This is a genomic window from Streptomyces sp. 130, assembly GCF_007096885.1.
Lineage (GTDB): Bacteria > Actinomycetota > Actinomycetes > Streptomycetales > Streptomycetaceae > Streptomyces.
In genome coordinates, this window is sequence record NZ_VJNO01000046.1 from 1 (window position 1) to 44911 (window position 44911).

36 protein-coding genes are annotated in these 44911 nt (G+C 73.2%); 26 read left to right on the plus strand and 10 right to left on the minus strand.

The window, feature by feature from the left end:
* The first annotated feature begins 127 nt into the window (after positions 1-127).
* From hydA to FKN01_RS28170, 3 genes are all read left to right on the plus strand, one after another.
* Complete coding sequence (hydA, locus tag FKN01_RS28160; RefSeq protein ID WP_143625455.1) at positions 128-1528, plus strand: dihydropyrimidinase; 1401 nt, start codon at positions 128-130, stop codon at positions 1526-1528.
* Positions 1529-1539: 11 nt separating this feature from the next.
* Positions 1540-2556, plus strand: coding sequence for a TIGR03842 family LLM class F420-dependent oxidoreductase (locus FKN01_RS28165; protein WP_143625457.1), 1017 nt, complete (start codon positions 1540-1542; stop codon positions 2554-2556).
* Positions 2557-2651: 95 nt separating this feature from the next.
* On the plus strand, positions 2652-4202 hold the full coding sequence (locus FKN01_RS28170) for an NCS1 family nucleobase:cation symporter-1 (protein WP_143625459.1): 1551 nt from the start codon (positions 2652-2654) through the stop codon (positions 4200-4202).
* On the opposite strand, the gene FKN01_RS28175 is transcribed toward FKN01_RS28170, so the two are convergent.
* Positions 4165-4938: a hypothetical protein gene (locus FKN01_RS28175; protein ID WP_143625461.1), complete on the minus strand. Its 774-nt coding sequence runs from the start codon at positions 4936-4938 to the stop codon at positions 4165-4167. The genes FKN01_RS28170 and FKN01_RS28175 overlap by 38 nt on opposite strands.
* A gap of 274 nt (positions 4939-5212) precedes the next feature.
* Between FKN01_RS28175 and FKN01_RS28180 the strand changes: the two genes are divergently transcribed.
* Both FKN01_RS28180 and FKN01_RS28185 read left to right on the plus strand, forming a co-directional pair.
* Positions 5213-5566, plus strand: a complete 354-nt coding sequence (locus tag FKN01_RS28180; RefSeq protein WP_143625463.1) for a hypothetical protein — start codon at positions 5213-5215, stop codon at positions 5564-5566.
* 273 nt (positions 5567-5839) lie between these two features.
* Positions 5840-7318, plus strand: a complete 1479-nt coding sequence (locus tag FKN01_RS28185; RefSeq protein WP_143625464.1) for an amidase — start codon at positions 5840-5842, stop codon at positions 7316-7318.
* Here FKN01_RS28185 and FKN01_RS28190 read toward each other — a convergent pair.
* On the minus strand, positions 7315-8379 hold the full coding sequence (locus FKN01_RS28190) for a biotin/lipoate A/B protein ligase family protein (protein WP_143625466.1): 1065 nt from the start codon (positions 8377-8379) through the stop codon (positions 7315-7317). The two genes, FKN01_RS28185 and FKN01_RS28190, sit on opposite strands and share 4 nt — an antisense overlap.
* Positions 8380-8676: 297 nt before the next feature.
* Between FKN01_RS28190 and FKN01_RS28195 the strand changes: the two genes are divergently transcribed.
* The 3 genes from FKN01_RS28195 to FKN01_RS28205 all read left to right on the plus strand — a co-directional run bounded on the left by FKN01_RS28195 (position 8677) and on the right by FKN01_RS28205 (position 11856).
* The gene (locus FKN01_RS28195; protein WP_143625468.1) at positions 8677-9957 is read left to right on the plus strand and encodes a glycoside hydrolase family 16 protein; all 1281 of its coding nucleotides are present in this window, start codon (positions 8677-8679) and stop codon (positions 9955-9957) included.
* 229 nt (positions 9958-10186) lie between these two features.
* On the plus strand, positions 10187-11170 hold the full coding sequence (locus tag FKN01_RS28200; protein WP_143625470.1) for a hypothetical protein: 984 nt from the start codon (positions 10187-10189) through the stop codon (positions 11168-11170).
* Positions 11171-11208: 38 nt separating this feature from the next.
* Entirely contained in the window at positions 11209-11856 is a 648-nt protein-coding gene (locus tag FKN01_RS28205; protein WP_143625472.1) for a hypothetical protein, read from the plus strand.
* Positions 11857-11896: 40 nt separating this feature from the next.
* On the opposite strand, the gene FKN01_RS28210 is transcribed toward FKN01_RS28205, so the two are convergent.
* Positions 11897-12748, minus strand: coding sequence for a nucleotidyltransferase domain-containing protein (locus FKN01_RS28210; RefSeq protein WP_398933336.1), 852 nt, complete (start codon positions 12746-12748; stop codon positions 11897-11899).
* 96 nt (positions 12749-12844) lie between these two features.
* Here FKN01_RS28210 and FKN01_RS28215 point away from each other — a divergent pair, with 96 nt between their 5' ends.
* Entirely contained in the window at positions 12845-14254 is a 1410-nt protein-coding gene (locus FKN01_RS28215) for a phytoene desaturase family protein (protein ID WP_398933338.1), read from the plus strand.
* Between the two features lie 25 nt (positions 14255-14279).
* Here FKN01_RS28215 and FKN01_RS28220 read toward each other — a convergent pair whose 3' ends face one another.
* Positions 14280-15299 (minus strand): DUF389 domain-containing protein, encoded by a 1020-nt coding sequence (locus FKN01_RS28220; RefSeq protein WP_143625480.1) that lies wholly within the window; start codon positions 15297-15299, stop codon positions 14280-14282.
* A 15-nt stretch (positions 15300-15314) separates the two neighbouring features.
* The gene (locus tag FKN01_RS28225; protein WP_260697043.1) at positions 15315-15959 is read right to left on the minus strand and encodes a hypothetical protein; all 645 of its coding nucleotides are present in this window, start codon (positions 15957-15959) and stop codon (positions 15315-15317) included.
* Positions 15960-16206: 247 nt separating this feature from the next.
* Between FKN01_RS28225 and FKN01_RS28230 the strand changes: the two genes are divergently transcribed.
* The 3 genes from FKN01_RS28230 (at position 16207) to FKN01_RS28240 (ending at position 25135) form a co-directional block, all read left to right on the plus strand.
* The gene (locus tag FKN01_RS28230; RefSeq protein WP_143625482.1) at positions 16207-18759 is read left to right on the plus strand and encodes a S8 family serine peptidase; all 2553 of its coding nucleotides are present in this window, start codon (positions 16207-16209) and stop codon (positions 18757-18759) included.
* Positions 18759-21707, plus strand: coding sequence for an FG-GAP-like repeat-containing protein (locus tag FKN01_RS28235; protein ID WP_143625484.1), 2949 nt, complete (start codon positions 18759-18761; stop codon positions 21705-21707). Before FKN01_RS28230 ends, FKN01_RS28235 begins: the two co-directional genes overlap by 1 nt.
* Positions 21708-21790: 83 nt before the next feature.
* Positions 21791-25135 carry an AAA family ATPase gene (locus FKN01_RS28240; RefSeq protein ID WP_143625486.1) on the plus strand — a complete coding sequence of 1115 codons (3345 nt, stop codon included), beginning with the start codon at positions 21791-21793 and terminating at the stop codon, positions 25133-25135.
* Between the two features lie 214 nt (positions 25136-25349).
* Here FKN01_RS28240 and FKN01_RS28245 read toward each other — a convergent pair whose 3' ends face one another.
* Positions 25350-27008, minus strand: a complete 1659-nt coding sequence (locus FKN01_RS28245; protein ID WP_143625488.1) for an acyl-CoA dehydrogenase family protein — start codon at positions 27006-27008, stop codon at positions 25350-25352.
* 24 nt (positions 27009-27032) lie between these two features.
* Complete coding sequence (locus FKN01_RS28250; protein WP_143625490.1) at positions 27033-27650, minus strand: TetR/AcrR family transcriptional regulator; 618 nt, start codon at positions 27648-27650, stop codon at positions 27033-27035.
* 73 nt (positions 27651-27723) lie between these two features.
* Between FKN01_RS28250 and FKN01_RS28255 the strand changes: the two genes are divergently transcribed.
* From FKN01_RS28255 to FKN01_RS28285, 7 genes are all read left to right on the plus strand, one after another.
* The gene (locus tag FKN01_RS28255; protein WP_143625492.1) at positions 27724-29244 is read left to right on the plus strand and encodes a class I adenylate-forming enzyme family protein; all 1521 of its coding nucleotides are present in this window, start codon (positions 27724-27726) and stop codon (positions 29242-29244) included.
* A 56-nt stretch (positions 29245-29300) separates the two neighbouring features.
* Positions 29301-29903, plus strand: a complete 603-nt coding sequence (locus FKN01_RS28260; protein ID WP_143625493.1) for a TetR/AcrR family transcriptional regulator — start codon at positions 29301-29303, stop codon at positions 29901-29903.
* Positions 29904-30095: 192 nt separating this feature from the next.
* Positions 30096-31019 carry a TauD/TfdA family dioxygenase gene (locus tag FKN01_RS28265; RefSeq protein ID WP_143625494.1) on the plus strand — a complete coding sequence of 308 codons (924 nt, stop codon included), beginning with the start codon at positions 30096-30098 and terminating at the stop codon, positions 31017-31019.
* A gap of 31 nt (positions 31020-31050) precedes the next feature.
* The gene (locus FKN01_RS28270) at positions 31051-32352 is read left to right on the plus strand and encodes an MFS transporter (protein WP_143625495.1); all 1302 of its coding nucleotides are present in this window, start codon (positions 31051-31053) and stop codon (positions 32350-32352) included.
* A 36-nt stretch (positions 32353-32388) separates the two neighbouring features.
* A complete protein-coding gene (locus FKN01_RS28275) occupies positions 32389-34101 on the plus strand; it encodes an aldehyde dehydrogenase family protein (protein WP_143625496.1) in 1713 nt (570 codons plus the stop codon).
* Positions 34102-34196: 95 nt separating this feature from the next.
* Entirely contained in the window at positions 34197-35687 is a 1491-nt protein-coding gene (locus FKN01_RS28280) for an AlkA N-terminal domain-containing protein (protein ID WP_143625497.1), read from the plus strand.
* Complete coding sequence (locus tag FKN01_RS28285) at positions 35684-36184, plus strand: methylated-DNA--[protein]-cysteine S-methyltransferase (RefSeq protein WP_143625498.1); 501 nt, start codon at positions 35684-35686, stop codon at positions 36182-36184. Before FKN01_RS28280 ends, FKN01_RS28285 begins: the two co-directional genes overlap by 4 nt.
* Before the next feature lie 67 nt (positions 36185-36251).
* Here FKN01_RS28285 and FKN01_RS28290 read toward each other — a convergent pair whose 3' ends face one another.
* Both FKN01_RS28290 and FKN01_RS28295 read right to left on the minus strand, forming a co-directional pair.
* A complete protein-coding gene (locus tag FKN01_RS28290; protein ID WP_143625499.1) occupies positions 36252-36836 on the minus strand; it encodes a TMEM165/GDT1 family protein in 585 nt (194 codons plus the stop codon).
* A 239-nt stretch (positions 36837-37075) separates the two neighbouring features.
* Positions 37076-37717, minus strand: a complete 642-nt coding sequence (locus FKN01_RS28295; protein ID WP_143625500.1) for a class I SAM-dependent methyltransferase — start codon at positions 37715-37717, stop codon at positions 37076-37078.
* A 40-nt stretch (positions 37718-37757) separates the two neighbouring features.
* Between FKN01_RS28295 and FKN01_RS28300 the strand changes: the two genes are divergently transcribed.
* Positions 37758-37958 (plus strand): type II toxin-antitoxin system VapB family antitoxin, encoded by a 201-nt coding sequence (locus tag FKN01_RS28300; protein WP_143625501.1) that lies wholly within the window; start codon positions 37758-37760, stop codon positions 37956-37958.
* Positions 37959-37972: 14 nt separating this feature from the next.
* Here the strand turns inward: FKN01_RS28300 and FKN01_RS28305 are convergent, their stop codons facing one another.
* Positions 37973-38464, minus strand: a complete 492-nt coding sequence (locus FKN01_RS28305; RefSeq protein ID WP_143625502.1) for an NUDIX hydrolase — start codon at positions 38462-38464, stop codon at positions 37973-37975.
* 126 nt (positions 38465-38590) lie between these two features.
* On the opposite strand from FKN01_RS28305, the gene FKN01_RS28310 reads away from it, so the two are divergent.
* The 6 genes from FKN01_RS28310 to FKN01_RS28335 all read left to right on the plus strand — a co-directional run bounded on the left by FKN01_RS28310 (position 38591) and on the right by FKN01_RS28335 (position 44733).
* Complete coding sequence (locus tag FKN01_RS28310; protein ID WP_143625503.1) at positions 38591-39724, plus strand: glycerate kinase; 1134 nt, start codon at positions 38591-38593, stop codon at positions 39722-39724.
* Positions 39725-39944: 220 nt separating this feature from the next.
* The gene (locus tag FKN01_RS28315; RefSeq protein WP_143625504.1) at positions 39945-40745 is read left to right on the plus strand and encodes an ABC transporter ATP-binding protein; all 801 of its coding nucleotides are present in this window, start codon (positions 39945-39947) and stop codon (positions 40743-40745) included.
* Positions 40733-41515 (plus strand): ABC transporter ATP-binding protein, encoded by a 783-nt coding sequence (locus FKN01_RS28320; RefSeq protein WP_143625505.1) that lies wholly within the window; start codon positions 40733-40735, stop codon positions 41513-41515. Before FKN01_RS28315 ends, FKN01_RS28320 begins: the two co-directional genes overlap by 13 nt.
* A complete protein-coding gene (locus FKN01_RS28325; protein WP_143625506.1) occupies positions 41512-42402 on the plus strand; it encodes a branched-chain amino acid ABC transporter permease in 891 nt (296 codons plus the stop codon). Before FKN01_RS28320 ends, FKN01_RS28325 begins: the two co-directional genes overlap by 4 nt.
* Positions 42395-43486 (plus strand): branched-chain amino acid ABC transporter permease, encoded by a 1092-nt coding sequence (locus tag FKN01_RS28330; RefSeq protein WP_143625507.1) that lies wholly within the window; start codon positions 42395-42397, stop codon positions 43484-43486. The genes FKN01_RS28325 and FKN01_RS28330 overlap by 8 nt, the downstream gene beginning before the upstream one ends.
* Complete coding sequence (locus FKN01_RS28335; RefSeq protein WP_143625508.1) at positions 43483-44733, plus strand: ABC transporter substrate-binding protein; 1251 nt, start codon at positions 43483-43485, stop codon at positions 44731-44733. Before FKN01_RS28330 ends, FKN01_RS28335 begins: the two co-directional genes overlap by 4 nt.
* Positions 44734-44911: the final 178 nt, after the last annotated feature.

Consider the following 44911-nt stretch of genomic DNA (forward strand, 5'->3'; position numbering starts at 1 on the left):
GGCGGGGTCTGGGGGCGCGCACCCCCGCGCCGCCGGGGGGGGGGGGGGGGGCGGCCCCCGGCCACCGGGGGGGGGGGGGGGCCGGCCCCGCACCCGCGCTCCACCAGCACAACGAGGAGGGGTACCCATGAGCCGTACCGTCATCCGCGGCGGCTTGGTCGTCACCGCGTCGGACGAGATGCACGCGGACGTCCTCGTCGACGGCGGCCGGATCGCCGCGCTCGCCGCCCACGACAGCGACGAGGCGGCCGGCTGGACCGCCGCCCGGACCATCGACGCCACCGGCAAGTACGTCATCCCGGGCGGCGTCGACGCCCACACCCACATGGAGATGCCGTTCGGCGGCACCTACGCGGCCGACACCTTCGAGACCGGCACCCGCGCCGCGGCCTGGGGCGGCACCACCACCATCGTGGACTTCGCCATCCAGTCCGTCGGCCGCCCCCTGCGCGAGGGCCTGGACACCTGGTACGCCAAGGCGGACGGCAACTGCGCCATCGACTACGCCTTCCACATGATTCTCGCGGACGTGAACGAGTCCTCGCTCAAGGAGATGGACCTCCTGGTCGGCGAAGGCATCACGTCCTTCAAGCTGTTCATGGCCTACCCCGGGGTCTTCTACAGCGACGACGGGCAGATCCTGCGCGCCATGCAGCGGGCCGAGTCCAACGGCGGCCTGATCATGATGCACGCGGAGAACGGCATCGCCATCGACGTCCTGGTGGAGCAGGCCCTCGCCGCAGGCCGCACGGACCCCCGCTACCACGGCGACGTGCGCAAGGTGGCGCTGGAGGCGGAGGCCACGCACCGCGCGATCCAGCTCGCCCGGGTCGCGGGAGCGCCGCTGTACGTCGTGCACGTCTCCGCCGACGAGGCCGTCGCCGAGATCGCCGCCGCCCGCCACAAGGGGCAGCCCGTCTTCGGCGAGACCTGCCCGCAGTACCTCTTCCTGTCCACCGACAACCTCGCCGAACCGGACTTCGAGGGCGCCAAGTACGTATGCTCCACACCGCTGCGGCCCCGGGAGCACCAGGAGGTCCTGTGGCGCGGGCTGCGCAACAACGAGCTCCAGGTCGTCTCCACCGACCACTGCCCCTTCTGCTTCTCGGGGCAGAAGGAGATGGGCCGGGGCGACTTCTCGAAGATCCCCAACGGCATGCCGGGCGTCGAGAACCGCATGGACCTGCTGCACCAGGCGGTGGTCGACGGCCACATCTCGCGGCGCCGCTGGATCGAGATCGCCTGCGCGTCCCCGGCCCGGATGTTCGGCCTCTACCCGAAGAAGGGCACGATCGCGCCCGGCGCGGACGCGGACATCGTCGTGTACGACCCGGCGGCCCGGCAGACCGTGTCCGCCGAGACCCACCACATGAACGTCGACTACTCGGCGTACGAGGGCAAGCAGCTCACCGGCCGGGTCGAGACGGTGCTCTCGCGCGGTGAGGTCGTCATCGACAGCCGCACGTACACCGGCCGGGCCGGCCACGGCATCTACACCCCACGCGCCACCTGTCAGTTTCTGAACTAGGAGCAACGGGCATGGACTTCGGACTCGTCCTCCAGACGGACCCGCCCGCATCGGCCGTGATCAGCCTGATGCGCCGCGCCGAACGCAACGGGTTCCGCCACGGCTGGACCTTCGACTCGGCGGTGCTCTGGCAGGAGCCCTTCGTCATCTACAGCAGCATCCTGGAACACACCGACCGGCTCATCGTCGGCCCCATGGTCACCAACCCGGGCACCCGCACCTGGGAGGTCACCGCCTCCACCTTCGCCACCCTCAACGACATGTACGGCAACAGGACCGTGTGCGGGATCGGCCGGGGCGACTCCGCGATGCGCGTCGCCGGGCGCGCCCCCCACACCCTGGCCCGGCTCGGCGAGGCCATCGACGTCATCCGGGACCTGGCGGAGGGCCGCGAGGCCGAGGTGGACGGCAGCCCCGTCCGCATCCCCTGGATCAAGGACGGCAGGCTCCCCGTCTGGATGGCCGCCTACGGCCCCAAGGCCCTCGCGCTCGCCGGGCGGAAGGCCGACGGCTTCATCCTCCAGCTCGCGGACCCCTACCTCACCGAGTGGATGGTCAAGGCGGTACGGGACGCGGCGGCCGAGGCCGGACGCGACCCGGACGCCGTCACCATCTGCGTCGCCGCCCCCGCCTACGTCACCGACGACGACTCGCCCGAGGCCCTGGCCCACGCCCGGGACCAGTGCCGCTGGTTCGGCGGGATGGTCGGCAACCACGTCGCCGACCTCGTCGCACGGTACGGCGAGCACTCGGGCCTGGTCCCGGACGAGCTGACCGCGTACATCAAGGACCGGCAGGGCTACGACTACAGCCACCACGGGCGCGCCGGGAACCCCGACACCGCGTTCGTCCCCGACACCATCGTCGACCGCTTCTGCCTGCTCGGCCCGGCCGCCGCCCATGTCGAGAGGCTGAGGCACCTCAAGGCCCTGGGCGTCGACCAGTTCGCGGTGTACAACATGCACGACGCCCGCGAGGCCACCATCGACGCCTACGGCTCCGCCGTCATCCCCGCCCTCACCGGCTGACCGGCCCCCCACGGTCGAACGCACCTCCCGGTCGTACGCGAAAACCCCGCGCCCCGCCCCGCACGGCACCGTCCCGAGCGAAGGGTCCAGCCGCCATGACATCGACCGCCCCCTCCTCCCCGCCCTCCTCACCGGACCCCATACCGGCCTCCTCCGACCGCGTCGAACTCGCCCCCGGCGCCGTCCCCGACGACAACCGGTTCGTCAACGCCGACCTGCTGCCCGTCCCGCTGGCACGGCGCGTGTGGACCACGTACAACTTCACCGCGCTGTGGGTCGGCATGGCCCACAACATCCCGTCCTGGCTGCTCGCCTCCGGCCTCGTCGCGCTCGGCATGGACTGGAAGCAGGCCGTCCTCACCATCGCGCTCGCCAACCTGATCGTGCTCGGGCCCATGCTCCTCACGGGCCATGCCGGGCCCAAGTACGGCATCCCCTTCCCGGTGCTGGCCCGGGCCTCGTTCGGGCTGCGCGGCGCCAATCTGCCCGCCCTGATCCGGGCGGCGGTCGCCTGCGCCTGGTTCGGCATCCAGACCTGGATCGGCGGCGTCGGCATCTTCACGCTGCTGGGCAAGGTGTTCGGCGGCTGGGCCGAGGCGTCCGAGGTGGGCGGGCAGCCCTGGACGCTCTGGCTGTGCTTCGTCCTCTTCTGGGCGCTCGAACTCGCCATCATCTACCGGGGGATGGAGGCGCTGCGCCGGTTCGAGAACTGGGCGGCGCCCTTCGTGATCGTCGGCGCGCTGGTGCTCCTGGTGTGGATCGCGGTGAAGGCCGGAGGCTTTGGACCGCTGCTCGACCAGCCGTCGGAGCTCGGCTGGGGCCGGGACTTCTGGCCCGTCTTCTTCCCGTCCCTGATGGGCATGATCGCCTTCTGGGCCACGCTCTCCCTGAACATCCCCGACTTCACCCGCTTCGGGGCGGGCCAACGGGCCCAGATCCGGGGTCAGTCGCTCGGACTGCCGACGACGATGACCCTGTTCGCGCTCCTCTCGGTGCTCGTCACCTCCGGCTCCCAGGCCGTCTACGGCAAGGCCGTCTGGGACCCGGTCGAGCTCGTCGCCCACACCGACAACGTCTTCGGACTCCTCTACGCCCTCGTGACCGTCCTGGTCGCGACCGTCTCCGTCAACATCGCGGCCAACGTCGTCTCACCCGCGTACGACCTGGCCAACCTCGCGCCGAAATTCATCAGCTTCCGTACCGGGGCGCTGATCACCGGGGTCGTCGGCGTCGTCATCATGCCGTGGAAGCTCACCGAGACGCCCGAGCTGTACATCTTCACCTGGCTCGGCCTGGTCGGCGGGCTGCTCGGTACGGTGGCCGGCATCCTGATCGCCGACTACTGGATCGTCCGGCGCACGGTGCTCGACCTCGCCGACCTCTACCGCCCCGGCGGGCGCTACTGGTACACGGGCGGCTGGAACTGGCGGGCCGTCGCCGCGTTCGCGGCCGGCGGTTTCCTCGCGGTCGGCGGCTCCCACTCGAAGCCGGGGGAGGGCCCGTTCCCGGCGGACGGCGTCATCCCGTTCCTGAAGCCGCTCGCGGACTACGGCTGGGCGGTGGGCCTCGCGGCCTCGCTCGTCGTGTACGCGGCCCTGATGGCGGGGGTCACGACGGAGCGGAGGTCCGGCTCAGCAGGGCGCTGACGTCGTACGATTCGGCGGGCGACGGCGTGTTCCTGGGCACCGGTACGTCGAAGTCCGAGAAGTTCACCACCGCGTCCGCGTCGTCCCCGCCCTGCAGCGAGAGCCGCAGCGGATAGGGCTTGCCGGTCGCCGCCACGTCCACCGTCAGCGTCATGTCCCCGCGCATCCGGGTCAGCGGGATCACGGACTTGTCGCCGACGGTGGTCTTCGCGCCCTTGTTGAGGGTGCCGGAGTCGTCGTTCGCGTTGTCGCCGACCAGCTTCTGGAAGGTGTTGAGGTCGCACGCCTTCGTCAGGGCGCGCAGCCGGGGGCTGTCGGCGGGGGCCTTGAGATAGCGGTCGCCAACGATCGCCGCGAAGGCCGAACCGCCGTTCGGCACCTGGTTCTTCCAGAAGTCCGCGTCCGGCTTCAGCCACACGTCGTCGCCGCGCTTGACGATCAGCACCGAGCCCTGGCTCCGGCCCAGGTCCACCGAGCCGTTGCAGTTGCCGTGCCGGTCCACGGCCAGGTCCAGGGACATGGACGGGGTGCCCTTGCCCAGGTCACCCCGGGTGGACACGTGCAGGGACTCCGCGCCGAGCAGCGCGTCCCGGGAGCGGTCGGCGATCTGCTGGGCGGTGAGATGGTCGATGTCCTCCGCGTGGGCCACGCCGCCGAGGACGCCGGTACCGCCGGCGCCGATCAGGAACGCGGCGGCCCACGCGGCCGGGCGGGTGCCGAGTCGTGAACCGGTCACGTCGCCTCCTCGGTGCGAAGGGTCGTGGTGGGGCGTCCGGACGACTGCGGTCCGGTCCCGTCGAGCGTACGCCGGAGGAGTGAACGCCGCCCGTTCGGCAAAGGCGCCCCCGGAGCGCCCCCCGGACGGCGCATACGCAGCGTGACGTTTTCCGGCGCCGCCGGTTAGGCAGACCGCGGGCGGCCGAGCTCCTGCTTCCGCCCGCGCCAGAGTCGAACGCGACCGTACGCGTGCCGCCCCGGCGGTCACGGGCGGTCACCACCGAAAGGTCACCATGAAGAAGACCCTGGGGAGCCTGTCCCGCACCGCGCTGCGCCGCGCCGCCGTCACCGGCCTGTCCGCGGCCCTCGCCGCGGCCGGCGGTCTCGCCGTCGCCGCCCCGGCCGCCGCCACGCCGCCCGGTCTGTCCTGCGACACCGGCAAGCACGCCGTGGACGACTACACCGGCTTCGCGCTGTGCCGGAACAACGGCTCCACCACCCAGACCTTCTGGGTCCACCTGGTCTGCGGCTGGTCCCCCGACGTGGACGGCGAGCACGTCACCCTCGCCCCGGGCCAGTCCGGCCAGTCCACCGCGCACTGCGCCGGCCTGGGCACGGGCATCGGCGAGATCAGCGTGCGGCCGTAAGCACACCGGCCCGCACGGTCGAGGGCGGCGCCCAGCGGTCAAGAGCGGTGCACAACGGTTGAGGGCGGCGCACAACGGTCAAGAGCGGCGCGCAACGGTTGAGGGCGGCGCCCAGCGGTCAAGGGCGGCGCCCAGCGGTCAAGGGCGGCGCCCAGCGGTCAAGAGCGGCGCACAACGGTTGAGGGCGGCGCGCCCACTCGTTACCCTCCAGTAAGTCCGTTCGCGCGGACAGGTGTACGTGCGCACCTGACGGTACGAGGAGGCGAGCCGCCCATGTCCTCAGCCCCGCCCACCCGAACGGCCGAAGAACCCGCACCGGACCGGGACGCCCAGGACCCGGCCGCCCCGCGCGGGCTCGCCGGGAGCGTGCGGGCCCTCGCGGACGGCCGGACCACCTCCACCGCGCTCGTCACCACCGCCCTGGCCCGGATCGAGGCGAGCCAGGGCACCCTCAACGCCTTCCGCGAGCTGCGCGCCGAGGCCGCGCTCGCCGAGGCCGCGGAGGCCGACCGCAGGCTCGCGGCGGGGGAGCGGCTGCCGCTGCTCGGGGTGCCCGTCGCGGTGAAGGACGACACGGACGTCGCCGGCATGCCCACCCACTTCGGCTGCGCCGGTCAGCGGGCGGCGGCGGGCGCCGACAGCGAGGCCGTACGCAGGCTGCGCGCGGCCGGGGCCGTGATCGTCGGCAAGACCAACTCCTGCGAGCTGGGCCAGTGGCCGTTCACCGAGGGCGCCGCGTTCGGCGCCACCCGCAATCCCTGGCACACCGGCCACACCCCGGGCGGCTCGTCCGGCGGTTCGGCCGCCGCCGTCGCCGCCGGACTGGTGCCCGCCGCCCTCGGCTCGGACGGCGCCGGGTCCATCCGCATCCCCGCCGCCTGGACCCACCTCGTCGGCATCAAACCGCAGCGCGGCCGGATCTCGGTGCACCCGCACAGCGACGCGTTCCAGGGCCTCACCGTCAACGGGCCGCTGGCCAGGACCGTCGAGGACGCCGCCCTCCTCCTCGACGCCGTCGCCGGGCCGCACACCGAGGACCCGCACCGCCCGCCGCCCGTCGACACCTCGGCCGCCGCCCGCCGCGACCCGGGCCGGCTGCGCATCGCCCTCGCCTGGCGGCCCCCGCTCACCCTCACCGGCGCGGCGCCCCACCGGGACGTGCGCCGCGCGGTCACCGCGACCGCGGAGGCGCTGGCCCGGCTCGGCCACCACGTCGAGGAGGCCAGGCCGCGCTACGGGCTCATCGGCCTCGGCTTCGTGCCCCGAGCCACGGCGGGCATCGCCGAGCTCGCCGCCCTGCACCCCGAACCGGCGCTCCTGGACGCGCGCACCCGCAGCGCGCTGCGCACCGGCACCCGGCTGGGCGGCAGGGTGGTGCGGGCGGCCCGGGCGCGCGAGGTGCACCAGCACCGGCGGATCGGGGCGCTGTTCCACCGTGGGCCGGGCGGCGCCGGTTTCGATGTGCTGCTGACCCCGACGACCGCGGCGCCGCCGCCCCGGATCGGCCGGTTCGACGGGCTGAGCGCGTGGCGCACCGATGTGGCGATGACCGAGGCGTGCCCGTACGCCTGGCCGTGGAACGTGCTCGGCTGGCCCGGTGTCAACGTCCCGGCGGGCTTCACCCCGGACGGCCTCCCGGTCGGCGCCCAGCTCCTCGGCCCGTCGCGCAGCGAGGAACGGCTCGTCTCGCTGGCGGCCCAGCTGGAGGCGGACCGGCGCTGGCAGGACCACAGGCCGCCGCCCCTCGGCTAAGGCACCCGGGCGGTCCACTCGTCGTTCGCGAACTTCGTACGGACCAGCTCCTCGGCCCGGGCCAGCTCCTCGGGGGTCACTCCGCCCCGGGTCAGTCCGTGCCGGCTGCGGAAGGACTCGATCATGCGCTCGATGACGGCCTGGCGCGGCAGACCGGTCTGCCGGCGGAGCGGATCCACGCGCTTCTTGGCGCTCTTGGTGCCCTTGTCCGACATCTTCTCCTTGCCGATGCGCAGCACCTCCAGCATCTTGTCCGCGTCGATGTCGTACGACATCGTCACGTGGTGCAGCACCGCGCCCGGGCCGCCGCCCGGGCCGACCACGCGCTTCTGCGCGGCCCCGGCGATCTTGCCGACTTCGGTGGCGATGTCGTTGAGCGGCTGGTACCACGCCTTGATGCCCATGTCCCCGAGGGCTTCCAGCACCCAGTCGTCCAGGTAGGCGTAGCTGTCCGCGAAGGAGAGCCCGGAGACCAGGGACTGCGGCACCGCCAGCGAGTACGTGATGGTGCTGCTCGGCTCCGCGAACATCGCGCCGCCCCCGGAGATCCGCCGGACGACGGTGACGCCGTGGCGCTCGACGCCCTCGGCGTCCACCTCGTTGCGCAGCGACTGGAAGCTGCCGATGATCACCGCGGGCGCGTCCCACTCCCACACCCGCAGCGTCGGCGGGCGCCGGCCGGCCGCGACCTCCGCCGTGATGACCTCGTCCAGGGCCATGTGCAGGGCGGGGGACTGCGGGGCGTCGTGGATGAGCTGCCAGTCGTAGTCGCTCCACTCCGTGGCCTGCGCCAGCGCCCGGCGCACGGCGACGGCGACGCCCTCCGACGTGAGGCCGAGCATCACCGTCGACTCCGGCAGCGCCGCGTCGATCCGGGCCGCGAGGGCGACCGTGTCGGTGGTCGCCGGGGCGCCTTCCAGGGCCGCGTCGATGGCGAGGATCGCCTCGTCCGGCTCCAGGAAGAAGTCACCGGCCACCCGGACGTCGCGCAGGGCGCCGCCCTCGACCTCCAGGTCCACCACGACCAGCTTTCCGCCGGGGATCTTGTACTCACCGTGCACGGCCCTGCCTCCACTTCCACCCGGCCCGTCCGCCTCGTACGGGTTTCGGCCAGTCACAACGCCACCGTCGCACGGAATAGTCCGGCGGGCCGGGGCGCGCGGCCGGCGCGCGGTCACTTCGACTCCTGTGGTCCGTACCAAACCCTTGACACCGGCTTTCTTCACTTCTTAAATCATGTGGCGAACCAAGTGCCCCGGGTCCGCCCGACCGTGGCTGCTCGACCTGTCATGCACATGACTTTCATGTGTGCGGCGGGGTACCCCTTCCCTCCCCCATACACACCGGAAGGGAGAGTCATGGACTCCCCACGCCTTTCGCGGCGCCTGCTGCGCTCCGTACTCCCAGCCCTCGCCCTCGCCCTGGCCACCGCGGGCCTGGCCGGCACCGAAGGCACCGCCCCGGCGGACGCCGCGCCGATGTCGCAGGCCGCGGCGACCGCCACGACCACGTTCTCCGACGAGTTCGACGGCGCGGCCGGTTCAGCGGTGGACGGCAGCAAGTGGCAGATCGAGACCGGCGACAACGTCAACAACCACGAGCGGCAGTACTACACCTCGGGCAACAAGAACGCGGCGCTGGACGGCCAGGGCCATCTGGTCATCACCGCCCGCAAGGAGAACCCCGCCAACTACCAGTGCTGGTACGGCACCTGTCAGTACACCTCGGCCCGGCTGAACACCTCCGGCAAGTTCACCCAGGCCTACGGGCACGTCGAGGCGCGCATGAAGATCCCGCGCGGCCAGGGAATGTGGCCCGCCTTCTGGATGCTCGGCAGCGACATCGGGCAGGTGGGCTGGCCCAACTCGGGTGAGATCGACATCATGGAGAACGTCGGCTTCGAACCGTCCACCGTGCACGGCACCCTGCACGGCCCCGGCTACTCCGGCTCCGGGGGCATCGGCGCCGGCTACACCCTGCCGAACGGCCAGGCGTTCGCGGACGCCTTCCACACCTTCGCCGTAGACTGGGCCCCCGACTCCATCACCTGGTCCGTGGACGGCAACGTCTACCAGCGCCGCACCCCCGCCGACACCAACGGCAACGCCTGGGCGTTCAACAAGCCGTTCTTCCTGATCCTGAACCTGGCGGTCGGCGGCTACTGGCCCGGTGACCCCGACGGCAGCACCGCCTTCCCCAGCCAGCTCGTGGTCGACCACGTCCGCGTCACCACCAACGACAGCCAGCCCCCCGCCACGGGCGGCCGGATCACCGGGCTCGCCGGCAAGTGCGTGGACGTCGCCGCCGCGAACACCGCCAACGGCACCCCGGTCCAGCTCTACGACTGCAACGGCACCGACGCGCAGAAGTGGACCGTGGGCGCCGACGGCACGATCCGGGCCCTCGGCAAGTGCCTCGACGTGGCCTCCGGCGGCACGGCGGACGGCACCAAGGTCCAGCTCTGGGACTGCAACGGAACGGCCGCGCAGAAGTGGGCGGTCAGCGGGGCCCGCGACATCGTGAACCCCCAGGCGAACAAGTGCCTGGACGTCACGGGCAACAACTCGGCCAACGGCACCCCGCTGCAGATCTGGACCTGTGCGGGAACGGCCAACCAGAAGTGGACGGTCAACGGCTGACCGGACCGGCCCGTCAGTGACCCCCGGCTCCGCTGCGCCGGGGGTCACTGCTGCCGATCGCGGACGAACTTCCGCCATTCGCAAGGGCGTTGGGACCAGTGCCTTGCCCGGCCCGGTCCGGCGTACACTCTGGAGCGCCTCCGCGGTGGGGAACGCGGTCACGTGGCGGTAGGAGTCGGTAGCGGGAGGGCCAGTGGCGACGAGCAGGCGCAGTCTTCGCAGAAGCCTGGTGGACTACGCGTTCTGGACAGCCAGTCTGGTGGTCCTGGTTGTCGGAATCTTCCTCCTCGGTCTGGATCACGGGCTGACACGGGAGCAGATCCTCTCCAACCTCGGTCAGAATCTGATCGCTAGCGTGATCTTCGCTGTGATCTTCTCCTGGCTGAGCGGGCGAGTCCAGGAGCGGAGTCTCCAGGACTCGCTGGAGGAGAGCTTCGGCGATCATGCGCACAAACTCGCTTCGGCGGTTGCGCAGGGAAATAAGGAATTTCTTCCGGATGCGGTGTATCCTCCGCTCGACCCGAAGAACGGTGAATACGGTCACCGGTTCAACACCGACATGACGCGCAGTCTGGAAAAGACCGGATTCTATGCGTTTCGCGGCCCCAGTGCTCGATATGTCGCAGCGCGCTTGCGCGAATCAACTCACTATCCGCAACAGGTGAAGGTCGCGATGCTGAGCCCCGGAGATCCGCGGGCCATTCAGCGGCGAGCGGCCGACAGGGTCCCCTGGGAGCGCTTCCAGGGAATGGATGTGCAGGATCTGGAGAGCAAGCTGCGGCAGGAGCTCATTATTACCGTGGTTTCGCTTTTCGACTACCGCAGGTACTGTCCGGTGAATCTCTTGTATGTAGAGGACACAGCGGTTCACCGCTACGAGATCTTCGATGATTCCGTCTATGTCGCCTGGTACGGCAGCCCCCGATCCCGGTCCATGGAAATGCCGGAATCTCTGCGTTTCCCCGCGGGATCGTTCCTCTACAAGACGCTCCGGCTGGATCTCCTCCGCCGCTTTGATATCTCGAGCGACAAGTCGGTGACATTTCTTCCCGAGCAGGACGATAACTTCCTGGCTCAGCATCTCGCGGGCGTGCTCGGGAGGACTGTGACTCAGGCGGACATCGATGGCTGGCGCAGGGAGTACGATTCTGAGGTCGAAGAATTTTCTGACTATTTGAAGTCGATGTACCGGGACATGCGTCGGATTTCCTGAGGTGTGCACGCAGCTATTCCAGGGGGGAGCCTATGGGTGTGGACATGTCGGAACTTCGCCGCGCGATGGCACAGGAAGACCCCGACGCGGCCGGCGAGCTGACCGACCGGGCTCTGCGGGAAATGGCCGGCGGGTGGACAAGCCACCCGGTGCTGCGTCATCCGCTGGGGTTTCTGTACGTGCAATTGGATCGCCGGCCCGACTCCGTTCTCCGCCTTCATCTGTGGCCGGAGGTGTCGGCGTGGGAGATTTTGACCACGTCTCCCTACCACATGCACGCCTGGGACCTGATCAGCTATGTGCACCAGGGGGATATGACCAACACCGTGGTGGGGGCCGCCCCGTGCCTCGACGACCCGGAGTACCGGGTCTTCGACATCTTGGGCGAGGGGGCGGTTGACGTGCTGACGCCGACCGAAGAATTGGTGAGGACACACAGGGAATCCCGGGAGACCATCCGGGCAGGAATGTTCTATCGAATCGATGCCGGAAAATACCATGCCAGCCGCACGGCGGCTTCAGGGTGGGCGGTGAGTACGGCGTTGGTCACTCGGGTACCGGGCGGCGAGGAACGGGCACTGGGGCCGCTGTCGCTGAAGGCGCACCGCACGCGACGTCAGGTCTGCCTCCCGGAAGAGCTGCGAACCGCGGCCCAGGAAGTCGTTGCCGAGACCGGTCCTTACTGAAGCGGACATCGCCGAGGCCGGCGCCCACCCTCGCCCCGGCTCACCCCAGCCCGACCCCGCCCCCCAGCACCGCCCGCACCTCGCGCACCAGATCCGCCGCCGTCTCCACCGCCGCCGCGTCCAGGCCCCGCAGCGCCGCGCCCACCCGGTCCGCGAAGCCCGGCGGGGTGCCGGGCAGGGCGGCGGTCGCCGCGAGGGCGCCCTTCTCGTTGAGGCACCAGGCGCGGTGATGGGCGTGGAGCGCCTGGGCGAGGATGCCGAAGGCCCGGGACAGGCAGAGGGAGACGTGCAGCCGGTCGCCCGACGGGGCCGACTTGCGGGCCGCCGCCACCGAGAAGTCCGCTTCCCAGGCCGCGGCGGCCAGCGCCGCGCGCAGTGGCTCCGGGTAGACCGAGGTCTCCCGCTTCAGGGCCGTCAACTCCCCGCCGGGGTCGGAGAGTACGCGCCCGAGGGCGACCTCGCCCGGGTACGCCGGCGACCAGAAGCCCAGCGGATGGCCGGGCTGGACGCCCACCTCGAAGCGGCCCTCCCGGCAGTCGGCCCAGACCCGCTCGACCCGGTCCAGGTCGCGCAGAATCCAGTCGACCTGGACGCCGTCCACCCGCAGCCAGCCCCCCGCGTTCACCCAGGGCCCCCAGCCGCCGGGGCCGGTCACCTCGACCGGGGAGCCCTGGAAGGCGGCGGCCAGTGCGGACAGGGCGGCGGTGTCCGGTGTACCGCGGTAGTACACGCCCAGGTCCCAGTCGGAGTCCGGGCGGTGGGCGCCCCGGGCCCGGCTGCCGCCGAGCAGGACGGCCCGGATGCCGGGCACCCGGGTCAGCCGGGCGGCCATCTCGGCGATCCTGGCGGTCATCGCGGAATCGCCGGGCCCGGCGAAGTCGTCTGAGGTCATCGGGCGAGGACACTACCCGCCCCCGGGCCGTCGGTGCCTGCGAATATCCTGGGTGCTCCGACCGTCGGCTGACTAAGGAGTCCGAAGGTGCCGTCGATGCTCGATGCGGTCGTGGTGGGCGCGGGCCCCAACGGACTGACCGCCGCAGTCGAACTGGCCCGCCGGGGCTTCGCCGTCCAGGTCTTCGAGGCCGGACCCGCGGCCGGCGGCGGCGCGCGTACGGAGGAGCTGACGCTCCCCGGCTTCCGGCACGACCCCTGCTCGGCGGTGCACCCCCTGGCCATAGGCTCCCCGGCCTTCGACGCGATGCCCCTGGAGCGGCACGGCCTGGAGTGGATCCAGCCGGACCTGGCCCTCGCCCACCCCTTCCCGGACGGCACCGCCGCCGTGCTCGCCGCCTCGGTGGGACAGACCGCGATGTCGCTCGGCCCCGGCGACGCGGGCGCCTACCGCCGCCTCCTCGCCCCCTACCTCGGCCACTGGGACACCCTCGCCCGGGACTTCCTGCGCACCCCGTGGGACGGGCTGCCCCACGACCCGTACCGCTGGGCGCGCTTCGGGCTCGACGCGATCCAGCCCGCCACGCTGCTCTCCCGCCGCTTCCGGGGCGAGAAGGCGCGCGGCCTCATCGCCGGTCTCGCCGCGCACGCCATCGCGCCGACGAACGGCCTCGCCACCGGCGGCATCGCCCTCCTCTTCGCGCTCGCCGCGCACGAGCGGGGCTGGCCCGTGCCGCGCGGCGGCTCCCAGGCCATCTCCGACGCCCTCGCCTCCTACCTCCGGGAGCTGGGCGGCACCCTCACGACCGGCACGGAGGTCAAGCGCCTGGACGAACTGCCGCCCGCCCGCGCCTACGTCTTCGACACCTCGCCGACCGCCCTCGCCCGGATCGCCGGCCTCGGCCGCGCCTACCAGGGGTACCGGTACGGCGCCTCCTGCTTCAAGATCGACTACGCCCTGTCGGGACCCGTGCCCTGGACCGCCGAGGAGCCCCGCCGGGCCGGCACCGTGCACCTGGGCCCCACCGCGGGAGAGATCGACGACGCGCTGCGCCGGGCGGTGGACGGCCGAGACCCCCGCGTCCCCTTCCTGATCACCGCCCAGTCCAGCCTGGTCGACCCCTCCCGCGCCCCCGAGGGCAAGCACGTCTTCTGGGTGTACGGGCATGTCCCGGCGGGCTGGCAGGGCGACGCGACCGAGGTCATCGAACGCCAGCTGGAGCGGTTCGCCCCCGGCTTCCGCGACCTGGTCCTCGCCCGCGCGGTCGCCGGCCCGCCCGGCATCGCGAAGCGCAACGCGAACTACGTGGACGGGGACATCGCCTGCGGCGCCTTCGCCGGCCTCCAGACCGTCATCCGCCCCAAGCTCGCCCGCGTACCGTACGCCACCGCGCACCCCGCGGTCTTCCTCTGCTCCTCGGCGACCCCGCCCGGCCCCGGGGTGCACGGCATGTCCGGCCACCACGCGGCGAAGGCGGTCTGGCGGCGGCTGCGCGCCGTCGGGTGAGCCGGGCCGCCGCCGCTGACCCCGGTCAGCCGCTCCCGCCCTTCCGTACCGTGCAGGTGTCCGTGTCCGCCGGGCACCAGTGCGTACGCCCGCCGACCAGATGGAGTTCGAGGTCGGCGTCCCGCATGCCGTGGTCGTCCAGCGCCTCGCGCAGCGCGGTCGGCGCGGGCTGCGGCGGCAGGCCGAGCACACCGATGACGACGGTGCCGTTGCGCGCCTCCACGGACGCGATCTGCCACTTCCCGGTCGCCGCCCACCGTTCCGCGACCGGCCGGGCGTCGGCGGCCAGCAGGCGGTCGTGGGCGACCCGGATCGTGCCGGTGGTGAGCGGGACGGCGACGAGCACGACGACACAGGCCACCGCCACGAGCGTCCGGCCCCGGAACCGCCCGACCCGCATGCCCGCCCGCTCGGCGCCCGCCCGTACGCCGTAGCAGAGGAAGACCACGGTCCCGGTGGCCACGATCGCCGCCACGTTGGTCGCGAACAGGAGCGCGGACTCCCCGGCGTCGTGGTAGCGGTGCACCGTCAGGAGCAGCCCCGTCACGGCCAGCGGCGGCACCAGCGAGATGGCGATGGCCACACCCGGCAGCGTGTCCGAGATGTCGGCCCGGACCAGCGCGAACGCGCCGACCGTGCCGGTGGCCAGCGCGGCGAGCAGGTCGATCAGGCGCGGGCTGATCCGCGAGGACACCTGGCTGTTGGAGGCGAAGGCGTCCGGCGGGGCGGCGATCCAGCCCAGGACCATCCCGATCGCCACCACCGCCAGCGCGCCCCCGGTCACCAGCAGCAGACAGCGCACCACCTGGCGCCGGCGGGCCAGCACCAGCGCCAGCGCGCAGCCCAGGATCGGCGTCATCAGCGGGGCGACGATCATCGCCCCGATCACCGTGGCCGTGGAGTCCCCGACGACCCCCGCGCTCGCGATGACGGCGGCCAGCACGAGCAGCCCCCAGAACCGGGTCGAGCTCGGACTGCGCAGCCCCCGCTCGATGAACAGCGCGTCGGTCATCCTGCGGACGGCGTCCGCGTCGACTCCCGCCATCTCCTCGCTCCTCTCTCAGGCGGACGTGCCGCCCGGCTTCCGCGCCATGCCCCGGTCCACCAGCTGCTGCTTCACGTGGTCGACGACGGGGGCCGGGTCCAGCGTGACGGCGTCGTCGGTCAGCTCCACCGCGCCGCCGCCCTTCCCGGTCAGCGCCTTGTCGACGGCCCGGTGCGCCCGCCGGTTGCCCTCGGTCCACACCTTCTCGAACGCGTCCGAAGCGGCGACCGCGCGCGCCCGTTCGTGGACCAGGGCGCGGACCGCGTCCTCCAGCGAGCCGCCGAGGCGCCCGAGGGCCTTCTCCAGTCGCGGCCGGTCGTCCGGCGACACCTGGGACAGCAGGGCGGACAGGTCGATCCGGGGCATGAGCGCGTCGGTCACCCGGTCGGCCACGGCGTCCTGGACGGCCGGGTCGGAGGCGAGCGGGGCGACCGTGTCCACGTAGCGGCCGGTGCCCCCGACCTGGTCGGACGCCCACGCGGCGACGACGGAGAGCGGGGCGAGCAGACAGCCGAGGACGATGAGGACGGCGGCGAGCGAGGAGCGGCCCCGGTGCCGGGGCGGACGGGCGCGCTCCTGTTCGAGCGCGGTCACGCGGTCCCGGAGGGCTCCGACCTCGGCCGCTGAGGAGCCGTCACTCGCCGCCGCGCCGCCGTCCACCGCGCCTCCCCGGGGTAATCGTTTCCCTGACTGCCCAGGCAACGGCGACCGGCGGGCAGGCGCGAGCGGGGTTGCGCCGAACGGACACATCGGCGCCTCAGGCGAACCGTTCGCGAGATTGGCCGAGAACAGTCTGTGAACCGGTTCGAACGGCGGGGAGATGGCGCCTGAATGGCTTGTAATGCCTGAGTAACGGCGCCCTCCTAAGGTGCGAGCTCCCCCGTACAGTTCCTGGAGGAGCATCTTGATGCACCTGTCCCGATCGCCCCGGCGGAGAACCGCCGCATGGGCGGCAGCAGCGCTCACCATCACGGGCCTGCTGACCGGCGCCCCGTCCGCCGCCGCGGCCCCCGGCCCGACCGCCCCGGTCGACTCCGCCCTGCTGAAGGCCGTGGACAAGGGCGGCGAGAGTTCGTTCTTCGTCGTCCTCAAGGACAAGGCCGACCTCACCTCCGCCAAGCGCGAGCACGGCCACGCCGCCCGCGCGAAGTCGGCGTTCAACGAGCTGAAGACCAAGGCCCACGAGAGCCAGCGGTCGCTCAACACCTTCCTCGACAAGAAGAAGGTCGGCCACGAGGGTTTCTGGATCGCCAACGCGGTCAAGGTCACGGGGGACAAGGACCTCGTCGAGCAGCTCGCGAAGCGCACGGACGTCGAGCGGATCGTCAAGGAGCAGCACTACAAGCTCGACGACATCGTGTCGCAGCCCACGGCCGCCCAGACGAAGGCGGCGGTGAAGGCCGCCACGAAGGCCCAGGCGGCGGAGGAAGGCGCCCCCGAGTGGGGTGTCAAGGACATCAAGGCCGACCGGGTCTGGGACGACTACCAGGACCGCGGCGAGGGCATCGTCATCGCCAACGTGGACTCGGGCGTCCAGTTCGACCACCCGGACCTGGTGGACAACTACCGGGGCAACAACGGCGACGGCTCCTTCACCCACTCCTACAACTGGTACGACGCCAGCGGCCAGTGCCCGACCGACGCGCCCTGCGACAACAACGGCCACGGCACCCACACCATGGGCACGATGGTCGGCAAGAACGGCGTCGGCGTCGCCCCCAACGCGAAGTGGATAGCCGCCAAGGGCTGCGAGTCGGACCTGTGCGCGGACGCCAACCTGCTCAAGGCGGGCGAGTGGATTCTCGCGCCGACGGACGAGAACGGCCAGAACCCGCGTCCGGACCTCGCACCGAACATCGTCAACAACTCCTGGGGCGGTGACGGCACCTTCTACACGGAGATCCTGAACGCCTGGAACGCCGCGGGCATCTTCGAGGCGTTCGCGGCCGGCAACGACGGTGACGGCTTCACCTGCTCGACGACCCACCCGCCGGGGGCGCAGGCCGAGTCCTACGGCGTCGGCGCCTACGACGTGAACGGCAAGATCGCCGACTTCTCCGGCTTCGGCCCCTCGCCGGTCGACGGCTCGGCCAAGCCGAACATCTCCGCGCCGGGCGTCGACGTCCGCTCCACCTGGCCGGGCAGCGCGTACAACACCATCTCCGGTACGTCGATGGCGACCCCGCACCTCGCGGGCGCGGTGGCCCTGCTGTGGTCCGCCGCCCCCTCGCTCATCGGTGACATCGACGCCACCCGCGCCCTGCTGAACGAGGGCGCGACCGACGTGGACGACACCCACTGCGGCGGCACCGCCGAGATGAACAACGTCTGGGGCGAGGGCAAGCTCGACATCCTCGCGTCCGTCGACAAGGCCCCGCACACCGCCGCGACGATGACCGGCAAGGTCACCAGCAAGGCCACCGGCGCCGCCCTGTCCGGCATCACCATCGAGGCCACCGGCGCCACCGGCACCCGTACGGTCAGCACCCACGCCGACGGCACCTACCGGTTCACGCTCGCGCCGGGCACGTACTCCTTCGAGCTGAGCGGCTACGGCTACGCCCCGGCCACCGTCTCCGACGTCACGGTCACCGCGGGCCAGGCCCTCGGCAAGGACTTCTCGCTCGACGCGGTCCCCGCGCACAAGGTCTCCGGCAAGGTCCTCGACGTCCAGGGCCGCCCGCTCGCCAAGGCCACCGTGCAGGTCGCCGGCTCCCCGGTGCCCGCGGTCACCACCGCCACCGACGGCACCTACACCCTGCCGGCCGTCTCCGAGGGCAGCTACACCCTCACCGTGACGCCCGCCGCTCCGGTCCTGTGCAACGGCGTCTCGCGCGGCGCCCTGACCGTCGACGGCGACAAGACGGCGAACGTGAAGCTCCCGAACCGCACGGACGCCTACGGCAACACCTGCACCCCGGCCACGTACTCCTGGATCAAGGGCTCCACCAAGGTGGCGCTCACCGGTGACGAGGACGCGAAGACGGTCTCGCTGCCCTTCCCGGTCAAGCTGTACGGCGTCTCGTACACCAGCGCCTCCGTCTCCACGAACGGTCTGATCAACTTCCTGGAGCCGCGCATCGGCGACTACGCCAACGTGGCGCTCCCCTCGGCCGCCCGGCCGAACGGCACCGTCGCCGCCCTCTGGGACGACCTGCTCCTCGACAAGAAGTCCAGCGTGCAGACCGCGGTCAAGGGCTCGAAGGGCAACCGCTCCTTCGCCATCGTCTGGAACAACGCCGCCTACGCCGACGGTTCCGGCGACCGCGCCACCTTCGAGGCCGTCTTCGACGAGGCCACCGGCTCGGTCACCCTCCAGTACAAGTCCGTCGCCGACCGCGGCGCGGGCGCCACGGTGGGCATCGAGAACCAGACCGGCGACGACGCCCTGCAGTACTCCTTCGACCAGCCGGTCCTGACCGCCGGTTCGGCCGTCCACCTCGCGCAGGAAGACAAGTGATGAGAGCCCACACCTCGCGGCGCGCCCTGCGCCTCGCCTCCGGACTGGTCGCGGCCGGCCTGGCCCTGACCGCCGCCCCGCACGCCCTGGCCGCCGACAGCGGTGACGGCACCCACGGCATGCGCCTCACCAGCGCCCAGGCCAAGAAGCTGACGGACCGCCTCCAGGTCGACCTGTACGGCGACGACGCGGTCGGCATCGACACGAGCGACCCGGCGAAGGTCACCGGCACCACCGGCGGATCGCACCCGGACGCCGCCGCCAAGAGCGCCGCTCCGCAGGACGCCACGACCGAGGCCGCCGCCAACGTCACCATGACGTCCACCTCGTCCGTCGAGGGCGTGAAGGGCTTCGGCGCCACGATGCCCGCCGACAGCAAGAACGGCGACTACTTCACCCTGCACAGCCTCGGCCACGTCGCGCGCTCCACCGCCGACGGCACCGAGCAGTGGTCCCGTACCGCCACGTCGCTGTACGCCGACTGGGGCGTCAAGCCGCTCCGGGCGTGGGACAGGGAGCTGTACCCGCCGCTCGTCCAGATGGGCTACAACGCCGTCAGCCCCTTCACCCCCGCCTCCGACCAGGGGTACGGCACCGGTGACCTGTCCGGTGACGGTGTGCCGGATGTCGTCTTCTCGGCCAGCGTGGGTGAGAACCCGCCGTCCGGCGTCACCATCCCGGGCACGAAGATGACCTCGGGCACGATCGTCACCATTCTCGACGGCAGGACCGGGAACACCCTCTGGTCGAAGTTCTACTCCTACGCGACCATGGTCCAGGTCGTCGACGGCACCCTGCTCGTCGGCAACGCCCCGCGCATGAACGGCAGTGCCTCGACGTCCGAGACGGCGCAGCTGACCGGTACGCGCTTCTCGTACGCCGACGGCAAGCTGACCGAGTCCAGCACCTGGACGTACGACACCGACGAAGTCCAGCCCGCCACCTGGGGCGCGCTCCAGGACCTCGGCAACGGCAAGGTGGCCGTCTCCTGGGACCTGCGGAAGACGGAGATCACCACCGCGCGCGGCCGCACCCTCGTACTCGACGTCAACGACGGTTCCGTCGTCTGGCAGCAGGACAGCGCGCTTTACAGCCGGCAGCTGCGCATGGACGCCGGGCGCAACCAGCTCGTCGCCGTGGAGCAGACCGACCCCAACGACGAGATCCGCTACGAGATCGTCGCCTACGACCTCGGCGACGGCCGCCGTACCACCCTGGACAGCCGCGTCAACGTGCTGCCCACCGCCTTCACGGTCGGTGACCTGACCGGCAACAAGAAGGCCGAGTACGCCGTCAGCGAGTCCTCCCTGACGGACAGCCTCTTCGTGAGCGCCAGCACCATCCGCGTCCTGGACGGTGCGGACCCGGAGACCGCGCTCTGGCAGCACACCACCAAGCGCGGCGCCGACAACCCCCAGAACGGCCCCAGCACCTGGCGGCTCGACGTCGTCAACAAGAAGCTCGTCGCCGCCGCCCAGGACGACTCCGGGATCGGTACGGCCGCGAACGTGAGCGGGCGCTACGCGTCGCTGACGGTCTTCTCCGGCAAGGGCAAGGTGCGCTGGCAGACGAAGGGTGCCACCGCGTCCCCCACCTTCCAGGACGTCTTCAAGGACAAGAGCGGCCGCCACATCCGCGTCGTCGACGGGGACCAGAACGTCCGCACGTACGACTTCAAGGACGGCGCCGAGCAGCGGCTCACACCGCTCCAGGCCGACATGGCGTACGCGCAGAGCGTCGACGTCGACGGCGACAAGAAGGCCGACTTCGTCGGTGGCGGCAACGCGCACGGCGTCTGGGCCTACTCCGGAACCTCGCTGCTGAACGGCAAGCCGAAGAAGCTGTGGCAGGCCGCCCTCCCGGGTTCGGTGCACCGCATCGAGACCGCGGACGTGACCGGGGACAAGCAGCCGGAGATCGTCGTCGCCGCGGACAGCGCCGTCGTCGTGCTCGACTCGCGGACCGGCGACGTCCTGACGACGATCGACGGAGGCGGCCAGTACGTCCGGTCCGTCGTGCTCAGCGACGTCAACGGTGACAAGAAGGCCGACATCCTCGTCCCGACCGACGCGCTGCGCGCCTACAAGGGCAACGGCAGGGCGCTCTGGACGTACTCCGCGCCCGAGAGCGCCGGCGACGTCAGCTTCTCCGACCCGTCGACGGGCGACGGCCAGGTGTACGTGCAGTACACCAGCGCCGACTCCATCGAGCTCGACGCCCCCGTCATGAGGGCGGTACGGCTCGACGCGAAGACCGGGGCGGAGGGCTGGTCCATCGAGCCCAAGGCCCCCGCGAGCGCGCAGGACGGCAAGCTGCGCGGCGGCATCCTCGACCACGCGGTGTACGCCTCGCCCGAGATCCCCTACGCCGACGGCCACGCCGTCGTCTACACCTGGATCGCGTGGGCGCCCCTGGGCGCCAACGGCTCCGACGCGCTGCTCCCGTACAACGTCATGGAGATCCGCGACGGCCGCACCGGCGAGATGCTGCACCGCACCTACATGGGCGGGCTCTGGACGCACGGCAACTACTTCGACGGTGACGGCACCCTGATGCAGGCCGGCGCCGCGACCGTCCGGTCGTTCCTGCCGGGCGGCGAGGACCACACGCTGTTCCTGACGCCGGACTCGCGGTCCGGTGGCTGGCTGACCGCCCCCGGCGGCCAGAGGGTGGTCGTCACCGGTGTCCAGGGCGGTGTCTACCTCTGGGACCCGAGCCTGCTCGACGGCGAGATGCCGTACCCGGACGCGCTCGGGCGGACCGCCGGCACCGGCTCCTTCTCCGCCCGCAACTACCTCGCCGCCGACTTCGACGGTGACGGGGTCGACGAGGTCGTCACGCTCAACTTCGACGAGCGGGGCGCGGACCAGTCCGCCGAACTCGTAGGCGGCCGCTACCTCATCCAGAGCGACGGGACGCCCAAGATGGCGACGTACAAGCTCTCCTGAGCCCGTCTCCACCGTGTGAACCACAGGACCCTCCGGGCACCGCCCGGAGGGTCCTCAGCGCGTCCGGTTAAAGTGGCGCCCTCATGAACGCGCGCCAGACAGCGGGCACCGGCCCGACAGCACCACTGCTCCGCATACGCCTCCTCGGTGGCTTCGACGTCACTCGCGACGGCGGCCCCGCGCCCGCCGCCCGGTGGCCGAGACTCACCGCTCAGGCGCTGGTGAAGCTGCTCGCCGTCGTCCCCGGACACCGGCTCCACCGCGAGCAGGTCATGGACGTCTGCTGGCCCGACTCCGACCCCCAGGCCGCCCAGGGCAGCCTGCGCGTCGCCCTCCACGCCGCACGCCGCGCCCTGGAGCCCGAGCTCGCCTCGCGCGCCGCGTCCTCCTACCTCGTCTCGGACGGGCCCCTGCTCTGCCTCGACCCCCGCACGGTCCGGGTCGACGTGGACCACGCCGAGGACGCCGCGCGCGCCGCCCTCGCCACCGGTGACGAGGCCGCCCTGGCCCGGGCCCTGGAGCTGTTCTCCGGCGAGCTGCTCCCCGACGACCGCTACGCCGACTGGGCCGAGGGCCGGCGCTCCGAACTCGCCGAGCTCAAGGAGAAGCTGCTCCTCGGGCTCGCGGCGGCCCGGCTGGAGGCGGGCGCCGCCGAGGAGGCCGTCGCCGTCGCGGAGCAGGTCCTCGCGGCGAACCCGGCCGAGGAGCCGGCGCACCAGATCCTCATCGACGCCTACACCCGGCTCGGGCTGCGCCGCCGCGCGGTGCGCCAGTACCACGTCTGCCGGACGGCCCTCGACGCCGAGCTGGGGGTCCGGCCGGACCCGGAGACCGAGCGCCTGCACCGCGCGGCCCTCGCGGCGGAGCCGGCCGGACCGCCGACCGCGCCCGCCCTGCCCGCCTCGCTCCGGACCCCGGCCGCCACCCCGCTGCGCGGGCGCGCCGCCGAGCTGGACCGGCTGCTCGCGCCGGACGGAGCGCCGGTCGTCCGGGTGCTCACCGGAGAGGCCGGAGTGGGCAAGACCCGGCTGGTCGCCGAGGTGGCCCGGCAGGCGGCGGCCTCCGGCACCGCCGTCCTGTGGGGCGGCGGGCACGACGCGGAGGGGCACACCCCCTACGGGGCCTTCGCCGAGGCGCTGGACGGCTGGCTCGCCGAGCGCGACGAGGCGGAACGCGCCCGCGTCGGCGGCGAGTATCCCGAACTGGCCGCCTTCCTGCCCGCCCTGGGCCGGGTCCGCGCCGACTCCGAGCGCAGCCCCGAGGAGGAGCGCGACCGCCTCTTCCGGGCCACGGCCGGCCTGCTCGGCGAACTGGCCTCCGTGCAGCCGGTGCTGATCGTGCTGGACGACCTGCACGCCGCGGACCTGGGCTCCTTCCAGCTGCTGAGCCACCTGGCCCGGCGGGCGGCGCAGACCGAGGGCTGGCGGTTCCTCGTGACGTACCGCGAGGAGGAGATTCCCGACGGCGACCCGCGCTCCGCCGGCCTGTCCTCCCTCGTCCGGCAGGGCCTCGCCGCCCGCGAGGACGTCCCGCGCCTGGACCAGGAGGCGTGCCTCGCCGTCGTACGCGACACGGTCGGGCTGACGGCCGCCCCCGCGACCGGCGCCCCGGACCGGATCTGGGAACTGTCCCTCGGCAACCCGCTGTTCGCCGTCGAGCTGGCCCACGGCATGGCCGACGGCGCCGGGACCGTGGCCCCGGACGGGGTCCGGCAGCTCGTCGCGGACCGGCTGGCGCGGCTCGATCTCGACACCCGGAGAATCGTCGAGGCGCTCTGCGTGGCCGGACCGGAGACATCGTTGTCGGAACTGCTGGACGTCGCCGCCCACGGGCTCGACCCCGCCGTCACCGGGGGCGCCGCCACCGACGCGCTGGAACGCGCCATGGCCGCCTCGCTGATCGAGGAACGGGACATCGTGGTGGACGGCCGGCCGGAGGCGGGGCTGACCTTCCGCCACCCGCTGGTCCGCCTCACCTGCTACGAGAAGCTCTCCGCCGTCCGCCGCAGGCAGCTGCACGGCGCCTTCGCCCAGGCGGTGCTCCGCCGCCGCCCGGACGCCGTGGACACCCTCGCCTCCCACTTCACCCGCGCCGACGACCCGCGCGCCGCCGAATACCTGCGCCGCGCCGCCGCACGGGCCGCCGCCCTCTTCGCCAACGACACCGCGGACCGCTACTACCGCGACCTGGTCGCCCGGCTCGACGTGGACGCCGCCCGCGCCCGCCTCGCCCACAGCCAGGTGCTGCGTCGCATGGGAAACTTCGCCCAGGCCGCCGAGGTGCTGCGCCTCGCCCTGGACGAGTTCGTCCGGCGCGGCGACCACGAGGACATCGTGCTCGCGGCGGCCTGGCTCGCCGACACCCTCGGGCGCACCGGCCTGCCCGAGGCCGGCCGGGAGGTCCTGGCCGCGCACCCGGTCACCGGCTCCACCCCGCCGGAGGCGGCCGCCGGCCACTTCCTGGCCCAGGCCGTGCTCTGCCGCGTCCAGGGGCGGTATGAGGAGGCGCACGCCGCTTCCCGGCAGGCCCTGGAGGCCGCGCGGCCGGTGACCGGACGGGCGGGGGAGGGCCTGCGGGCCAGGGCCCACTCGCAGCGGGCCAGCATCCTCGGGCTCAGCGGCCGGCTGGACGAGGCCCACGAAGCGGCCCGCCTCGCCCTGGAGTCGGCCGAGGCGTACGGCGACCCGACCCTCCTCGGGCAGTCCCTGTCGACGCTGCGGGAGAACCAGCGGCGCGGCGGCCAGTTGCACCGGGCGGTGGCCACGGGACAGCGGGCCCTCGACCTCGTCGAGCAGTCGGGCGACCTGGCCGGCGCCGCCTTCGAACGCGCCAACCTCGCCGAACTGCGGCTCCTCCTCCTGGAGTCCGGCACCGCGCGCACCCTCGCCGAGGCGGCGGTCGCGGGCGCCGAGCAGGCCGACGCCTGGTGCCTGCCCTACACCCTGGCGGCGCTCGCCCTGGTCCGGATGCGCACCGGGGACGCCGCGGGCGCCGCCGCGCTGCTGGACCGCGCCGAGTCGTCGCCGGGGCTCGTGGACCGGCAGGCGGGCCACGAGGTGCGGGCGGCCCGCGCCGAACTCGCCCTGCGCGACGGGTTGCCCGGCCAGGCGCGGCGCGCCCTGGAGGGCCATGAGCGGGACGTGCCGGTGCTCACGGCCTGGGCCCGGCTGCACAGTGGCCGCCCGGGACCGGCGCGCCGGCTGGCGGCCGACGAGGTCGCCCGTGCCGCCCGGACGGGCGAGCGCATCGCCGAGGCGGACGCGCGCACGGTCCTCGCCCTGGCCCTGCACCGGCTCGGTGACGCCGACGCGGCGCGCGAGGCGCTGGCCCGTGCCGATGACCTGGCGCGGGCTCTGCCCTACCCGGCGGGCGCGGTCCATGTGACCGAGGTGCGGGCGCTCATGGAAACGGAGCCGGACGCCCGGTAGCAGGAGGACGGTCCGGCTCCGTTCAGGGGCGCCCTGGCCCTGCACCGGCTCGGTGACGCCGACGCGGCGCGCGAGGCGCTGGCCCGTGCCGATGACCTGGCGCGGGCTCTGCCCTACCCGGCGGGCGCGGTCCATGTGGCCGAGGTGCGGGCGCTCATGGAAACGGAGCCGGACGCCCGCTAGGAGGGGGCGGTCCGGCTCCGTTCAGGGGTGCTTACGCGGGCAGCCGCTCCAGCAGACCCGCGAAGTCGGTGTCCGGCGCCAGGGTGCCGAAGGCGAGCCCCCGGTCCCCGGCCAGCCGCGAGGCGCAGAACGCGTCGGCGACCGCCGCCGGCGCGTGCCGGACGAGCAGCGAGCCCTGGAGCACCAGCGCCGCGCGCTCGATGAGCCGACGGGCCCGCAGCGGGGCGTCCTCGGTGAGGACCAGCTCGCCGCGCAGCTCCCGCCAGGCCGCGTCCAGCCGGCGGTCCGCCCCCGAGGCGGCCTCGACCTCGGCGCGGAAGGCGTCCAGCGACTCCGGCTCCCGGGCCATCGCGCGCAGCAGGTCGAGCGCGTTCACATTGCCCGAGCCCTCCCAGATGCCGTTGAGCGGCGCCTCCCGGTACATGCGCGGCATGCCCGACTCCTCGACGTAACCGTTGCCGCCGAGGCATTCCAGCGCCTCCGCGACCGCGACCGGCTGGCGCTTGCACACCCAGTACTTGGACACCGCCGTGGCCAGCCGCAGGAACGCCCGCTCGCCGGTGTCGCCGCGCTGCGCCCGGTCGGCGGCGCCGGCGAGGCGCAGCCCGAGCGTGGTGGCCGCCTCGGACTCGACCGCGAGGTCGCCGATCACATTGCGCATCAGCGGCTGGTCGATCAGCTTGGCGCCGAACACCGAGCGGTGGCGCACGTGGTGGGCGGCCTGGGCGAGCGCGGCGCGGATGCCGGCGGCCGAGCCGATGACGCAGTCCAGGCGGGTCATCGTCACCATGTCGATGATGGTGCGCACGCCCTTGCCCTCCGGGCCGACGAGCCAGGCGACCGTGTCGTCGAACTCGGGCTCGCTGCTGGCGTTGGACCGGTTGCCGAGCTTGTCCTTGAGCCGCTGGATGCGGAAGGTGTTGCGGCTGCCGTCGGGCAGGACGCGCGGCACCAGGAAGCAGGACAGGCCGCCCGGCGCCTGGGCGAGGACCAGGAAGAGGTCGTTCATCGGGGCGCTGGTGAACCACTTGTGCCCGCGCAGCCGCCAGGTCCCGTCACCCGCCTCGGTGGCCACGGTGCTGTTGGCGCGCACATCGGTGCCGCCCTGCTTCTCCGTCATGCCCATCCCGGCGAGCAGGCCAGGCTTCTCGGCGGGGGTGCGCAGCCCGGCCTCGTACACCCGGCTGGTCAGCAGCGGTTCGTACGTCTTCGCCAGGTCGGGGGCGTGGCGCAGCGCCGGGACGACGGCGTACGTCATGGAGACCGGGCACAGGTGGCCCGCCTCCAGCGTCGACATCACCATGAAGCCGGCCGCGCGCGCCACGTGTGCGCCGGGGCGCTCGTCGGCCCAGGCGGCGCCGGCCAGGCCGGCGCTCACCGAGGCGTTCATCAGGTGGTGGTAGGCGGGGTGGAAGTCCACCTCGTCGACGCGGTGGCCGTAGCGGTCGTGGGTGCGCAGCACGGGCTCGTTGACGTTGGCCTGCTCGGCCCACTCCTGGGCCTGCGCACTGCCGACGAGGCGGCCGAGCCGGTGCAGGTCCTCGGTGTGCCACTCGGCGCCCTCGCGGCGCAGGCCCTCCAGGAGCACCGCGTCGTCGGCCACGTCGTGCCCGGTCAACGGCGGTGCCTGGTTGGTCACTTCGTGGGTCGCGGCCGAGGGGGTGCTGCGGGGAGCGGTGGTGTCGGGCACGGGAACCTCCTGGTGGGAAGGGTGTCAGGGCTGCTGTGCGGGCGGGGCGCCCGCGCAGCGCAGGGCCATCGCGACGAGTTCGGTGAGCAGCGTCTCGGCGGTCTCGCCGTCGCCGGCGCCGAGCGGATCGACCAGGACCTCGCCGACCGCGCCGGTGAGCGCGGCGGCGGTGATCTCGCCGTTCTGCGCGGGCAGCAGACCGTCCTCGATGCCCTGCTGGACGACATCGGCGAACAGGGCGCGGTAGCGGCGGCGGTATGCGAGGCGTTCGGCGCCGACCGCCGGATCGGCCGGGGCGGCGAGCAGCGCGTAGGCCAGGCCCCGGTTCTCCAGGGCGCGGCGGGCGAAGACCTCGACGCCCCGGGCCAGCCGCTCGACCGGTGTCCCCGGCTCGCGCAGCACCTCGCCCAGGACCTCGACCTCACGGCCGGCGGCCCGCCGGAACACCTCGACGGCCAGGGCCGCCTTGGACGAGAAGTGCTGGTAGACGGAGCCGGCGGCGATGCCGGCCGAGTCGGCGACGGCGGTGACCGACGCCTGCGACCAGCCGACCTCCGTGACCACCGAGGTGGCGGCGGCGATCAGATGCTCCCTGGCTGCTTCGAGCCGACTTATTTCGGCTGGGGTCTTGCGGTAGGCCATGAAAGAAGTGAACCATCATTCAGAGTTTCCCACCATGGTCCGTTCGCACGGTCCGGCTCGTCAGGAGAACGTGATGCACCTCAGTAGCCTGCTGGACAGCGCCGTCCGCTCGGCCGGCGACCACGAAGCGGTCGTCTACCGTGAGCAGCGGTGGTCCTACCGGGAATTCGCCGACGCGGCCCGCCGGGCCGCGACCGTGCTCCGGGAGGCCGGGCTCCGGCCCGGCGACCGGCTGGCCGTGATGACGCACAACACCCCGGCCTTCCTGTTCGCCGCGTTCGGAGCCTGGTACGCGGGCGCCACCCTGGTCCCGGTCAACCACAAGCTCCAGACCGCCGAGGTGGCACGCCAGCTGGCCCACTGCGGGGCCAGGATCGCCGTGGTCGACGCGGAGATCGGGGAGCGCGCCACCGCCGCCGACGCCGGGGCGACCTGGCTGGTCAGCCACCCCGACGCCACGCCCGAGGCCCTGCCCGCCGACGCGTTCGAGGCGCGGATCGCGGCAGCCGAGCCGTGGACCGGGGAGCCGGGGACGGATGGCGAGGTCGCGCAGATCCTGTACACCTCGGGCACCTCCGGCACGCCCAAGGGCTGCGTCCACACCCACCGGACGATCACCCTGACGGCCGCCTACACCGCCGCCGCCATCCCGCTGCGCCGGGACGAGCGGTTCCTGATCTGCATGCCCGTCTGGCACGCCTCCCCGCTCAACAACTGGGTGATGGGCACGCTGCTGACCCGCGGCACGCTGGTGCTCCAGCGCGAGTACGAGCCCCGGGGCATGCTGGAGGTCATCCAGCGCGAACGGGTCACCGCGATGTTCGGCGCCCCGATCGCCCTGATCGCGCCGACGCAGGCGGTCCCCGACTTCGCCTCGTACGACCTCTCGTCCGTGCGGGCCTGGATCTACGGCGCGGGACCGCTCGACGCGGACACCGCGCGCCGCCTCATGAAGGCGTACGGCTCCGAGAACTTCCACCAGGTGTACGGGATGAGCGAGACGGGCCCCGTCGGCGCCTCGCTCCCGCCCGCCGAGCAGGTCGCCAAGGCCGGTGCGATCGGCCGGGGCGGCATGCCCGGGGTCGAGCTGCGGGTCGTCCGCCAGGACGGCGCCGACGCGGGGGCGGGGGAGACCGGCGAGATCTGGCTGCGCTCCGACACCCGCATGGTCGGCTACCTGGACGACGAGAAGGCCACCGCCGAGGCGTTCGCGGGCGACTGGTACCGCAGCGGCGACCTGGGCCGGGTCGACGAGGACGGGTTCGTCACGGTCGTGGACCGGATGAAGGACGTGATCATCACCGGCGGCGAGAACGTCGCCTCGCAGGAGGTGGAGGGCGCCCTGCGCGGCCACCCCGACGTCCTGGACGTCGCCGTCGTCGGCCGGCCCCACCCGCAGTGGGGCGAGACCGTGGTCGCCGTCGTCGTCCCGCGCGAGGGCGCCTCGCTCGGCCTGGAGGCCGTCCGCGCCTGGCTGGAACCCCGGATCGCCCGCTACAAGGTGCCCCGCGAGCTGGTCCTGCGCCCCGCCCTGCCCCGCACCCCGTCCGGGAAGATCACCAAGCACGTGCTGCGCGACGAGCTGGCGCGGTGAGCCCGGGCCCGCACCCCCGCGGCCGGGAGCGGGCCCGGCCCGCGTAGGGTCGGGGCATGGCCGACGAACAGGTGACCAGGGCGCGGCGGGGTCCCGGCAGACCCCGCGAGGAGCGCGTCACCCGGGCCGTCCTCGACGCCGTCGTGGAGCTGGTGACGGAGAACGGCATGGGCGCCCTGACGATGGACGCGGTGGCGGCCCGGGCCGGCGTCAGCAAACCGGCCATGTACCGGCGTTGGGCCACCAAGCAGGATCTCGTCCTGGCCGCCGCCGAGTCCCGGATCGGGCCGCTGACCGTCCCCGACATGGGCGACTTCCGGGCCGAGCTGCGCGCCGTGCTGACGGCGCGCATGGAGGCGTACCGGCAGCCGGGCGTCTCGCGGCTGCTCGCCGGAGTGATCGGCTCGGCGTCGGAGGCGGGCGCCGAGCCGGGCGCGTACCGCGCCTACACGGCCCGCGTGATGAGCGAGACCCGCCACCTCCTGGAGCGCGGTGTGGCGCGCGGCGACGTCCGGGCCGACGTCGACATCGCCGCCGCCGCGACGCTCGTCGCCGCCTCGCTGGTCTTCCGCATGGTCGGCGAACAGCGCCTGCCGGACCAGCGGTTGGTCGACTCCGTGGTGGACCTGATCGGCCGCGCGGTCGCCGCCCCGGCGTAACGCCCCCCGCTCGTGACCCGGTTCCCCGCCGGGCGCTTCGGCATGCCCGCGCACCGGTCCGGCCGTCACGGACCCACCCCCGGACGGTCACCGGATCCGCCGGCAAATCAACCCGCCACACCCCTTGCCCCGCCGCCCGGCTATATCGATACTGCTCGTTACGTAATTAGCGCACCGCCGGGAGGAACACCCATGCAGACCGCTGTCACGAACCCCAAGCCGGTCCTGGACAAGCCGCTCATGCACTACGGGAGCCGGACCCTCGAACGGCTCGCGCCCGGCGCCGAGCCGGCCACGTACCGGCAGATCGAGATCAGCCCGCTCACCCCGCACTTCGGCGCCGTGCTCGGCGGGGTCGACCTGACCCGCCCGATCACCGACGAGCTCGCCGAGGAGCTGCGCCAGGCGCTGCTGGAGTGGAAGGTGGTCTTCTTCCGCGCGCAGACCGGCTTCACCGCCGACCACCAGCTCGCCCTGTCCGGCGTCTGGGGCCCGCCCGAGCCCAACCCGTTCTTCCCGAAGACCGGGACGGCCGGCGTCTCGCGCCTCGCCAAGGACGCCAAGGCCGCGGGCAACAAGAACATCTGGCACAGCGACCACTCGTTCATGGTCAACCCGGCCCTCGGCTCCGTCCTGCGCGCCGTGGAGGTGCCCGGTGCGGGCGGCGACACGATGTGGGCGGACATGGCCGCCGCGTACGACAACCTGCCGGACGACCTCAAGGCACGGATCGAGGACCTCACCGCCGTCCACGACTGGGCACCGAGCTGGGGCGCCCTGATGAACGACGAGCAGAAGGCCGAGTTCCGCAAGTCCTGGCCCCAGGTCGAGCACCCCGTCGTGGTCCGCCACCCGCGCAGCGGCCGCAAGACCCTCTACGTCAACGAGCCGTTCACCACCCGGATCAAGGGCCTGTCCGACGCCGAGAGCCGCGAACTGCTCGACATCCTGGTCCTCCAGGCCCGCATCCCCGAGTACCAGGTCCGCTTCCACTGGGAGGCCGACTCGATCGCCGTCTGGGACAACATCGCCACCCAGCACTACGCGATCAACGACTACTTCCCGCAGCGCCGGATCATGGAGCGCATCGCCATCGCCGGCGTGCCGCTCTCCTGACCCCCTCCGCACCCCCTTCCCAGGAGATCCCATGACCGCGGCACCGATCGAACGGCCCCAGCACCCCACCGCAGCGGTGGCACCCGCCGGCACCCGTAACCGGGCCTGGACGGTGACCGTGCTCCTCGTGGTCTTCATGATGGTCAACTTCGCCGACAAGTCCGTGCTCGGCCTGGCCGCCGACGAGATCCGCGCGGACCTGCACCTGAGCGCCACTCAGTTCGGCCTCGTCAACGGCGCGTTCTTCCTGCTCTTCTCCGTCGCCGCCGTCCTGGTCGGCCTCGCCGCCGACCGGGTCCCGCCGAAGGTCCTGCTGCTGCTCATGGCGCTGCTCTGGTCCGTGGCCCAGGTGCCCGCCGCGATCGGCGGCGGCCTCGCCGTCCTCGTCGCCTCCCGGGTCTTCCTGGGCGCGGCCGAGGGCCCGGCCTTCCCCGTGGCGCAGCAGGCCACCTTCGCCTGGTTCCCGAACGACCGGCGCAACCTGCCGGGCGCCCTGATCACCCTGGGCGTCACGCTCGGGGTGATCACCTCCGCGCCCGGCCTGTCCTGGGTCATCCAGCACCACGGCTGGCGCACGGCGCTGTGGGTGCTGGCGGGCGTGGGCCTGGTCTGGGCCGCCCTCTGGCAGGTGCTCGGCGCGGACGGCGGACACCGCGTCGGCACCGCCCGAACGCCGGTGCGCGAGGAGGCGCCCGCCGCCCGGGCCTCCTACCGCGCGATCCTCACCAGCCGCACCTGGATCGGCGCCACCTTCGCCTACTTCACCAGTTACTGGACCGTCGCCCTCATGCTGGTCTGGCTGCCGTCCTACCTGCGCAACGCCCTCGGCTACACGGCCGGCGAGGCGGGCACCGTCGTCGTCGCCCCGTGGACCATCGGCGCCGTCGTCCTGCTCGCCCAGGCCGGTGTCACCGGACGGCTGATGCGGCGCGGCGTCGGCAGCCGCCGCGCCCGGGGCTGGGTCGGCGGCACACTCCTCGCGCTCGGCGCCCTGTGCTGCCTGGCCGTGCCGCTCGCGGACGGCTCCACGGCCAAGACCGTGCTCATCGCCCTCGGCTTCGGGTTCGGCGGCTCGTACGCGGCCGTCGCGGCGACCACCGTCAGCGAACTCGCCCCGGCGAACAGGGCCGGCGGCGCGCTGGGCGTCATGAACGCCCTGGTCACCATGGCCGGCCTGGCCGCCCCGGCCGTCGTCGGCGCCCTCGTCGACGCCCAGGGGACCGGCGGCTACCAGAACGCCGTCGTGCTCTCCGGCCTCCTCCTCGTCCTGGGGGCCGCGGCATCCTTCTGGCTCATCGACCCGGCCCGCGACGCCTCCCGCCCGACCCCCTGACCCTCCCCCCACCGCACCCACCCAAGGAGCCCGCCCGTGAGCGCCGCCCCCGCACTCGACAACAGCTCGCTCGACCTCGCCGTCGCCGGCCTGCGCGACCGGGCCGGCACCTGGACCGCCACCCCGCTCACCGAACGCGTCGCCCTCCTGGAGCGGATGCTCCCGCGCATCGCCGAGGCCGCCCCCGCCATGGTCGCCGACGCCGCCGCCGCGAAGGGCTACGCCGCCGACTCGGCCTGGGCCGCCGAGGACTGGGTCACCGCCCCCTGGGCGCTGGCCCAGACGGTGAGCGCCTACCTCCACGTGCTGCGCAGGCTGGCCGCCGGACAGGACCCGGTCTGCCGCGAGGCCGTCCGCGAACGCGCCGGACGCGTCCTGGTCGACGTCTTCCCGGCGACCGGACCGGACCGCCTCCTGCTCAACGGGTTCACCGCCGAGGTGTGGACCCTGCCCGGGACCAGCCGCGCGCAGGCGCTGGCCGACGCGGCGGGGGAGTACCGGGGCCGGCCGGGCCGCCCGGCCGTCGCCCTGGTCCTGGGCGCGGGCAACGTCCCCGCCATCACCCCGCTCGACGTCCTGCACAAGCTGTACGCGCAGGGCGAGGTCGTCCTCGCCAAGATGAACCCCGTCAACGCCTACCTGCGCCCGCACTTCGAGAAGGTGTTCGCCGAGTTCGTGGAGAAGGGCTGGGTGCGCTTCGTGGACGGCGGCGCCGAGACCGGTGCCTACCTCACCACCCACGACGGCGTCGACACCATCCACGTCACCGGCAGCGAGCGCACCCACGACGCGATCGTCTGGGGCACCGACGACCAGGCCGAGCGGCGCAGGAGCGAGGACACCCCGCTCAACGACAAGCCGTTCACCAGCGAACTCGGCGGCGTCAGCCCCTGCGTCGTGACCCCCGGACCGTGGAGCGCGGCGGACTTCCGCTTCCAGGCCGAGCACATCGTCACCAGCAAGATGAACAACTCCGGCCACAACTGCGTCGCCAGCCAGATCCTCGTCGTCCCCCGCGAGTGGGACGGCACCGAACGGCTGCTCGCCGAGATCCGCCGGGTCCTGCGCGAACTGCCGCCCCGCGCCGACTACTACCCCGGCGCCGCCGACCGGCTCGGGGCGGTCGTCCGCGCCCACCCGGACGCCGAGACCCACGGCGAGGGCGCCTGCCGCCTGCTCGTCCCCGACATCACGGACGAGGGCGACCCGATGCTGGACATCGAGGTGTTCGCCAGCGCCCTCGGAGTCGTACGCCTGCCGGGCGCCGACGCCCCCGCGTTCCTGCGCGCGGCAACGGAGTTCGCCAACGACCGGCTGCCCGGCACCCTCGGCGCGACCCTGCTGGTCCACCCCCGCACCGAACGCGCCCACCGCCGCGCGGTCGAGGAGGCGGTCGCCGGCCTCCGCTACGGCACCCTCGGCGTCAACTGCTGGTCGGCGTTCGGCTTCCTCCTCGGCTACACCCCCTGGGGCGCCTTCCCCGGACACAGCCGCCAGGACATCGGCAGCGGCGTCGGCTTCGTGCACAACGCGTTCATGCTGGAGCACGTCGAGAAGACGGTCGTACGCGCCCCCTTCGCACCCGCCCCGCGCGGCCTGTTCACCGGCTCCCCGTCCCTGTCCCCGCGCCCGCCCTACTTCGTCACGAACCGCACCGGCCGCACGACCATGGAACGGCTCACCGCGTACACGGCCGATCCGAGGGCGACCCGGCTCCCCGGGATCTTCGCCTCGGCTCTGCGGGGATGAGACAGCCGGCATGGGCGCCGGGAACCTCCAGGCAGCCCGACGCCCATGTCGGATTTCCGCCAGCCACGGCCCCGCCGGTGGCCCATCCTTGAACCATGCACACCGACACCGAGCGCTGCGTCCGGGCGGTCCGGTCCAAGGACGCCCGCTTCGACGGCTGGTTCTTCACCGCCGTCCTGACCACCCGGATCTACTGCCGCCCGAGCTGCCCCGTCGCGCCGCCCAAGGCCGAGAACATGACGTTCTACCCGAGCGCCGCCGCCTGCCAGCAGGCCGGGTTCCGGGCCTGCAAGCGGTGCCGTCCCGACACCAGCCCCGGGTCCCCGGAATGGAACGCCCGCGCCGACTCGGTGGCCCGCGCGATACGGCTCATCCGCGACGGCGTGGTCGACCGCGAAGGCGTCCCCGGCCTCGCCGCCCGCCTCGGCTACTCACCCCGCCAGATCGAACGCCAGCTGCTCGCCGAACTGGGCGCCGGACCGCTCGCCCTGGCCCGCGCCCAGCGCGCCCAGACCGCACGCGTGCTCATCGAGACCACCGCGCTGCCCATGGCCGAGATCGCCTTCGCCGCCGGGTTCTCCTCCGTGCGCACCTTCAACGACACCGTCCGCGAGGTCTTCGCCCTGGCCCCCGGCGAACTCCGCACCCGCGCCGCCCGCACCGCGACCCCGCCCGCCGCCCCGGGCGTCATCACGCTGCGCCTCCCGTACCGCGCCCCGCTCAACCCCAGCAACCTCTTCGGCCACCTCGCCGCGACCGCCGTCCCCGGCGTCGAGGAGTGGCGCGACGGCGCGTACCGCCGCACCCTCACCCTGCCGCACGGCCACGGCATCGTCGCGCTCACCCCGCGCCCCGACCACATCGCCTGCCGGCTCTCCCTCACCGACCCGCGCGACCTGACCCTCGCCATCAGCAGGTGCCGCTGGCTCCTCGACCTGGACGCCGACCCGGTCGCCGTGGACGAGCAGCTGCGCACCGACCCGCTGCTCGCCCCGCTGGTCGACGCAGGCCCGGGCCGCCGGGTGCCGAGGACCGTCGACGGCGCCGAATTCGCCGTCCGCGCCGTGCTCGGCCAGCAGGTGTCCACCGCCGCCGCCCGCACCCACGCCGCCCGCCTGGTCACCGCCCACGGCATCCCGGTGGACGACCCCGAGGGCGGACTCACCCACCTCTTCCCGGACCCCGAGGCGCTGGCCGGACTCGACCCCGAGCAGCTGGCCCTGCCGCGCAGCCGCCGCCGCACGCTCACCACCCTCGTCCAGGCCCTGGCGGACGGCTCGCTGCGCCTCGGCCCCGACTCCGACTGGGAGCGGGCCCGCACCGAACTGGCCGCGCTGCCCGGATTCGGCCCCTGGACCGTCGAGGTCATCGCGATGCGGGCCCTCGGCGACCCGGACGCCTTCCTCCCGACCGACCTCGGCATCCGCAGGTCCGCCCAGCACCTCGGCCTGCCGTCCACCCCGGCCGCCCTCACCGCCCGCGCGGCCGGCTGGCGCCCCTGGCGGGCGTACGCCGTCCAGTACCTCTGGACCGTCGACGACCACCCCATCAACCACCTCCCGGACACGGAAGGAAGTGCCCCGTGACCCGGCAGCACACGGTCACCGACAGCCCCTACGGCCCGCTCACCCTCGTCGCCACCGACGGGGTCCTGGCCGGCCTCTACATGACCGGCCAGCGCCACCGGCCCCCCGAGGAGAGCTTCGGGGAGCCCGACCCCCGCCCCTTCCCCGAGGCGATCCGCCAGCTCGACGCCTACTTCGCCGGCGAACTGCGCGACTTCGACCTGCCGTTGCACCTGGACGGCACCCCGTTCCAGCGCAGTGTCTGGGAGCAGCTGCGGCTCATCCCGTACGGCGAGACCCGTACGTACGGCGAACTCGCCGAGCACCTCGGCAAGCCCGGCGCCTCCCGGGCGGTGGGCCTGGCCAACGGCAAGAACCCGGTCGGCATCATCGTGCCCTGCCACCGGGTGATCGGGGCCTCGGGCGGCCTCACCGGCTACGGGGGCGGGCTGGACCGCAAGCAGCGCCTGCTGGCGTTCGAGAACGGCACGCAGGAGAGCACCCCGGCGCTGTTCTGACACGTGAGCGGCGACGGGCCCCGCACACGCTCGTGCGGGGCCCGTCGCCGTACAGCCTTCCGGCGGCTCAGCCGGTGAAGATCTCGGTCACCGTCCAGATCGCCAGGCCCAGCATGCACAGCCCGCCGATGCGCTGCACGGTCTTCAGCGGTACGCGCTTCGCGATGAACCGGCCCGCGAGCAGCGCCAGCGCGGAGACGGACATCAGGGCGGCGGCGGAGCCGATCGCGGTCGACCAGGTGCCGTTGCTCGCCGCCAGGTTGGCGGTCGTGATCTGCGTCAGGTCGCCCCACTCGCTGATGAACACCGCCATGAACGCCGTCGAGTACACCGGCCAGAAACCGGTCACCGTCTTCGGGCCCGACTCGTCGTCCTCGTCGTCCCCGCCCCCGCGCAGCAGCATGAACGCGCCGAAGGCGAAGAGGCAGGCCGAGACCAGCTTGACGATCCAGTCGGGCAGCAGACCGAGCAGCCCGCCCGCACCCACGGCGATGGCCACATGCACGATGAACGCGGACGAGGTGCCGAACCAGACGTAGAGCGGGCGCATGCGCGTGCCCATGGCGAGCGACGCGAACATGGTCTTGTCCGGGAGTTCGGCGAGGAAGATCAGCCCGAAAGCGGTGATGATCGCCAGGGGGTCGAGATGCATTCCGGGTGGCTTTCTGTACGAGCCGGGCACCGGATCTCCGCGAAGTGCCGGTCGGCGTTTCGGAGGACCACTCGGCCCGGCATGACGGCACCGCCCACGGGGCGTGGGCGTGTCATACCTGACCGAAGGTCTCGCCCACCCGTGATGATCCACGAGCCCGGCCACCGGGAACCGCGAGGCTCCAGTGTGTCGACGACCGGTTTGCGGGGCTACTCCCCTTCGCAGCCGTCCACACTACCTCACGCGCCCGGCCGCCGTGCGAGCAGGAAGGCCTGCGGGGTGCGCTCCTCCGGGTCCGCCGCCCGCACCAGCCGGGCCCGCACCTCCAACCCGGCACCTTCGAGCAGCCCGGCCACCCGGTCCGGGTCGAAGCGGTACACGTCCAGGTCCACGGGGTGCCCGTACGCGTGCTCAAGGCGCACGCCCTCGCCGCCGCCCGCCTTGAAGGCGATGAGCAGGTGGCCGCCCGGGGCCAGGACCCGGCGGAACTCGGCGACGTACGGCCCGAGCTCCAGCGGCGGCGTATGGACGAGCGAGTACCAGGCGACCGCCCCGCCCAGCGAGCCGTCGGGCAGGTCGAGCGCGGTCATCGTCCCCACCTCGAAGCGCAGGTCAGGGTGGCGCCGCCGGGCCTCGGCGACCATGCCGGGCGAGAGGTCGACGCCCCAGGCGTCGAGGCCCAGGCCGTGCAGATACGCGGTGACCCGCCCCGGCCCGCAGCCGAGATCGGCGACCGGCCCGCCGCCGCCCGCCTCCACATACCCGGCGAACGCCCCGAGCACGGCCCGGTCCAGGGGTTTCGCGGCCAGCTCGTCCGCGAGGAGCGCGGCGTAGTCGGCGGCGACGGCGTCGTACGAGGCCCGGGTGGCGCGGAGAGTCATGCCCGGGACCGTATCGGGGCGGCGGTGCTACCGTCGCGCCATGGCGAAGACAGCGATCAGCCTCGACGCGGAACTCGTGGTGGAAGTGATGGTCCTCGCGGGCGTCGGCAACCCGCAGGACGCGGTCGAACTCGTCGTACGCGACTACATCGCGCGCGGCCACCGCACCGAGGCCCGGGTCGCCGCGCGCGACGAGACCAGGCGCGAGGACGAGACCCGGCCGTCGGACACCCAGGGCTGACCGGGCGGTCCGCCTCAGCCCACCGGGCGGCCGTCCTCCAGCTCCACGGCACCCGTGCCGGACGCCAGAGCCGCGAGCGCCGCGTGCATGCGCCCGGCGCGCGCACCGGTCAGGTACCGGTCGATCTCCGCCGGCTCGACCAGCTTCCACGACAGCAGCTCCGACTCCTGGAGCCGGATCGCCTTCAGCTGCTCCTCGTCCAGCACCCCGCCGTCGTACACGTACGCCACGATCGGCGGCCGGTCGCTGCCGCGCGCCCAGTCCACGGCGAGGAGCCGCCCCGGCTCGATGTCCAGCCCGATCTCCTCCAGCGACTCGCGGCGCGCGCCCTGCCTCGGACCCTCCCCGTCGGCCGACTCGACCGTCCCGCCGGGCAGCGTCCACCCCTCCCGGTAGCTCGGCTCGACCAGCAGCACCCGGCCGCCCGCGTCCCGGAAGACGCAGGCCGCACCGACGAGGACCTTCGGAAGACCGGCGATGTACGTGGCGTAGTCAGTGGTGGTCATACGGTCAGCCTAGGCCCACTTTGATCGATCAGACCATGGGCAGAGAGGGGGTCCGGCCGATAGGGTCGGGGCGGCGCGACTGCCTGTTCGAATGCAAAGGGAATCATGGTGACGGACGGAGCAGTGATGGAGACCGCACGCGTGCTCGTCGCGGCGGACAAGTTCAAGGGCTCGCTCACGGCCGTGCAGGTCGCCGAGCGCGTGACGGCCGGGCTGCGGCGCGTCGTCCCGGGCGTACGGGTGGAGACCCTGCCGGTCGCCGACGGCGGCGACGGCACGGTGGCGGCGGCGGTGGCCGCCGGCTTCGAGCGACGCGAGACGCGGGTGACCGGGCCCCTGGGCGACCCCGTCACCGCCGCGTACGCGGTGCGGGGGACCACCGCGGTGGTCGAGATGGCCGAGGCGTCCGGCCTCCAGCACCTGCCCGACGGTGTCTTCGCGCCCCTCACGGCCACGACGTACGGCTCCGGGGAGCTGCTGCGCGCCGCGGTCGACGCGGGGGCCCGGACCATCGTGTTCGGCGTCGGCGGCAGCGCGACCACGGACGGCGGGGCGGGCATGCTCGCCGCGCTCGGCGCCCGCTTCCTCGACGCGGACGGCAAGCCGGTCGGGCCGGGCGGCGGCGGCCTCGCGGACCTCGCCGAGGCGGACCTGTCCGGGCTCGACCCCCGGTTCGCCGGCATCGACCTGATCCTCGCCAGCGACGTCGACAACCCGCTGACCGGCCCCAAGGGCGCGCCGGAGGTCTACGGCCGCCAGAAGGGCGCGACGGAGGCGGACATCGCGACGCTCGACGCGGCGCTCGCCCACTACGCGTCGCTCCTCGGCCCCGAACAGGCCGGACTGCCCGGCGCCGGAGCGGCCGGCGGCATCGGCTACGGGGCGCTCGTCGCCCTCGGCGCGCGCTTCCGTCCCGGGATCGAGGTCATGCTCGACGTCCTCGGCTTCGCGCCCGCGCTGGACCGGGCGACGTTCGTCATCACCGGCGAGGGGTCCCTCGACGCGCAGACCCTGCACGGCAAGGCCCCGGCGGGCGTCGCAGCGGCGGCGCGCGCGGCGGGGGTCGAGGTCGTCGCGGTGTGCGGCCGCCTCGCGCTGACGCCACAGGCGCTGGAGGGAGCCGGCATCCGGCGGGCGTACGCGCTGCTGGACCTGGAGCCGGACCCGGCGGTGTGCATGGCGCAGGCGGGACCGCTGCTGGAGCGCGCGGCGGAGTCGATCGCGCGCGACTTCCTGGCTTCCAGCCCCTCCGGCGTCTGAGGAGCGGGGGTCCGGGGGCGGAGCCCCCGGTTTCGGGAAGGGGCGGGTAGGGGACAAGGCCCGCCGCAGGCGCAGGCGCCCCGTCGCCCTGTGCGCCCGCACAACCCCGCCCCGCCCCACCGGGGCACCCGCAACGCTTCCCCCCGCCCCCCATGGACGCCCCCCTCCTCCCCCTGCTGACCTGTGGCGACACAGGAACCGCGGAAGGAGGAGGACCCCCATGCCCACGCTCGAGATCCGCGCACTCGCCGCCGCCTACGGCCCCGTACGCTCACTGCGCGGCATCGACCTCGACGTCCCGGCCGGCACGATCACCGCCGTACTCGGCGGAAACGGGGCCGGCAAGACCACCCTGCTGCGGGCCGTCTCACGGACCCTCGGCTTCCACGGCGGCACCGCCACCGGCACCGTCCGCTTCGACGGGCGCCCCCTGGACGGGCTCCGGCCCGACCGGGTGGTCGCCGCCGGGATCGTCCAAGTGCCCGAAGGCCGCCAGGTGTTCGCCCGGATGACGGTGGCGGACAACCTGCGCGCCGGAGCCCTCGGCGCCGACGGAGGCCGCAAGGCGGCGGCCGAGGCGCTGACCCGCGTGCACGAGCTGTTCCCCGTGCTCGCCCGCCGCGCCCACCAGAGCGCCGGGCTGCTGTCCGGCGGCGAGCAGCAGATGCTGGCCATGGGCCGCGCCCTGATGGCAAGGCCCCGGCTGCTCCTGCTGGACGAACCCTCACTCGGCCTCGCGCCCCTGATGGCGCAGCGCATCGCCGACACGGTCCGCGAGATCAACGCCTCCGGCACCTCCGTCCTGCTCGTGGAGCAGAACGCGTCGATCGCCCTGCGCCTCGCCACCACGGCCTACGTCCTGGAGGTCGGCGAGGTCACCCTGCACGGGCCCGCCGAGGAACTGGCCGCCTCCGACGAGGTCCGCCGCCGCTACCTGGGCGTCGTGGACGAGGCGGCCGCCGCCGACGCGGACCGGGCGGCGGGCACCGCCGTACCCACCCTGAGCAGGTGGTCCGCGTGACCGCCCCGGCCCCGCTCACCGTCCGGGACGTCACCGTCCGCTTCGCCGGACTCACCGCCCTCGACGGCGTCTCGTTCACCGTAGAGCCGGGCAGCGTCCACGCCGTCATCGGGCCCAACGGCGCCGGCAAGTCGACCACCTTCAACGTGCTGTCCGGGGTCTACCGGGCGGCCTCCGGCAGCGTCCGGCTCGGGGAGACCGAGCTGACCGGGCTCGCCCCGCACCGGATCGCCGCGCTCGGCGTCGCCAGGACCTTCCAGAACCTCGCGCTGCCCCCGTACGCCACCGTCGCCGACACCCTCATGCTCGGCCGGCACCGGCTCACCCGGGCCGGATTCCTGGCCGCCGGGCTGCGGCTGCCGGCCGCCGCCCGGGAAGCCCGCGCACACCGCGAACGGGTCCGCGAGATCGCCGGGTTCATCGGCCTGGAGGCGGAGCTGGACCGGCCGGCGAGCTCGCTGCCGTACGGGCAGCAGAAGCTGGTCGAGCTGGGCCGCGCGCTGTGCATGGAGCCGCAGGTGCTCCTCCTCGACGAACCCGTCGCCGGCATGACCGCCGACGAGCGCCGGCGTACGGCCGCGGTCGTGGCGGGCGTCCGCGACGGCCTCGGCATCTCGATCGTGCTGGTCGAGCACGACATGGGGGTGGTGATGCGGCTCGCGGACGCCGTGACCGTACTCGACTTCGGACGCGGGATCGCCGGCGGCACCCCCGCCGAGGTCCAGAACGATCCCGCCGTCGTCCAGGCATATCTGGGAGCACCGCAATGACCACCTTCATCGAACTCCTCCTCGGCGGCCTGTCCATCGGCTCGGTCTACGCCCTGATCGCGCTCGGCTTCGTCGTCATCTTCAAGGCCACCGAGGTCGTCAACTTCGCCCACGCCTCGCTGCTGCTGGCGGGCGGTTACGTCACCGCCGTACTCCACGACGACATCGGGTTCTGGCCCGCCCTCGCGACCGGCATCGCGGGCGCGGCCGTCGTCGGCGCCGCCGTCGAATTCCTGGTGATGCGCCGCTACCGGGGCAGCGACCACAGCGTCCTCGCCATCGTCACCATCGGCGTCGACATCCTCCTGACCACCGAACTCACCCGGCGCATGGGCACGGAGGTGCTCGCGCTCGGCGACCCCTGGGGCAACCGGGTCCTCACCGTCGGCGGGGTCACGCTCGCCCAGACCCGCGTCGCCGCGTTCGTCGCCGCCGCCCTCCTCATCACCGTCTTCCTGCTCGCCTTCCGCTTCACCTCCTGGGGCGTCTCGATGCGCGCCGCCGCCGAGAACCCGCGGACGGCCGCGCTGATGGGGATCAGGCTCGGCCGGGTCTCGCTCGCCGCCTGGGCGGTCGCCGGGGCGCTCGCCGCGGTCGCCGCGCTGTTCCTCACCGTCTTCCCCACGCCCGGCCTGGAACGGGCGACCTCGCTCGCCGCGCTCAAGGCCTTCCCCGCCGCGATCCTCGGCGGGCTCGACTCCACGACCGGCGCCCTGGCCGGCGGGCTGATCGTCGGCGTGACCGAAGCGCTCGCCACCGGCTACCAGAGCGATCTGTCGTTCCTCGGCCGGGGCATCGGCGACCTGGCCCCCTATCTGGTGATGGTGATCGTGCTGCTCGTACGCCCCGCCGGACTCCTCGGCACGAAGGAGCCGGCCCGTGTCTGAGACCGCCACCCCGTTCGCGTACGCGGTGACCGCCCGGCTGCGCCGCCCCCGCACCTGGGCCTGGGCGGCGGGATCGGTGCTGCTGCTCGCCCTCCCCTTCTACCTGGACCGCTTCTGGCTCCAGGCCGGGCTGTTCGCGATGGCCGCCGCGATCGGCGCGATCGGGCTCAACCTGCTGACCGGGGCCACCGGGCAGCTGTCCATGGGCCACGCCTTCTTCCTCGCCGTGGGCGCGTACGGCTACTGCGTGCTGGCGGGGGACAGCGGTACGGAGAACGGGCACGCCCTGTCCGGGCTCGGCCTGCCCAGCTGGCTCGCCGCCGTGCTGGCCGTCCTCCTCGCCGGGGCCGCCGGCGGGCTGTTCAGCCCGATCGCGGGACGGCTGCGGGGCGCCTACCTCGGCATCGCGACCCTGGCGCTGATCTTCATCGGCCAGCACGTGCTGTTCAACGCCTCGTCCCTCACCGGCGGTTACAACGGCCGCTCGGTGCCGCCGCTCTCGATCTTCGGCCTCACCTTCGACGACAGCGAGGTGCTGGTGGCCGCGGTGCCGTTCCAGTCCTCCGAGAAGCTCTGGTACGCGGCCCTGCTCGCCCTGCTCCTCAGCGGCCTGTTCGCGCGCGGGGTGCTGCGCGGGCGGCCGGGCCGGGCGCTGAACGCCATCCGCGACCACCGCATCGCGGCCGGTGTGATGGGCGTCCCGGTGGCCCGCTACCGGGCCGGGGTCTTCGTCCTGTCCTCGATGTACGCGGGGCTGGCCGGGGTGCTCCTGGCCCTGGTCTTCCAGCGGACGGTGCCCGAGTACTTCGGCATGGTCCTCTCCCTCGAATACCTCGCCATGATCGTGATCGGCGGGCTCGGCACCGTGGCGGGGGCGGTCGTCGGCGCGGCCTTCGTCTCGCTGCTGCCCCAGCTCCTGACCCACTACAGCGACTCCCTGCCCCTGGTCGCGGCCCCCGGCACGGGCGGCCTGACCCCGGGCGAGGCATCGCGCTACCTGTACGGCGCCGCGGTCGTCGCGGCGGTCCTGTTCCTGCCCGGCGGCCTGACACGCCCGATGAAGAACCCAGGGGAGAAGAAATGAAACTGCGTGTGCTCGGGGCCGTGTGCGCGGCCCTCGCCCTCACCCTCACGGGGTGCAGCGAGAAGGCCAAGTCCTCCGACGGGGGAGAGGGGGCCAAGGGCGGGATGAAGACCGGCGAGGGGGTCACCGAATCCACCATCGCGCTCGGCGCGCTCACCGACATGACCGGCGTCTACGCCTCGCTCGGCAAGAGCGTCACCCAGGCCCAGCAGCTCTGGGTGAAGCAGACCAACGCGGCCGGCGGCATCTGCGACCGCGAGATCGAGCTGACCGTGCGCGACCACGGCTACGACCCGCAGAAGGCCGTCGCCGGGTACACCGAGCTGGAACCGAAGGTGCTGGGCTTCGTCCAGTTCATCGGCTCCCCGTTCGTCGCGGCGGTGGAGCAGCGCATCGACGGCCAGGACAAGGGCCTCGTCCTGCCGCAGGCATGGTCCGCGAACCTGCTCGGCAGCAAGTACGTCCGCGTCATCGGCGCCACCTACGACGTCGAGACGATCAACGCGATCGACTACCTGCTCGCGGAGAAGCGCATCGCGAAGGGCGACAGCATCGGCCATGTGTACTTCGAGGGCGACTACGGCGAGAACGCGCTCGCCGGCTCCAAGTACGCGGCGAAGGAGGCGGGTCTCACCGTCGTCGAGCAGAAGATCAAGCCCACCGACAACGACATGACCGCCCAGGTCGCCGCGCTGAAGCAGGCGGGCGTCAAGGCCGTCGTCGTCAGCGCGGGCCCCCGCCAGGCCGCCTCGCTCGTCGGGGTGGCCGCCGCCACCGGCCTCGAGGTCCCGGTCATCGGCAACAACTCCGCGTACGCGCCGCAGTTGCTGAAGACGCAGGCCGGCCCGGCCCTGATGAAGGACTACTACGTCGCCGCGTCCACCCTGCCCATCGGCGACCCGGGCACCGGCCCCGCGAAGCTGGCGAAGGAGTACGCCGCCGCCTACCCCAAGGAGGGTCTCGACAACGGCGTCATCGCCGGATACACGGCCGCCGAACTCTACGGCGAGGCCCTGAAGAAGGCGTGCGCGGCCAAGGACCTCACCCGCGAGGGCGTCGACAAGGCGCTGCTGACCATCACCGGATTCGGTACCGACTTCGGGGTCTCCCACGACTTCACCGACCCGGCGGCGCCCTCCACCCGGGAGAGCGTGATCATGAAGCCGGACGACAAGGTCCCCGGCGGCCTGAAGGTGGTCAGGCCGGCCGAGGCCGCCGCGGCGGCCAAGGCGTACACCCTCAAGTGACGCGCCCCGCAGGGAGAACGCCGGCCGGGGGGGGGGCCGGCGCCCGGGCGCCCCGCGCCCGGGGGGGGGGGGGGGCGGGCCGGGGGGGGGCCGGGGCCGGCCCCGGCCGCGGGCCGGGGGCCGACGACGGCGGCCCCCAGCGCCGCCCCGGTCTCGCGCGCCGCCGTGTTGAGCCCGG

Bases quoted from the DNA above. Each gene is read 5' to 3' on its own strand.
- hydA (WP_143625455.1), top strand. From the start codon at position 128: ATGAGCCGTACCGTCATCCGCGGCGGCTTGGTCGTCACCGCGTCGGAC.
- FKN01_RS28310 (WP_143625503.1), top strand. From the start codon at position 38,591: ATGGAGACCGCACGCGTGCTCGTCGCGGCGGACAAGTTCAAGGGCTCG.
- FKN01_RS28250 (WP_143625490.1), bottom strand. From the start codon at position 27,650: ATGGCCTACCGCAAGACCCCAGCCGAAATAAGTCGGCTCGAAGCAGCC.
- FKN01_RS28185 (WP_143625464.1), top strand. From the start codon at position 5,840: ATGTCCTCAGCCCCGCCCACCCGAACGGCCGAAGAACCCGCACCGGAC.
- FKN01_RS28315 (WP_143625504.1), top strand. From the start codon at position 39,945: ATGCCCACGCTCGAGATCCGCGCACTCGCCGCCGCCTACGGCCCCGTA.
- FKN01_RS28295 (WP_143625500.1), bottom strand. From the start codon at position 37,717: ATGACTCTCCGCGCCACCCGGGCCTCGTACGACGCCGTCGCCGCCGAC.
- FKN01_RS28280 (WP_143625497.1), top strand. From the start codon at position 34,197: ATGCACACCGACACCGAGCGCTGCGTCCGGGCGGTCCGGTCCAAGGAC.
- FKN01_RS28260 (WP_143625493.1), top strand. From the start codon at position 29,301: ATGGCCGACGAACAGGTGACCAGGGCGCGGCGGGGTCCCGGCAGACCC.
- FKN01_RS28180 (WP_143625463.1), top strand. From the start codon at position 5,213: ATGAAGAAGACCCTGGGGAGCCTGTCCCGCACCGCGCTGCGCCGCGCC.
- FKN01_RS28290 (WP_143625499.1), bottom strand. From the start codon at position 36,836: ATGCATCTCGACCCCCTGGCGATCATCACCGCTTTCGGGCTGATCTTC.
- FKN01_RS28265 (WP_143625494.1), top strand. From the start codon at position 30,096: ATGCAGACCGCTGTCACGAACCCCAAGCCGGTCCTGGACAAGCCGCTC.
- FKN01_RS28255 (WP_143625492.1), top strand. From the start codon at position 27,724: ATGCACCTCAGTAGCCTGCTGGACAGCGCCGTCCGCTCGGCCGGCGAC.
- FKN01_RS28235 (WP_143625484.1), top strand. From the start codon at position 18,759: ATGAGAGCCCACACCTCGCGGCGCGCCCTGCGCCTCGCCTCCGGACTG.
- FKN01_RS28240 (WP_143625486.1), top strand. From the start codon at position 21,791: ATGAACGCGCGCCAGACAGCGGGCACCGGCCCGACAGCACCACTGCTC.
- FKN01_RS28300 (WP_143625501.1), top strand. From the start codon at position 37,758: ATGGCGAAGACAGCGATCAGCCTCGACGCGGAACTCGTGGTGGAAGTG.
- FKN01_RS28220 (WP_143625480.1), bottom strand. From the start codon at position 15,299: ATGGCGGGAGTCGACGCGGACGCCGTCCGCAGGATGACCGACGCGCTG.
- FKN01_RS28305 (WP_143625502.1), bottom strand. From the start codon at position 38,464: ATGACCACCACTGACTACGCCACGTACATCGCCGGTCTTCCGAAGGTC.
- FKN01_RS28170 (WP_143625459.1), top strand. From the start codon at position 2,652: ATGACATCGACCGCCCCCTCCTCCCCGCCCTCCTCACCGGACCCCATA.
- FKN01_RS28270 (WP_143625495.1), top strand. From the start codon at position 31,051: ATGACCGCGGCACCGATCGAACGGCCCCAGCACCCCACCGCAGCGGTG.
- FKN01_RS28195 (WP_143625468.1), top strand. From the start codon at position 8,677: ATGGACTCCCCACGCCTTTCGCGGCGCCTGCTGCGCTCCGTACTCCCA.
- FKN01_RS28165 (WP_143625457.1), top strand. From the start codon at position 1,540: ATGGACTTCGGACTCGTCCTCCAGACGGACCCGCCCGCATCGGCCGTG.
- FKN01_RS28325 (WP_143625506.1), top strand. From the start codon at position 41,512: ATGACCACCTTCATCGAACTCCTCCTCGGCGGCCTGTCCATCGGCTCG.
- FKN01_RS28335 (WP_143625508.1), top strand. From the start codon at position 43,483: ATGAAACTGCGTGTGCTCGGGGCCGTGTGCGCGGCCCTCGCCCTCACC.
- FKN01_RS28210 (WP_398933336.1), bottom strand. From the start codon at position 12,748: ATGACCTCAGACGACTTCGCCGGGCCCGGCGATTCCGCGATGACCGCC.
- FKN01_RS28215 (WP_398933338.1), top strand. From the start codon at position 12,845: ATGCTCGATGCGGTCGTGGTGGGCGCGGGCCCCAACGGACTGACCGCC.
- FKN01_RS28230 (WP_143625482.1), top strand. From the start codon at position 16,207: ATGCACCTGTCCCGATCGCCCCGGCGGAGAACCGCCGCATGGGCGGCA.